This is a genomic window from Bradyrhizobium sp. UFLA01-814, from assembly GCF_046718885.1.
Lineage (GTDB): Bacteria > Pseudomonadota > Alphaproteobacteria > Rhizobiales > Xanthobacteraceae > Bradyrhizobium > Bradyrhizobium elkanii.
This window is the reverse complement of the sequence record NZ_JAQOSR010000030.1, coordinates 1-56,171: the sequence shown is the minus strand read 5'-3', so window position 1 is coordinate 56,171 and position 56,171 is coordinate 1. Positions and strand designations below refer to the sequence as shown.

Annotated in this window: 57 protein-coding genes and 2 pseudogenes; 47 read left to right on the top strand and 12 right to left on the bottom strand. The window is 62.1% G+C overall.

Annotated features, from left to right (window positions below):
- The first annotated feature begins 142 nt into the window (after positions 1-142).
- Positions 143-1,081, top strand: a complete 939-nt coding sequence (locus PMN64_RS12040; RefSeq protein ID WP_411780847.1) for a DUF2493 domain-containing protein — start codon at positions 143-145, stop codon at positions 1,079-1,081.
- A 428-nt stretch (positions 1,082-1,509) separates the two neighbouring features.
- Here the strand turns inward: PMN64_RS12040 and PMN64_RS12035 are convergent, their stop codons facing one another.
- Positions 1,510-3,060: a Fic family protein gene (locus PMN64_RS12035; protein ID WP_411780853.1), complete on the bottom strand. Its 1,551-nt coding sequence runs from the start codon at positions 3,058-3,060 to the stop codon at positions 1,510-1,512.
- 916 nt (positions 3,061-3,976) lie between these two features.
- Here PMN64_RS12035 and PMN64_RS12030 point away from each other — a divergent pair.
- Both PMN64_RS12030 and PMN64_RS12025 read left to right on the top strand, forming a co-directional pair.
- Entirely contained in the window at positions 3,977-4,288 is a 312-nt protein-coding gene (locus PMN64_RS12030) for a DUF736 domain-containing protein (RefSeq protein ID WP_411780846.1), read from the top strand.
- An 80-nt stretch (positions 4,289-4,368) separates the two neighbouring features.
- Positions 4,369-4,546: pseudogene (locus PMN64_RS12025) on the top strand (DUF932 domain-containing protein); the annotation flags it as partial.
- 178 nt (positions 4,547-4,724) lie between these two features.
- Here PMN64_RS12025 and PMN64_RS12020 read toward each other — a convergent pair.
- On the bottom strand, positions 4,725-4,895 hold the full coding sequence (locus tag PMN64_RS12020; protein WP_233475408.1) for a helix-turn-helix domain-containing protein: 171 nt from the start codon (positions 4,893-4,895) through the stop codon (positions 4,725-4,727).
- Positions 4,896-5,123: 228 nt separating this feature from the next.
- On the opposite strand from PMN64_RS12020, the gene PMN64_RS12015 reads away from it, so the two are divergent.
- Together PMN64_RS12015 and PMN64_RS12010 are read left to right on the top strand one after the other, a co-directional pair.
- The gene (locus PMN64_RS12015; RefSeq protein ID WP_411780845.1) at positions 5,124-5,396 is read left to right on the top strand and encodes a DUF2285 domain-containing protein; all 273 of its coding nucleotides are present in this window, start codon (positions 5,124-5,126) and stop codon (positions 5,394-5,396) included.
- Positions 5,397-5,557: 161 nt separating this feature from the next.
- Positions 5,558-5,701 carry a transcriptional regulator domain-containing protein gene (locus tag PMN64_RS12010; RefSeq protein ID WP_411780844.1) on the top strand — a complete coding sequence of 48 codons (144 nt, stop codon included), beginning with the start codon at positions 5,558-5,560 and terminating at the stop codon, positions 5,699-5,701.
- Between the two features lie 294 nt (positions 5,702-5,995).
- Here PMN64_RS12010 and PMN64_RS12005 read toward each other — a convergent pair whose 3' ends face one another.
- Positions 5,996-6,226, bottom strand: a complete 231-nt coding sequence (locus PMN64_RS12005; protein ID WP_411780843.1) for a helix-turn-helix domain-containing protein — start codon at positions 6,224-6,226, stop codon at positions 5,996-5,998.
- A gap of 101 nt (positions 6,227-6,327) precedes the next feature.
- Between PMN64_RS12005 and PMN64_RS12000 the strand changes: the two genes are divergently transcribed.
- The 24 genes and pseudogenes from PMN64_RS12000 (at position 6,328) to PMN64_RS11885 (ending at position 27,534) form a co-directional block, all read left to right on the top strand.
- Complete coding sequence (locus PMN64_RS12000) at positions 6,328-6,600, top strand: DUF2285 domain-containing protein (RefSeq protein ID WP_411780852.1); 273 nt, start codon at positions 6,328-6,330, stop codon at positions 6,598-6,600.
- Between the two features lie 165 nt (positions 6,601-6,765).
- Positions 6,766-6,960: a transcriptional regulator domain-containing protein gene (locus PMN64_RS11995; RefSeq protein ID WP_411780842.1), complete on the top strand. Its 195-nt coding sequence runs from the start codon at positions 6,766-6,768 to the stop codon at positions 6,958-6,960.
- A gap of 115 nt (positions 6,961-7,075) precedes the next feature.
- Entirely contained in the window at positions 7,076-7,540 is a 465-nt protein-coding gene (locus tag PMN64_RS11990; RefSeq protein ID WP_411780841.1) for a DUF2285 domain-containing protein, read from the top strand.
- 133 nt (positions 7,541-7,673) lie between these two features.
- Positions 7,674-7,955 carry a helix-turn-helix transcriptional regulator gene (locus tag PMN64_RS11985; protein ID WP_411780840.1) on the top strand — a complete coding sequence of 94 codons (282 nt, stop codon included), beginning with the start codon at positions 7,674-7,676 and terminating at the stop codon, positions 7,953-7,955.
- A gap of 22 nt (positions 7,956-7,977) precedes the next feature.
- A pseudogene (locus PMN64_RS11980) lies at positions 7,978-8,354 on the top strand (replication initiator protein A); the annotation flags it as partial.
- 24 nt (positions 8,355-8,378) lie between these two features.
- On the top strand, positions 8,379-8,843 hold the full coding sequence (locus PMN64_RS11975) for a DUF2840 domain-containing protein (protein ID WP_225647047.1): 465 nt from the start codon (positions 8,379-8,381) through the stop codon (positions 8,841-8,843).
- Positions 8,840-9,352, top strand: a complete 513-nt coding sequence (locus PMN64_RS11970; protein WP_411780839.1) for a S26 family signal peptidase — start codon at positions 8,840-8,842, stop codon at positions 9,350-9,352. Before PMN64_RS11975 ends, PMN64_RS11970 begins: the two co-directional genes overlap by 4 nt.
- Positions 9,353-9,630: 278 nt before the next feature.
- Positions 9,631-10,248 carry a lytic transglycosylase domain-containing protein gene (locus tag PMN64_RS11965; RefSeq protein WP_411780838.1) on the top strand — a complete coding sequence of 206 codons (618 nt, stop codon included), beginning with the start codon at positions 9,631-9,633 and terminating at the stop codon, positions 10,246-10,248.
- A 145-nt stretch (positions 10,249-10,393) separates the two neighbouring features.
- Positions 10,394-11,524 (top strand): IS110 family transposase, encoded by a 1,131-nt coding sequence (locus tag PMN64_RS11960; RefSeq protein ID WP_411780837.1) that lies wholly within the window; start codon positions 10,394-10,396, stop codon positions 11,522-11,524.
- Positions 11,525-12,087: 563 nt separating this feature from the next.
- The gene (locus PMN64_RS11955; protein ID WP_411780836.1) at positions 12,088-13,851 is read left to right on the top strand and encodes a relaxase/mobilization nuclease domain-containing protein; all 1,764 of its coding nucleotides are present in this window, start codon (positions 12,088-12,090) and stop codon (positions 13,849-13,851) included.
- Between the two features lie 36 nt (positions 13,852-13,887).
- Complete coding sequence (locus tag PMN64_RS11950; protein ID WP_411780835.1) at positions 13,888-15,876, top strand: conjugal transfer protein TraG; 1,989 nt, start codon at positions 13,888-13,890, stop codon at positions 15,874-15,876.
- A gap of 6 nt (positions 15,877-15,882) precedes the next feature.
- Positions 15,883-16,308, top strand: a complete 426-nt coding sequence (locus PMN64_RS11945) for a CopG family transcriptional regulator (protein ID WP_370986088.1) — start codon at positions 15,883-15,885, stop codon at positions 16,306-16,308.
- Positions 16,309-16,443: 135 nt separating this feature from the next.
- Positions 16,444-17,763 carry an MFS transporter gene (locus PMN64_RS11940; protein ID WP_411780834.1) on the top strand — a complete coding sequence of 440 codons (1,320 nt, stop codon included), beginning with the start codon at positions 16,444-16,446 and terminating at the stop codon, positions 17,761-17,763.
- Positions 17,764-17,982: 219 nt separating this feature from the next.
- Positions 17,983-18,897 (top strand): P-type conjugative transfer ATPase TrbB, encoded by a 915-nt coding sequence (gene trbB / locus PMN64_RS11935; protein ID WP_411780851.1) that lies wholly within the window; start codon positions 17,983-17,985, stop codon positions 18,895-18,897.
- A gap of 1 nt (position 18,898) precedes the next feature.
- A complete protein-coding gene (locus PMN64_RS11930) occupies positions 18,899-19,225 on the top strand; it encodes a TrbC/VirB2 family protein (RefSeq protein ID WP_411780833.1) in 327 nt (108 codons plus the stop codon).
- Positions 19,225-19,488, top strand: coding sequence for a VirB3 family type IV secretion system protein (locus PMN64_RS11925; protein ID WP_411780832.1), 264 nt, complete (start codon positions 19,225-19,227; stop codon positions 19,486-19,488). Before PMN64_RS11930 ends, PMN64_RS11925 begins: the two co-directional genes overlap by 1 nt.
- Before the next feature lie 10 nt (positions 19,489-19,498).
- The gene (gene trbE / locus PMN64_RS11920; protein ID WP_411780831.1) at positions 19,499-21,940 is read left to right on the top strand and encodes a conjugal transfer protein TrbE; all 2,442 of its coding nucleotides are present in this window, start codon (positions 19,499-19,501) and stop codon (positions 21,938-21,940) included.
- Complete coding sequence (trbJ, locus tag PMN64_RS11915) at positions 21,937-22,665, top strand: P-type conjugative transfer protein TrbJ (protein WP_028338098.1); 729 nt, start codon at positions 21,937-21,939, stop codon at positions 22,663-22,665. The genes trbE and trbJ overlap by 4 nt, the downstream gene beginning before the upstream one ends.
- Positions 22,665-23,036 (top strand): putative entry exclusion protein TrbK-alt, encoded by a 372-nt coding sequence (gene trbK-alt / locus PMN64_RS11910; protein ID WP_028338097.1) that lies wholly within the window; start codon positions 22,665-22,667, stop codon positions 23,034-23,036. Before trbJ ends, trbK-alt begins: the two co-directional genes overlap by 1 nt.
- Positions 23,033-24,262: a P-type conjugative transfer protein TrbL gene (trbL, locus tag PMN64_RS11905; protein WP_411780830.1), complete on the top strand. Its 1,230-nt coding sequence runs from the start codon at positions 23,033-23,035 to the stop codon at positions 24,260-24,262. Before trbK-alt ends, trbL begins: the two co-directional genes overlap by 4 nt.
- 99 nt (positions 24,263-24,361) lie before the next feature.
- Positions 24,362-25,045 (top strand): conjugal transfer protein TrbF, encoded by a 684-nt coding sequence (gene trbF / locus PMN64_RS11900; RefSeq protein WP_411780829.1) that lies wholly within the window; start codon positions 24,362-24,364, stop codon positions 25,043-25,045.
- Positions 25,042-26,076 (top strand): P-type conjugative transfer protein TrbG, encoded by a 1,035-nt coding sequence (gene trbG, locus PMN64_RS11895; RefSeq protein ID WP_411780828.1) that lies wholly within the window; start codon positions 25,042-25,044, stop codon positions 26,074-26,076. Before trbF ends, trbG begins: the two co-directional genes overlap by 4 nt.
- Positions 26,073-27,284 (top strand): TrbI/VirB10 family protein, encoded by a 1,212-nt coding sequence (locus PMN64_RS11890; protein WP_411780827.1) that lies wholly within the window; start codon positions 26,073-26,075, stop codon positions 27,282-27,284. The genes trbG and PMN64_RS11890 overlap by 4 nt, the downstream gene beginning before the upstream one ends.
- 4 nt (positions 27,285-27,288) lie before the next feature.
- Entirely contained in the window at positions 27,289-27,534 is a 246-nt protein-coding gene (locus PMN64_RS11885) for a DUF2274 domain-containing protein (protein ID WP_080667323.1), read from the top strand.
- Here the strand turns inward: PMN64_RS11885 and PMN64_RS11880 are convergent.
- From PMN64_RS11880 to PMN64_RS11865, 4 genes are all read right to left on the bottom strand, one after another.
- A complete protein-coding gene (locus PMN64_RS11880) occupies positions 27,501-28,460 on the bottom strand; it encodes a LysR family transcriptional regulator (RefSeq protein ID WP_411780826.1) in 960 nt (319 codons plus the stop codon). The genes PMN64_RS11885 and PMN64_RS11880 overlap by 34 nt on opposite strands.
- 62 nt (positions 28,461-28,522) lie before the next feature.
- Positions 28,523-29,155: an acyl-homoserine-lactone synthase gene (locus PMN64_RS11875; RefSeq protein WP_028337748.1), complete on the bottom strand. Its 633-nt coding sequence runs from the start codon at positions 29,153-29,155 to the stop codon at positions 28,523-28,525.
- An 85-nt stretch (positions 29,156-29,240) separates the two neighbouring features.
- On the bottom strand, positions 29,241-29,969 hold the full coding sequence (locus PMN64_RS11870; RefSeq protein WP_080667322.1) for a LuxR family transcriptional regulator: 729 nt from the start codon (positions 29,967-29,969) through the stop codon (positions 29,241-29,243).
- Positions 29,970-30,262: 293 nt separating this feature from the next.
- The gene (locus tag PMN64_RS11865; RefSeq protein ID WP_018272733.1) at positions 30,263-30,862 is read right to left on the bottom strand and encodes a TetR/AcrR family transcriptional regulator; all 600 of its coding nucleotides are present in this window, start codon (positions 30,860-30,862) and stop codon (positions 30,263-30,265) included.
- Positions 30,863-31,192: 330 nt separating this feature from the next.
- Here PMN64_RS11865 and PMN64_RS11860 point away from each other — a divergent pair, with 330 nt between their 5' ends.
- From PMN64_RS11860 to PMN64_RS11825, 8 genes are all read left to right on the top strand, one after another.
- On the top strand, positions 31,193-32,389 hold the full coding sequence (locus PMN64_RS11860; RefSeq protein WP_028337747.1) for an LLM class flavin-dependent oxidoreductase: 1,197 nt from the start codon (positions 31,193-31,195) through the stop codon (positions 32,387-32,389).
- Positions 32,390-32,422: 33 nt separating this feature from the next.
- Positions 32,423-33,211 carry an enoyl-CoA hydratase-related protein gene (locus tag PMN64_RS11855; RefSeq protein WP_028337746.1) on the top strand — a complete coding sequence of 263 codons (789 nt, stop codon included), beginning with the start codon at positions 32,423-32,425 and terminating at the stop codon, positions 33,209-33,211.
- Between the two features lie 167 nt (positions 33,212-33,378).
- Complete coding sequence (locus tag PMN64_RS11850; RefSeq protein ID WP_028337745.1) at positions 33,379-34,248, top strand: enoyl-CoA hydratase/isomerase family protein; 870 nt, start codon at positions 33,379-33,381, stop codon at positions 34,246-34,248.
- A 2-nt stretch (positions 34,249-34,250) separates the two neighbouring features.
- The gene (locus PMN64_RS11845; RefSeq protein ID WP_038378024.1) at positions 34,251-36,146 is read left to right on the top strand and encodes an AMP-binding protein; all 1,896 of its coding nucleotides are present in this window, start codon (positions 34,251-34,253) and stop codon (positions 36,144-36,146) included.
- Positions 36,147-36,160: 14 nt separating this feature from the next.
- A complete protein-coding gene (locus PMN64_RS11840; protein WP_028337743.1) occupies positions 36,161-36,952 on the top strand; it encodes a creatininase family protein in 792 nt (263 codons plus the stop codon).
- A complete protein-coding gene (locus PMN64_RS11835) occupies positions 36,949-37,428 on the top strand; it encodes a flavin reductase family protein (protein WP_411780825.1) in 480 nt (159 codons plus the stop codon). The genes PMN64_RS11840 and PMN64_RS11835 overlap by 4 nt, the downstream gene beginning before the upstream one ends.
- A gap of 96 nt (positions 37,429-37,524) precedes the next feature.
- Positions 37,525-38,757, top strand: a complete 1,233-nt coding sequence (locus tag PMN64_RS11830) for an ABC transporter substrate-binding protein (protein WP_411780824.1) — start codon at positions 37,525-37,527, stop codon at positions 38,755-38,757.
- 695 nt (positions 38,758-39,452) lie between these two features.
- Positions 39,453-40,031, top strand: a complete 579-nt coding sequence (locus PMN64_RS11825; protein ID WP_321177152.1) for an NAD(P)H-dependent oxidoreductase — start codon at positions 39,453-39,455, stop codon at positions 40,029-40,031.
- A 217-nt stretch (positions 40,032-40,248) separates the two neighbouring features.
- Here PMN64_RS11825 and PMN64_RS11820 read toward each other — a convergent pair whose 3' ends face one another.
- Entirely contained in the window at positions 40,249-40,530 is a 282-nt protein-coding gene (locus PMN64_RS11820) for a hypothetical protein (RefSeq protein ID WP_411780823.1), read from the bottom strand.
- 319 nt (positions 40,531-40,849) lie between these two features.
- Positions 40,850-41,323 (bottom strand): helix-turn-helix domain-containing protein, encoded by a 474-nt coding sequence (locus PMN64_RS11815; RefSeq protein ID WP_411780822.1) that lies wholly within the window; start codon positions 41,321-41,323, stop codon positions 40,850-40,852.
- A 406-nt stretch (positions 41,324-41,729) separates the two neighbouring features.
- Here PMN64_RS11815 and PMN64_RS11810 point away from each other — a divergent pair, with 406 nt between their 5' ends.
- Positions 41,730-41,993, top strand: coding sequence for a hypothetical protein (locus PMN64_RS11810; RefSeq protein ID WP_028337738.1), 264 nt, complete (start codon positions 41,730-41,732; stop codon positions 41,991-41,993).
- A 307-nt stretch (positions 41,994-42,300) separates the two neighbouring features.
- Here PMN64_RS11810 and PMN64_RS11805 read toward each other — a convergent pair whose 3' ends face one another.
- The 3 genes from PMN64_RS11805 to PMN64_RS11795 all read right to left on the bottom strand — a co-directional run bounded on the left by PMN64_RS11805 (position 42,301) and on the right by PMN64_RS11795 (position 46,585).
- Positions 42,301-42,729 (bottom strand): heme-binding protein, encoded by a 429-nt coding sequence (locus PMN64_RS11805; protein WP_028337737.1) that lies wholly within the window; start codon positions 42,727-42,729, stop codon positions 42,301-42,303.
- Entirely contained in the window at positions 42,722-45,700 is a 2,979-nt protein-coding gene (locus tag PMN64_RS11800) for an FAD-binding and (Fe-S)-binding domain-containing protein (protein ID WP_411780821.1), read from the bottom strand. Before PMN64_RS11800 ends, PMN64_RS11805 begins: the two co-directional genes overlap by 8 nt.
- A gap of 132 nt (positions 45,701-45,832) precedes the next feature.
- Positions 45,833-46,585, bottom strand: a complete 753-nt coding sequence (locus PMN64_RS11795) for a GntR family transcriptional regulator (RefSeq protein WP_411780820.1) — start codon at positions 46,583-46,585, stop codon at positions 45,833-45,835.
- A 132-nt stretch (positions 46,586-46,717) separates the two neighbouring features.
- Between PMN64_RS11795 and PMN64_RS11790 the strand changes: the two genes are divergently transcribed.
- The 9 genes from PMN64_RS11790 to PMN64_RS11750 form a co-directional block, all read left to right on the top strand.
- Positions 46,718-47,920, top strand: a complete 1,203-nt coding sequence (locus tag PMN64_RS11790) for a pyridoxal-phosphate-dependent aminotransferase family protein (protein WP_411780819.1) — start codon at positions 46,718-46,720, stop codon at positions 47,918-47,920.
- A gap of 61 nt (positions 47,921-47,981) precedes the next feature.
- Positions 47,982-49,265, top strand: a complete 1,284-nt coding sequence (locus PMN64_RS11785) for an MFS transporter (protein ID WP_411780818.1) — start codon at positions 47,982-47,984, stop codon at positions 49,263-49,265.
- Positions 49,266-49,393: 128 nt separating this feature from the next.
- Entirely contained in the window at positions 49,394-50,587 is a 1,194-nt protein-coding gene (locus PMN64_RS11780; protein WP_411780817.1) for a pyridoxal-phosphate-dependent aminotransferase family protein, read from the top strand.
- A gap of 48 nt (positions 50,588-50,635) precedes the next feature.
- The gene (locus tag PMN64_RS11775; protein ID WP_411780816.1) at positions 50,636-51,433 is read left to right on the top strand and encodes an enoyl-CoA hydratase/isomerase family protein; all 798 of its coding nucleotides are present in this window, start codon (positions 50,636-50,638) and stop codon (positions 51,431-51,433) included.
- A 423-nt stretch (positions 51,434-51,856) separates the two neighbouring features.
- The gene (locus tag PMN64_RS11770) at positions 51,857-52,834 is read left to right on the top strand and encodes a Bug family tripartite tricarboxylate transporter substrate binding protein (protein WP_370144256.1); all 978 of its coding nucleotides are present in this window, start codon (positions 51,857-51,859) and stop codon (positions 52,832-52,834) included.
- 258 nt (positions 52,835-53,092) lie between these two features.
- Positions 53,093-53,968: an S-methyl-5'-thioadenosine phosphorylase gene (locus PMN64_RS11765; protein WP_411780815.1), complete on the top strand. Its 876-nt coding sequence runs from the start codon at positions 53,093-53,095 to the stop codon at positions 53,966-53,968.
- Between the two features lie 41 nt (positions 53,969-54,009).
- The gene (mtnA, locus tag PMN64_RS11760; RefSeq protein WP_411780814.1) at positions 54,010-55,110 is read left to right on the top strand and encodes an S-methyl-5-thioribose-1-phosphate isomerase; all 1,101 of its coding nucleotides are present in this window, start codon (positions 54,010-54,012) and stop codon (positions 55,108-55,110) included.
- Positions 55,111-55,186: 76 nt separating this feature from the next.
- Positions 55,187-55,729, top strand: a complete 543-nt coding sequence (locus tag PMN64_RS11755) for a tripartite tricarboxylate transporter TctB family protein (RefSeq protein WP_411780813.1) — start codon at positions 55,187-55,189, stop codon at positions 55,727-55,729.
- A 22-nt stretch (positions 55,730-55,751) separates the two neighbouring features.
- Positions 55,752-56,171 (top strand): tripartite tricarboxylate transporter permease (locus PMN64_RS11750; protein ID WP_411780812.1); only part of this gene is annotated, 420 nt, incomplete at its 3' end.

Genomic DNA, 56,171 nt, shown 5'->3' with positions numbered 1-56,171 from the left:
ATAGCCGGGTTTTGGCCATCCTCCGCTCCGCTTCGGCGCCCTCGGCTTAGGCCTCCGGGGTTCTGGCTCGGTCCGCGTGCCGTCTGGTGATCGCCACGAAGGCCGCGATGGGTGCGGCCGATCCGGCAAAGGACCTCTCACCATGACGACCGACCATGACGACATCGAGTTCGAACCCCGACACAACTCATCACCGACTGACCGCATTCTTAGTGATCTTCAGCTTTACGGGTACCGTCCGTTCCACGGCGAGCCCGACCCAAGGCCGTTGCCCGAAGGTAAAGCGATCGCAGGCGCCGTCGCCGATATCTTCGACGCCTTCGTGGCAACTTTAAGCGACACCCGACTTGAGCCCGATCTGGAAGGCCTGCTCTGGTCGACCGTCAATCTCTTACATCGCGCGGTGGGCCGTATCGAGCACGGGCTCGACGCCAATGAGCAGGCGCAGCAGAGGAGCCAACGCGAGCAGAACGGCTCGGAAGTGCGATCCGTTGAGCTCGAAAGGCTGACCGCCGACGGCATTTCACTGGTCGAACGCCGCAACGCCATGGAGCTGTTCCGCGACCTGGCTACTGAGCAATTTGAGCTTCACACTGGCTCGCCCTGGCGTCCTCGCGCCGGATCACTGGTCAGCCATCGCACGCCCACTGCCGCGATGATCGACAGCCGCGACTTCCTAGCCGCCAAGCATCGCGCAGAAACCCAGGCGATGCTGCCATCGGGACCCAAGATCGCCCTTACCGGCGGACTCGATTTCAACGACGTTTCGCTCGTCTGGGGCCGGCTCGACAAGGTCCACGCGAAGTATCCCGACATGGTGCTGCTTCACGGCGGCTCGCCGAAGGGGGCTGAATTGATCGCTGCAAAATGGGCCAGCAATCGCAGGGTGTCGCAGATCACCTTCAAACCGGACTGGACGAAGCATGCCAAGGCTGCACCATTCAAACGCAACGACGCCATGCTGGCAGTCATGCCGATGGGAATCATGTGCTTTCCGGGGACCGGCATACAGGATAATCTCGCCGACAAGGCGAAGAAACTCGGGATTCCGGTCTGGAAATTCGGCAAGGACGGCGCGTGAGCGCCGTCTTACTCGACTCTTGCCGAAAATCGGTTCGCGCAAGCAACGCGAGAGGTCGATAGCCCGCTCATCGAAGCGAACTTCATGCGAAATGGTTCTTGTCTCGCGTTTGGATCTATGTGTCGAAATGCGCCGTATGGTGGAAGGCATAATCGGTCATCTTTGAGTGCGAGACCACCACCATGCTGGCCCTTGGATTTATCCTTAAGGTTATTGGGCTCAGTGTTTTTCTGGCTGACCTTTGCTCTCGTGACCCTCTCATTCTTCGCTGCAGTTATGATTGGCTCCATGAGATACCCGCCTCGATTCGGTGGACGAGTGTCTTCCTTTGCCAGCGCCAGATCGAGATTCGCTCGGATCGAGATGTCGAGCTGGATAGAGATATTCTTCGCAAGCCGCGCCTCCGATCTAATCTGATGTACCATCGGTTACTCTCCGGTTTGGCCGAACGAATCTGCATATAGTTGTTCTATCTTTGAGACCTCGTCCTCCGTAAGCGCAGCGAATTCATCCTCTCTTGCGCGCTTCGACAGCTTGCCCTGATTTTGTCTGAGGAAGCCGAATAGATTGTTCAGCGTCCGCTCCGGCATGTCGATCATGTTCGCAATGCCGGCGCGGAACATATCGAAGCTGACAAGGAAGTTGGTTTCGTTCGGGAGATCCCGCTCAATCGTCTGACGCACACAGGCGTACAGAAACTCCGCGTGCGGTGTCGCATCGAAGAATCGGTAGAAATCTGCCGTATCGTTGAGAACCCTGACGTTGCCCCTTGGCGTTGCCTCCCACTGGATGCAGGAAAGCAGCCTGCCCGAATAGCTCCCAAGCACGCTCTTGTACTCGGCGATCCGATCGAGGATGGCCGAGGACACAGGAAAATGCACGCCCGCCGGGTTGAACCCCCGACGTGCGAGAACATGATGCATCAGATAGCGATGAATGCGCCCGTTGCCGTCCTCAAATGGGTGGATATAGATGAACCCGAATGCGAGCACGGCCGCCGCGATAACGGCATCGAGGTCATTCTCGGCGCTGTGGTCGAAAGCGATCAATCCGGCCATGAGCGACGCGATGTCTTCATGCCGCGCGCTGATATGGTCCGGAATGGGGCGTTGCGTGTCGCGGTCGTGCTCGCCGACGAAGCCGCCATCCTTGCGGAAGCCGAGCTTGACGAAACGCTCGTCCCCGATCAGGAGGCGCTGCAGGCGATGAAACTCCTGCCCGTTGAGCGGTGCGCGACCAGCTTCGCCAATAGCGCGGCCCCATCGCTGGATTCGATCCTGCGGCGGCCTTTCGCCTTCTATCACGTAGCTGGACTTCGAGTCCTTCAGCAGAAGGAAGGCGGCCGTGCGGGCGAGCAGATCCTTCGGCACTTGGCTCACGACGGCGCGCGCGCGATCTTTCCAGTCCTGCGCGATGAATTCGTTCAGCGCAGATGTCTTGAAGACGAGTGGACAAAATTCCGGCGTGCCGGGAAGGTTGTTGCGGACGCGATGCCGGGCCGAATTCTGCCCCGCACCTGCGAACTGGATGTCGGTGTCGACAGCATCCACATACGAGACCCTGTCTGCGGCAGGCAACCTCAGCTCATGGCCGAGCAGCCATTCGTACAAGAACCAGATGCGGCGCGTGTAGACCCCTGTAGGCTTCTGCCGCACAATTTCGGCGACGTCTTCGTCCTTGACGGCGAGGAAAAGCCGCTTCAGGAGGGCGAGATCCAAGCCTTCGTATTTGAGCGCAAAGGTCAGATGCCCCTCAAGCGAGGCCTCGGGCGCGTGGCGCGGCGTATAGATGTGCCAGTGGTCCTTTTCAACAATGCGGTGCTTGGTGCCGATCGCCGAAAGCGTCCGGGGAACCGGGACGGGCAGATCATAGGCGTCGATCAGGGCGGCGTAGCCGACCGGAACCGCTGTCTCGGGGAGCCGCCGGTCATGAAAAACGCTCACTCGCCCTGAAAATCGTGCATCTGCGCTAAAATTCATGAAAAATACTCCCGATTCCTGAATTTTCTTCGCGAAAAACTCCAAAATCATCGGGGTCTGAGCATTCCATGAAAAATACTCAAAAATTGTTATTTTTGTGAAAATTATTCACTGATTGCCCCGCTTGCCAATCTGGCGATCCAGTCCCTGCTGGAAAAGGCCATTGGCCGACGATGCCGAGCGTGCCGCAGGTGCGCTGCTTCTTCGAAGGCGTCATCTCCAGAGCAGCCACTCCCCTGGGATTTGAAGACGGCCAGATCGAAAGAACATGCGAACGACACATTCCCACGACGGCGCTGTTGCCGCGGCCCTTGCGGCACCGTCACTGCGACTTGGCGACAACCCGGCGAAGCTCCGCATAGGTACGCGGCAGGCCAAGGGAATGCTGTGTCGCGCTGGTCAATCAGCAGCATTGAGGTCGGATGCCTTGTTCGTGTGATGACTGCGAATATCGAGATCGCTTTCTGGCGACCAACTCCGGCTTTGCCTTCGATCCCGTACGCTGCGAATGCGATTGGGTTCGCTCGCGTTTTCCCAGGTGAGCCTTCCTTGTCGCTAATGCGCCACCGTCAGCATATGTCCGATCTCCAGCCTGAGTCCTTGTGCTGTGTCGGTGTCGGCCGCCATGGTTGTCTTCGTCAGTTCGTTCATGGCGCGCGTCCAACGCAACCTCGAATGGGCTGATCAGGCCCGAGGGACGGCCAAGGCCTCGATCGCCTTCCCGCAACGGCTTAAGCCTGCTTTTTTCCCCTGCCGCGAAGTGGGCGGCATTCCTCGCGGGAGACAAAAAAGCAGGCTTGTCGCCGTCCTCCGCTGGCGCTGCGGGCCCAAAAGGGTGCGGGCCGATCGCTCCCCGGGCCAAGGATCGCCATCGAGGCCGCGATGGGCGCGGCCCGAGCAACCAACGGAGACTACCATGGCTACCATCGGCACCTTCACCGCTTCGGACAACGGCTACATCGGCTTCATCAAGACGCTGACGCTGAACATCAAGGCGAGGTTCGCCGCATCCGAGAAGGACAACGACAAGGCGCCTGATTACCGCATCTTCGCCGGTGTGACCGAGTTCGGCGCCGCCTGGAAGAAGATCGCCCGTGACAGCGATCGTGAATACCTCTCGGTCAAGCTCGACGATCCGAGCTTCCCGGCCCCGATCTACGCCTCGCTGGTGAAGGTCGACGGCGACGAGGGCTTCACCCTGATCTGGTCCCGCCGCAACGGCGACTGATAGGGGTCATCGGCCCCGCCTCTTCCGAGGCGGGGCCTTTTCCATTTATGTTGCCGCTTGGCGGGAAGGCAGGAAGAGCATCCAAATCCGAGGCCTCGAAAATCATCGAAACCGTTCTGGGCGAGGAAAATCGCAAGCCGGAAGGCATCCTCGATTTCGTACAGGGCATTACTGCGTTTGCGCACGGTAAGGCTGACCAGGAGACTTCGTCTCGAGCTGGAGGGCAATGCAAGGCGCTTGACGGAGCTCGCCATCTGAAGACATGGCCGCGTAACCGGACGTCGGTTGCGCGGTCTTGATTCCAGGCATGGTGCGCCGCCGGCGATCCGGCAAGCTGGATCGACGGCGGTAGCGCGTGTCTGCGTCCGGCCGGACCTCCAGCCCGGTGAGCGAAAGTCAGGGTTCACGATCCTTCAAGATGGTTTTACTGATTCGATTACTTGCGCTTAGTAGATTTTGATCGTTCGTTTCGCGCGTCTTCGTCGGGGAGGACGAGATCAACATGACTGACGCCCAACGTGCTAGCGAGTTCGAAAAGGGTTACCACAGTTGGATTACGGCGGCCGCGCTCCAGGTCACTGATATATTGCTGGGTGAAGCCGGACATTTCGGCGAATTTCTCCTGTGTGAAGCGTTTCTGCTTCCGCAGTCTTGCGAAATTCCGGCCGACCAACTTGCGCATGTCCATCGGCGCAAGTTGCGTCTTTACATACTATGAGGTTTATCTCCTATAGTATGTATTTCGTATCGTCCGCTGGCAGAATCGGAATGAGACTAAAATGAGACGTATCAACCTCGGTCCTCTAAGGAGGTCTGAACGCTTGTTGGAGTTCTCATGACCAAACCCCAACTGGATCCTGACGTCGCGGATGTCGCGCCAAAAGAGTCGGTGCTAACAGTCTATGACGAGCAGCATGTCATTACGTATATTCGCCTTCTGCAGGCGGAGGGTGATGGCGCGGACTGGAGGGAAGCTGCTCGAATAATCCTGCATAAGGATCCGGAGCGCGATCCGGAGCGCGCGCGGATCGCATACCAGACTCATCTTGGGCGCGCCAAGTGGATGAGCGAGCAGGGGCGTCTCCTACGGGGCACGTGGTCGAATTAGAAGAAGCCCATCGACCAAACATCCATTCGGATATCGTCTTATCCGGCCGACACGTGCTCATCCGGGAGCACCACGTGCTGCCAAACTAGGGACTTTCCTACAACTCGTCCGTTCACGATTATTGCACCGCAGTGTTAGCTGCGTGCATGCGGGTGGAAGCCATGCCTGAGTTCGAATGGCGGTCGCCGGAATTCTACAAAAGCCTACAGGACGCCGAAATCACCGACATCGCCTGGGAATGTCTTCGTCGCAGCATGGACTACCGACGCGACTACGAAGCGATGATCGCCAACGGCCCCGAATGACGAAGTGACGCCCGAATTCAAGAAGAGATGGGGCATCTGCTTTCGCCCATGACCCGTTGAGGTCATTCAGGCAACAGACGGTCTTTTGGGCGCCCAAGGCTCTGCCGACCGTCGTTCCGATCGAAATGACCGCGTCGCCCATTGGCAGTGACGCAGCATCTCGCAGCTGGCCAGGTTCGCCCCGCAGCCGACACGGCTGGCATGCGGGGGTACGCAGCCGGATCGGCGGTGACTACGCGCACTTGCGCCCGACGCTCGCCGAGTCTTTGGCTCGGTTCGCGAGTTGGGCCACGCCTATTTAGCGCGACTTCTCTTTGCCGTCCGTTTTAGGAACTCATCAGGCTCGACATCGAGCTTATCGGCAAGGCGGCCAATGACCTTTATGCTGACGTAGTATACGCCCTTCTCAAGCTGGCTCAGATAGCTCCGGCTTATCTCAGCCTCCAAAGCAAGTTCGTCTTGAGACCATCCCCTCGCATTGCGTAGACGACGCAAGTTAGTGGCGAATGTCTCCCGCAAATCCATGCGGGCAAAGATGCCGCTTGTTCAGTATATTGCACCTCGATATACTTAACAAAGTGCGGCCCTATGAATCGTTAGACAGTAAACTCCGCGACCGTCAGATCATGCAGATCCCTCCGCTCGATCCTAACGTGGCAGACCTGGCTCCCGCCGGGCCAGCGCCGACATCTTACGATGAGGAGCACGTTGTAACGTACATTCGCCTTCTACAAGCCGAGGGTGAGGGCGCAGACTGGCGGGAAGTCGCTCGAATTGTCCTGCATATCGATCCGGAGTGTGAGCCGGACCGGGCGCGCAACGCATACCAGAGTCATCTCGCGCGCGCGAAGTGGATGACCGAACATGGACGTCTGTTGCGTGGCACTGGGTCGAATTAGAAGAAATCCGTTGACCGAGGCATTCTTTGAGAAATCGCCTTCTCCCGCCGAAGCGTGGTCATCTGGGAGCACCACGTGGTGACAAACTAGGGTCTTCCTGCAACCCTCTCGATCATAATTATTGCGCCGCAATCCTTGTTAGCTGTGTGCAATGGGGCGGAAGCAATGCCTGAGTTCGACTGGCGGTCGCCAGAATCCTATAAGAGTCTTCGGGATGCAGAGATCATCGACATCGCTTGGGAATGTCTTCGTCGCAACGCGGATTATAGACGCGAGTACGAAGCGATGATCGCCAACAGCCCGGATGGCGAGGTGACACCCGAGTTTAGGAGGAAATGGGGCATCTGCTTTCGCCCATGACCCGCTGAGGTCGTTTACGGAACAGACGATCTTTTGGGCGCCCGAGGTTCTGCCGACCGTCGTACCGGTCGCAGTGACTGCGGCGCTTCTTAGCACTGGCGCGGCGTCTCAGCCGGTGCTCGATCTCACGGTTGGCCAAATCCGTCGCGCCGCTGACGGTTGGCACGCCGTGCTGCGCATCGGCGGGGTGGAGCACCGGGTTTGGTCGAATGAACCACCGGCCATCGGCGCTCATTATACTGCCGAGCTGCCGTTTGACGGTGATTTCGAGAAACGCGCGTATGCTGCGCGGCGGCTATGGCGCGCGACGAACGGGCGCACGGCGGGTCCCGCATTTCGTGATCTTTCAAAACAAAGGCGCGAACGCCTTAGCGAAGCTATGCGCGCGCTCGATGCACAAACTACCGGCAGCACATATCGCGCCATCGCAGAGACGCTGTTTGGCAAGAAGCGCATTCCAGACCGCGCTTGGAAAACGCACGATCTGCGCAATCGGACCGTCCGTCTGGTGCAAACCGGCCTCGCGCTGGTGCGCGGCGGTTATCGCCAAATTCTGCGACGCGGGCGCACAGGCAAATAGCACAACCCGCCTGGGGTATCGAAAATCGCCCCCTCAATCTTCGGCATCCCCCTCCGACATCGCGCTTCTCCATGATGACCGCACACACGCCGGCGCCGAAATCGGCTCCGTGCTGTCACCCTGGAGTTCTCAAATGCCCGATCCAATGGCCGGCCTGCCGCCGCGCTTCCTGCGTACACCGGAGGCCGCACGTTACCTTGGCCTCTCCGGTCGCACGCTGGAAAAGCACCGCACTTTCGGTACCGGGCCAATGTATCGGAAGATTGGCGGACGCGTCGTCTATGCGTTGGACGACCTGAAAGCCTGGGCCGACCTCGGTGCCAAAACGTCGACGTCTGATCCGGGCAAAGGGACTGTACTGCCGGCCAAGAAGCACCCGACGCTGCGCCCGTATGCGGGCCAGGAACGTCGCTGATGTCAGCGCGAGGACAGTGACAATGCGGCGCACATATCGCTCCGAGCGCGACCTTGAGCTCTTTCGGGCGCAGCCCGGCGATCTCGCGTCACGCGACGCGCAGGATCTGATGGCTTATCCGTTGTTCTCGCTCGCTAAAAGAAAGCGCATCGTGCCGATCGATTTCCGCCCGGGCGCATCGAGGCCGTGCCGGAACACGACATGGCGACCATCAGGGATGCGGACGTCCTGATCTGGGCAACTTCCCAGATCGTCGAAGGACGCGACGTAGGCTTGAAGACCTCACACCTGATGGCTGCAACGCCTTACGAGAGCCTGACGTTTGTCGGCCGCGGAACCGGTGCGCGAGACTATGACCGGCTGAAGGCTGGTCTCGACAGATTTTCGATCAGAAACCCGGTTTGTGAATCACGGAGCGCGGGCATGAACGATCTCACCCAAGTCGAAGTCTTTTGGCTCGAAAAGCGTATCGAAAATCGGATTCGGTTCGGTCGCGCCGTCGAAGACAGGATGATCGACCGACACCGCCGCGTGCTGTCATTTGCTCCGGGTAGCATCTTCGCCCTCGTTCGCTGGACATCCAACGACTTCGGAACAGTCATTTCGCGCATCGACATCCTGCGCGCGGTCGCTCCAGGCGAGCGCTGCTCGACGGTCCCCTATGTCAAGCCAGGCGGCGAGAGTTTGCTGCGGTTGTCGGGCTGGCCCAAGGTCGAGCGCGTGCTGCAACTGATCGACGTTGTCGAGGGACTTGGGATCGATCCGGCGGATGCCGCCCCCGACCATTGGCATCACGTTCATAACCGCCTCTCTGTCAACGAGACGCCACGCGCGTACACGAAAGGGCGCCATCGGGCCTGGCTGCATCGGCAGAGGTTTGTGCGATGACGCCCAGCTCAAAGGCGCTGATCGCGATGGTTTGCGGTGTCGCCACACTTGTTGCTCCGGTCGCTCTGGGGCCAAATCCGCTCTACATCTGGAATGCATCGACCAGCGTGCCGGTTGGCCTCTATCGTTTGCAACCAACGGACCAGTTCTTTATCACGGAACTGGTCGCGGTTCGGCCGCCCGAGCTGCTTGCGACCTTTCTCGATCTGAATGGGTATCTGCCCGCAGGCGTCCCGATTCTCAAGCGGGTGCTGGCGCTTCCAGGGCAGACGGTCTGCAGAAGCGGGCTCGCAATTTCTGTCGACGAGATTGCGGTGGGCGAGGCGAGGGATCGCGACGGACGCGGGCGACCGCTGCCGAAGTGGGAAGGATGCGCCGTGGTCGGCGACGGTGAGCTCTTTCTCATGAATTGGCAGTCAAGCGACTCTCTGGATGGCCGATACTTCGGATTTTTGCCTGCGTCAGCGGTCATTGGCCGTGCGCTCCCCGTATGGACGTGGGAGGAGTGACCGTGCCTCGCTGGTGCTTCCGTTCTGCCACTGCTCGGTTCGATCAGTTGCCGGGCCATTCCTCCGTCCCGACCAAGGATCGCGCGGTTATTGCGCGCAGCGGCGGTCCAGGGCGGCCCAACGGCCGGCGCGAAGCACCTTTACCCTGGACGGGCGCGAGCACGACGGCGTGCTTCCGTCTGTCGGGAGCGTGTTTTCGGCCTGTCGGAACGCTGCTTTTCGCCCTGACGGTTTGGAGCTGTGCCGCTCTCGCCGCGGAGCAATCGCCGCTCCCGCCAGTGAACGATCATGGCGACAACGCATTTGCTCCCTTCATTGCACAGGCTTCGCAAAGATTCGTCGTGCCTGCGCGCTGGATCAGGTCAGTCATCTGGCTGGAGAGCGCTGGCGACGTGCGCGCCACTTCGAAGAAGGGAGCAATGGGGCTGATGCAAATCATGCCGCAGACTTGGGCGGTGCTTCGCCAGCGGTACGACCTCGGCAACGATCCCTACGATGCACGCGACAATATCCTGGCCGGCACGGCGTATCTGGCTGAACTACGGGACCGCTACGGCGCGCCCGGTGCGTTCGCAGCCTACAACGCCGGACCAGCACGTTACGAAAAGCACCTCGCCGGTGTTTCCTTGCCAGCCGAGACGCAAGCCTATGTCACAAATCTCGCGAGCTTGCTGGGAATTAGGTACGCTTCTGGCCAGTCCGGTGGCCAGTTCTCCTGGACCGCTGCACCGTTCTTCGTCGCGCGATCGGAACGCAACAGCATTCCAGATCGGCGGCAGGCTGGATTCGTCACGAGCAGCGCTCTCGCTTCGTCGGACGCTCGCGTCCAGTCGTCGATGATTCCCAGGGGGACCGGCCTGTTCATCGCGAAATCGGAAGCTGGAGACATGCGATGAGCATCTACGTGAACTGGCGAGCACTGGTGTGCGCTAGAGGGGAGATGGCGGAAACCCGGGAGCCGTGGGAAAGAACGACGGGACGACTGTCGCCCGTAATCGGTCTGCGCCGGGAGTTGCGGCCGCAGCGCAAGTGGTCTTCACGATGAATGAAGCGCACACTGCGCCGCTTCAGCAATGCGGGAGGCGCGCAACGGAATTCTTCTGTGGCCTGGATGTCGGCATGGACGAGACGGCAATCTGCGTGGTGGACGCCAACGGCAAGGTGACGCTGGAGGTGACGGTGGTGACCGATCCCGACGCGATCAAGACGGCGCTGAAGCCGTATCTTGACCGGTTGCGGCGGCTCCGCCACGAGGCGGGCTCGCTGTCGCCCTGGCTGCATCCGGAACTGGTGAAGCTTGGTCTGCTGGCGGTCTGTCTGGAGACCCTCCACGTGCGCGCCGCGCTGAAGGCGCAACGCAACAAGACCGACCGGGCGGACGCGCTCGGCATGGCCCAAATCATGCGCACCGGCTGGTTCAGAAGAGGGCATATCAAGAGCGCGGCCTGCTACCGGCTGCGGCTGCTGTTGACGCACCGGCGCAATCTGAAGCGCAAGTTACTGGATCTGGAGAACGCGATCCGGCACTCGCTGAAGGTGTTTGGCATCCGGCTGAACCGGGTCGGGCGGGGCGGCTTTGCGCAGGCAGTGCGCGAGGCGGTGGTGCAGGATGCGCTGATCAGCGAGCTGATCGACGCCATGCTGAACGCGCGCGCTGCGCTGTGGAAGGAGTATTGCCGGCTGCACGATCTGGTGGTCAAGCTGGTGGCGGGCCATGAATTGTGCCGGCGCTTCATGCAGATTCCCGGGCCGGTAGCCGCCCTGAGCTTCATGACCGCAGTCGACGATCCTTCGCGCTTCAAACGGTCGCGCGATGTGGCGGCGTATTTTGGCCTGACCTCGCGGCGCTGGCAGTCCGGCTCGTCGATCGACGTGCAGGGGCGGATCAGCAAGGCGGGCGATGCCGACGTGCGGCGCGCGCTTTATGAGGCGGCAAGTGCGTTGCTGACCCGCTTCAAGCGCAAGGACAAGGTCAAGACATGGGGGCTTGCGATCGCCAAACGCACGAGCCACCGCAAGGCGACCGTTGCGGTGGCGCGCAAACTTGCGGTGATCATGCATGCGATGTGGGTCGACGGCACATTTTATTGTGGCGATCCGACCGCATCGAAGGCGGACGTGAGCGCACGTGCCGCCGCCAAGGACCGCAAGCTGCTCGGAGCCCATGCATGACCAAACGCGAGCCGATTGCCGATCAATGACCCGATCAGCGTAGTATTTTGAACACGGAGCTCCGCGACAGCGGAAGAGACCTGGTGCAGATCAACGACGACGGAACGCACGCTATCTTGCTTGTGGCCACGCACGTGACGTGCAAGCCGGACCACGCCGGATTGCTTGTGATGTGGGTCCGTCCTGCCGATGGAAAATTGCGCCACGACGACATCCGCGCTGCCTTGCTGCAGCGACCTTGCGCCGTCGCTGAGCGCGGAAACCTGCACGGCGCACCGGGACTCATGGCTGGTGTGGCGCGTCGTGTTCAGGCGTGGCGCAGAGCGCCTTGTCGCAAAAGCGAAAGGAAGCGAGAATGGGTGAGAGCAAGCCAACGAGACGACCGACGACCGATTAAACCGGCGAGATAAAAGGGGCTCGCCGGTCGAACCGCAAGCCATTGGCATGGCTTGGGTTCTACCGTGCCGGTCGGTCGGGGCGCGTGCCGCGCCTCGCATTTTGACGAATGCAATCAAAGGCGTTTTCGGCACCGTGTGCGCTTTTGATCGTTTGGAGGCTCTGGCGTGAGCGCGGGCGACAGTGATCTGCGTATTCGGCCTGGACGCATCCGTAGTACCCGCGCGCCGAAGCCCAAGAGCTTCATCAACCAGGTGCTGCGCGCGGCGAAGAAAGCCGGACACACCACGGGTCAGACCGGCACCGGCAGGCGTTCGGCGGCCTATGGGCGCTCGACGTTTGGCCGTGGCCGGCTGTCCTTTAGTCGCGCCAGATTGTTCAGCTCGACGCGGCGCGTTGTGGTGAAGGCGCGCATGGTTCGTCATAAAGGCCGAGCCTTCCGTTCAGCACCACTGACCGCGCACCTCTCATACTTAAAGCGCGACGGCGTGACCCGGAGTGGTGAGCGGGCCGAGATGTTCGATGCCGGCAGCGACAGTGCTGACGGCACGGCCTTCGCAGAACGCTGCCAGGATGACCGCCATCATTTCAGGTTCATCGTCTCTCCCGAGGACGCCGGCGAGATGACCGACCTGAAGGCCTTCACCCGGGATCTCGCCAAGCAGATGGAGACCGATCTCGGCACGCGGCTCGATTGGGTCGCTGTCGATCATTGGAATACCGACAACCCTCACGTCCACCTTCTCGTCCGGGGAGTAGATGAGGAAGGGGCGGATCTCGTGATCTCCCGTGACTACATCAGCCAAGGCCTGCGCTCACGCGCTGAGGAACTTGTCGTCATCGAACTGGGTCCAAAACCAGAGCGCGAAATCCGCAATTCGCTGGAGATGGAAGTTACCGCGGAACGATGGACGCGGCTCGATCGGGAGATTCGGCGGGCGACCGATGAGACCGGCACTATCGATCTTCGCCCAGAGAATCCCGGCAAGTCCGATCCCGAGATCCGGCGCCTGATGGTCGGTCGCCTTCAACACCTGGAGAAGATGGGCCTTGCCGCATCCGCCGCACCAGGAGAATGGTTGGTCGGGCTCGAGGCCGAGCGTCGCTTGCGTGACCTCGGCATGCGCGGCGACATCATCAAGACCATGCACCGCGCCTTCACCGACCGTGGAGAGGCGCGTGGCGTTGCCGACTACGTCATCGAAGGCGGGCCGCCAGCGTCCGAGATCATCGGACGATTGGTCGATCGGGGATTGCATGATGAACTGACGGGCGAGGCCTACGCCGTAATCGACGGAACAGACGGACGCGCGCACCACGTGCATTTCCGCGGGATCGAGGCCTTCGAACATGCGCCTCCGGTCGGCGGAATCGTCGAAGTCCGACGCTTCGGTCAAGCCGACGATCCGCGGCCGACCATGGTGCTGGCGACCCGCTCCGATCTCGATCTTGCCGCGCAGGTCACCGCGAAGGGAGCGACCTGGCTCGACCATAGGCTGGTCGAACGCGACCCCATGCCGCTCGCAATGGGCGGGTTCGGTCGCGAGACCCGCGCAGCCATGGAAGCCCGGACCGAGCGTCTGATCCAGGAGGGCCTGGCGCGGCGGCAGGGCCAGCGCATCATCCTACAGCGCGACCTCTTGAACACGTTGCGCCGACGTGAATTGGACGAGGTGGCAGCAAAGGTCTCGGCCGGCACCGGCCTGTCTCACGTGAACGCCGCGTCCGGGGAGCATGTGGCGGGCACGTATCGCCAGCGGCTGACGCTCACGTCGGGACGCTTCGCCATGATCGACAATGGGCTCGGCTTCCAGCTCGTGCCCTGGTCGCGCGAACTCGAACAGAGGCTCGGCCAGCACGTTGCCGGCGTCGTGAAGGACGGCGGCGGCATCGAATGGGGCTTTGGCCGGAAGCGCGACCTCGGCCTCTAGCGATCTCACCAATCCAGTTACGGAAGGGCGTTCGGGATGTCAGGAACCAAAATCCTTTGGGGGCAGGTGATCGTTGTCGGCCTGATCGTTTTGCTGGCCATCTGGGGCGCAACCGAGTGGACGGCCTGGCGGCTCGCCTGGCAATCGGAGCTTGGGCGGCCCTGGTTCGAACTGTCAGGCTTCAAGATCTATTACCCGCCAGTCTTCTTCTGGTGGTGGTTCGTCTACGACGCCTATGCGCCTCACGTCTTTGTCGAGGGGGCCTTTATCGCGGCGTCGGGGACCTTCGTTTCGATCGCGGTGGCAATCGGGATGTCGGTCTGGCGGGCGCGTGAAGCCAAGAATATCGAGACCTATGGTTCGGCGCGCTGGGCTGATGCGGAAGAGGTTCGAGCGGCCGGACTTCTCGGTCCGGATGGTGTGGTGCTCGGCAAACTCGATAGTCACTACCTCCGCCATGACGGACCGGAGCACGTATTGTGTTTTGCACCCACCCGGTCCGGCAAGGGTGTCGGCCTCGTCGTTCCTTCGTTGCTGGCTTGGCCTGGCTCGGCCATCGTCCACGACATCAAAGGTGAGAACTGGCAACTGACCGCCGGCTTTCGCTCGCGGCATGGCCGTGTCCTGTTGTTCGATCCCACCAACCCGAAGTCCTCCGCTTACAATCCACTCCTCGAAGTCCGGCGCGGGGAATGGGAGGTTCGCGACGTCCAGAACGTGGCCGACGTCCTGGTCGACCCCGAAGGCTCCCTCGACAAGCGGAACCATTGGGAGAAGACCAGTCATTCGCTCCTGGTCGGCGCCATCCTCCACGTCCTCTATGCCGAGGCAGACAAGACTCTGGCCGGCGTCGCTGCTTTCCTTTCCGACCCGAAGCGGCCGATCGAGGCAACGTTGAAGGCGATGATGACCACCGCGCATCTTGGCGGGCAGGGCGCCCATCCCGTGGTCGCCTCGACCGCGCGCGAACTTCTCAACAAGTCGGAGAATGAACGTTCCGGCGTCCTGTCCACTGCGATGTCGTTCCTCGGACTCTACCGCGATCCCGTCGTGGCTCAGGTGACCTGCCGCTGCGACTGGCGGATCGCTGATCTGATCGCAGATAGCTACCCGACGACGCTCTACCTCGTCGTGCCGCCCTCCGATATCTCGCGGACCAAGCCATTGATCCGCCTGGTGCTGAACCAGATCGGTCGACGGCTGACCGAAGACTTGCACGCCCGAGACCGTCGGCATCGAGTCCTGATGATGCTCGACGAGTTCCCGGCACTCGGGCGGCTTGATTTTTTCGAGTCCGCGCTCGCCTTCATGGCGGGCTATGGCATCAAAAGTTTCTTGATCGCGCAGTCGCTCAATCAGATCGAGAAGGCCTACGGGCCCAACAACGCCATCCTCGACAACTGTCACGTCCGCGCCAGCTTCGCGACCAACGACGAGCGGACCGCCAAGCGGGTTTCCGACGCGTTGGGCACGGCGACCGAGATGCGGGCGATGAAGAACTACGCCGGTCACAGGTTGAACCCGTGGCTGGGGCACCTGATGGTCTCACGGCAAGAGACGGCGAGGCCACTGCTGACCCCCGGCGAGGTCATGCAGCTTCCGCCGATGGACGAGATTGTCATGGTGGCGGGTACGCCGCCGATCCGGGCGAAGAAGGTCCGCTACTACGAGGATCGGCGGTTCACCGAGCGGGTTCTGCCGCCGCCCGATCCGGCGAGCGCCAGCCGATCACAGCGAACGGACGGATGGTCAGCGCTCGGACCGCTGAAGTCGACGGCAGGTCCAACTGACAAAGCTGCGGAGGCCGAGGAGGACACGGCGAACAGCGGACTCCGTCGTGAGCCCGAACTCCCCGATCACGTCGCGATCGCCAAGGAGACGACCGAACCGACACCGGCAGAAGAATTTGCTGCCGTTCTAGATGATGACGAGGATGCGGTCCGTCAGTCCCGGCTCATACGCCAACAGATGCGCGGTGTTGCCCGTCAAGTCGCCTTAGACCCGAATGACGGTATGGAGCTCTGAGGCGATATGCGCGACCGGATGAACGTCTACTTCCCGCCAGAACTGCTGAAACAGATCTCGGAACTCGCCGATCGCAAGAAGCTTTCTCGGTCTGCCATCGTGGAAGCGGCCGTCGCTTCCTTTCTGTCGCCGGACGGGGCGGACAGGCGGGAGGCAGCGTTTACGCGGCGCCTCGATCGGCTGTCGCGTCAGATGCAGAGGCTGGAGCGCGACGTCGGTTTGACAGCCGAGACCTTGGCCCTCTTCATCCGATTTTGGCTGACGATCACGCCACCGTTGCCCAACGATGCGCAGGCGGCGGCGCAGGCAAAGGGCAGGGAGCGCTTTGAGGGATTTGTCGAGGCGCTCGGGCGCCGCTTGCAAAAGGGGCAGAGCTTTCTACGCGAAATTCCGGAAGATATCCGCCGTCAGGAACCGGCCGACGAAACCTGACTGAGGGCTACAGGTATTCCATCGCGCCGTTCCTTCTTTTTCCTGCGCGAACCTGCGACCGCAGCAATTTAGCCGAACTGACAAAAAGCTGGTCGCGCTATCGGCTCGAAGGAGCTGAGAGCAGTAAGGGCTAGCATGCAGACCTCAATAACATGGCGTCGAATCGCGCGCGTATTTCTTCCCTTTGCCGCTGGATACTACCTTTCGTATCTGTTCCGCACGATCAACGCCTTGATCGCCGGTCATCTCAGTTCGGATGCCGGGCTTGGGACTGCCGACCTCGGCTTGCTTACGTCAGTCTACTTCCTCGTTTTCGCAGCGGCTCAAATCCCCGTGGGCATATTGTTGGATCGCTTTGGTCCGCGTCGTGTCCAGAGTTCACTGCTTTTGGTTGCCGCGACCGGCGCCGGACTATTCGCAGTCTCGACCAGTTTCCTGTCACTTTTGATCGCGCGTGCAATGATCGGACTCGGCATGGCGGCGGCGCTGACGGCTGGACTGAAGTCCATCATCCTTTGGTTTCCCAGGGACCGAGTAGCTTTGCTAAGCGGCTACATGATCATGCTGGGGTCGCTGGGAGCGGTGACCGCCACCACTCCCGCCGAACACCTGCTCACCTGGATGGACTGGAGGCAACTCTTCGAGATCCTAGCGGTCGCTACAACTGCGACGGCCATTCTTATCTACGTTGTGGTACCCGAACGCGGCATTGTCCCGTCAACAGCGGGCGGCACTCTTAGCGCCGTTTTCGGCGATCGGCGCTTTTGGCGTATTGCCCCATTGTCGGCGACTTGCGTTGGATCGGCCTGGTCTCTGCAGGGATTGTGGGCATCGCCGTGGCTGACCGACGTAGAGGGGTTTGATCGCGCAAGTCTCGTCAGACAGCTTTTCATCATGTCGATCGTCCTTAGCGGCGGCGCCTGGTTGTTCGGTATGGTGGTCCATTACATCAGACGAAGAGGAATCGGAGCAGAGATCATATTAGGGACGGTTACGGTGCTGTTTATCGCAGCCCAACTTGCCTTGATCCTACGAGCGCCCCTGCCGTCCACCTTGTCGTGGTCCGTTGTCGCAATTGTCGGAACGGCAACTGTGATCAGTTTCGCGGTGATAGCGGATTACTTTCCGCCGGAACTCGCCGGTCGCGCCAATGGCGCCTTGAACGTTCTGCACTTCGGTTGGGCATTTCTGGCCCAGTACGCGATGGGCCTGGTCTTGGAGCAGTGGCCCTCGGAGGACGGCCATAGGTCCGTTGTGGCCTATCAAGTCGCGTTCGGCGTCAACGTGGGAATCCAGATCGCAGCGCTGGCGTGGTTCACGCTCCCTTGGCTTCGATCCATCGCTTCGTGGATGAGTTCAACTGCTTTCTTCATGCCGGCCAACGTTTCCGAAGCCGTCGATACTGTCTTTTATGAGGTGTCGGCCGTGTTCACAGATGAGGGTGCCGAGTGGTGAGCAATAGCGAACTGGCACGATCAACAGGCCTCAAATTCCTGTTCTAAGTCTTTCTTTTTCTACGCCAGCCCACGATCAGCGAAAACACTCGTTGCTCTAGATCGTTTGGTGCCTTTTCTAATCATCCCATCTGAGGGCGCCTTTGGACGTCCTCATTCGGTGGGGACGACGGTGGCAATCCATTCCTTTCAATCGGAAGCGAATTCGCGCGGTGCGCGAATGTTGCGTAGCGCACTTGGCGCGGCGATTGCGGGCTACCTCGAAGATGAAACAATCATCGAGGTCATGCTCAATCCCGACGGGCGGCTATGGATCGACCGGTTGTCCAGTGGCCTGATTGACACCGGCGAAACTCTATCGGCAGCGGATGGCGAGCGCATTGTTCGCCTGGTAGCGCATCACGTGGGCGCCGAGGTGCATGCCGGCGCGCCACGGGTTTCGGCCGAATTGCCCGGGACCGGCGAGCGCTTCGAAGGTCTCCTGCCTCCGGTCGTCGCTGCGCCTGCCTTTGCCATCCGCAAGCCGGCGGTCGCCGTGTTTACGCTCGACGACTACGTCGCCAAGGGCATCATGAATTTAGAGCAGGCCAAGATCCTTAGGGGTGCGGTGGCCGCTCGTAAGAACATCCTCGTCGCCGGTGGAACATCGACCGGAAAGACAACGTTGACGAATGCGCTGCTGGCGGAGGTGGCGAAGACCACCGATCGGGTCGTGCTGATCGAAGATACACGCGAACTTCAGTGCAAGGCGCCCAATCTTGTAGCCTTGCGGACCAAAGATGGCGTTGCGACGCTTTCGGATCTTGTCCGCTCCTCGCTGCGACTGCGACCGGATCGCATCCCGATTGGAGAGGTTCGCGGTGCCGAAGCGCTCGACTTGCTTAAGGCTTGGGGGACCGGTCACCCCGGCGGTATCGGGACCATCCATGCGGGCAGCGGGCTCGGCGCGCTGCGGCGGCTCGAGCAACTGATCCAGGAAGCTGTCATCACGGTTCCGCGTGCCCTGATAGCCGAGACCATCAACCTCATTGCTGTGCTTGCGGGACGCGGCGCTGACCGCCGCCTCGCTGAGCTCGCCCTCGTCATGGGGCTCGGGGCCGCTGGCGACTACAGCCTTTCATCAGCAGGAGACTGACATGCGTTTGGAATTTCGCGTTCTTCGGCAGACCGCATCGCTGGCCGCGTCCGGCGTGGTGCTTTTGGCGACGGCGCCGGCCTGGGCGGCCGGCTCGAACATGCCGTGGGAGCAGCCCCTCAATCAGATCCTGCAATCTGTGGAGGGGCCAGTCGCCAAGATCATTGCCGTCATCATTATCGTCGTGACTGGGCTCACGCTCGCGTTTGGGGATTCGTCGGGTGGCTTCCGCAGGCTGATCCAGATCGTGTTCGGTCTGTCGATCGCGTTCGCGGCCTCGAGCTTCTTCCTTTCGTTCTTCTCCTTCGGCGGCGGCGTGGTGATCTGATGGATGAACCCGTCGTAGGTTTTGTCGTGCCCGTTCACCGCGCGCTCACTGAGCCGCTCCTGATGGGCGGCGCGCCGCGGTCGGTCGCGATCGTCAACGGCACGCTTGCCGCGGCCCTTGGACTTGGATTGCGGCTTTGGATCGCGGGTCTTGTCCTCTGGTTCATCGGCCACATGGCCGCCGTCTGGGCCGCCAAGCGCGATCCCGCCTTCGTCGATGTGGTGCGCCGACATCTGCGCATTCCCGGCCATCTCAACGCCTGAGCACTCAGTCATGATGAATCTCGCCGAATACCGCCATTCGAACGCGCGTCTCGCCGACTTCTTGCCATGGGCAGCCCTGGTCGACGAGGGGGTTATCCTGAATAAGGACGGTTCGTTTCAACGGACGGCCAAATTCCGGGGGCCCGACCTCGACAGCGCAGTGCCGGCCGAGCTTGTTGCCGTCGCGGGTCGCCTGAACAACGCCTTGCGCCGGTTGGGATCAGGCTGGGCCGTATTCGTTGAGGCGCAGCGTCATTTTGCGGGCGCTTACCCGCCGAACACCTTTCCTGACGTCGCGTCAGCGCTGGTCGATGCCGAACGCAAAGCTCAATTTGAGGAGGCCGGCGCCCACTATGAGTCCAGCTTTTTCCTGACCTTCCTCTATTTGCCTCCAGAGGAGGGGGCGGCCAAGGCCGAGCGGCTGCTTTATGAGGGTCGCGATCGTACGGCTGGTGCAGATGCTCGCGAGGTACTTCGCGGGTTCATCGATCAAACCAATCGCGTCCTTCAGCTCGTTGAAGGGTTCATGCCCGAATGCGCCTGGCTCGATGATCAGGACACGCTGACCTACCTGCACTCGACGATTTCGACCAAGCGTCATCGCGTTCGGGTGCCCGAAATTCCCATGTACATCGATGCGCTATTGGCCGACCAGCCGCTCACGGGCGGGCTCGAGCCGATGCTGGGCTCAGCCAATGTCCGGGTTCTGACGATTGTCGGCTTTCCCGGCGCGACAACGCCGGGAATTCTGGACGACCTGAATCGCCTGCCATTCTCGTATCGCTGGTCGACCCGGGCGATCATGCTCGACAAGACCGATGCCACCAAGCTGCTGACCAAGATTCGCCGGCAATGGTTCGCCAAGAGAAAATCCATCGGCGCCATTCTCAAGGAGGTCATGACCAACGAGGCATCGACGCTGCTCGATACTGACGCCCAGAACAAGGCGATCGACGCCGATGCCGCCCTACAGGAACTCGGTTCGGATCAGATCGGACAAGCCTTTGTTACGGCGACCGTCACCGTGTGGGACGGCGATCCGGGTGCAGCCGATGAAAAGCTGCGGCTGGTCGAGAAGGTCATTCAGGGTCGCGATTTCACCTGCATGAGCGAGACGGTGAACGCTGTCGAAGCCTGGCTCGGCAGTTTGCCCGGGCATGTCTACGCCAACGTGCGGCAGCCACCGGTGTCGACGCTCAACCTCGCCCACATGATCCCGATGTCGGCCGTGTGGGCCGGCGAGGCGAGGGATCTGCACTTCAGGGGTCCGCCGCTCCTGTTTGGGAAGACCGAGGGATCGACACCGTTCCGGTTCTCGCTCCATGTCGGGGACGTCGGTCATACCCTGGTGGTGGGGCCGACGGGCGCCGGAAAATCGGTGCTGCTGGCCTTGATGGCACTCCAGTTCCGCCGTTACCCGAGCTCTCAGGTCTTTGCGTTCGATTTTGGTGGCTCGATCCGGGCGGCCGCGCTCGCCATGGGTGGCGACTGGCACGATCTCGGCGGTGCGTTGTCTGACGGAGGCGACCAACCCGTCGCCCTGCAACCCCTGGCCTGGATCGACGATCCCTCCGAGCGAGGATGGGCGACGGAATGGATCTGCGCGATCCTGGCGCGGGAAAAAATCGAGATCACTCCGGAGGTCAAGGATCATCTTTGGTCGGCTCTAACGTCTCTCGCCTCGGCGCCGATGCAGGAACGCACCCTGACGGGCCTGTCGGTCCTGCTGCAATCCAATTCCCTGAAACGTGCCCTGCAACCCTATTGCCTGGGCGGTCCCTCCGGGCGCCTGCTTGATGCCGAATTCGAACGCCTTGGCGAGGCCTCGGTCCAGGCGTTTGAGACCGAAGGGCTGATCGGAACGAGCGCGGCCCCGGCCGTGTTGGCCTATCTGTTCCATCGCATTGGGGATCGTCTCGACGGCCGGCCGACGCTCCTGATTGTCGATGAAGGTTGGCTTGCCCTCGACGACGAAGATTTTGCTGGCCAGCTCCGGGAATGGCTGAAGACGCTGCGGAAGAAGAACGCCTCCGTCATCTTCGCCACCCAGTCGCTTTCGGACATCGATGGCTCCGCGATCGCACCGGCGATCATCGAAAGCTGCCCAACACGCCTGTTGTTGCCGAACGAACGGGCGATCGAGCCGCAGATCACTGCGATTTACCGCCGCTTCGGCCTCAATGATCGCCAGATCGAGCTGCTGAGCCGGGCAACGCCGAAGCGGGACTACTACTGCCAATCCCGTCGCGGCAACCGGATGTTCGAACTTGGTCTTGGTGAGGTTGCGCTCGCATTTACTGCAGCCTCTTCCAAGATCGACCAGGCTGCCATCGCGCAGCTCCTCAGCGAATTTGGACCTGACGGCTTCGTGCCGGCCTGGCTCCAGCACCGTGGCGTCGCCTGGGCCGCCGACCTGATCCCCAATCTCGTCAATCTGGAGAAATCGCTATGAGGCGTATTGGCCTATTCGTGGCCGCTGGCACCATCACGCTGGTGCTTGGCGTCGCGGCGCCCGCACGGGCGGTGATCGTGTTCGATCCCAACAACTACGTTCAGAACGTCCTGACAGCCGCACGGGAGCTGCAGCAGATCAACAATCAGATCACCTCGTTGCAGAACGAGGCGCAGATGCTGATCAATCAGGCAAAGAACCTGGCAAACCTGCCGTATTCGTCACTGCAGCAACTGCAATCATCGATCCAACGGACCCAGCAATTGCTGGCTCAAGCCCAGCGCATCGCATACGACGTCCAGCAGATCGATCGCGCGTTCTCGACCACCTATGCGCCGGTCACCGGCAGCCAGTCCAACCAGGTTTTGATCACCAACGCTCAATCGCGGTGGCAAAATTCTGTCGCTGCGTTGCAGGATTCACTCCGCGTCCAGGCCGGCGTCGTCGGCAACCTCGACACCAACCGCATCCAAACGTCAGCGCTCGTAACATCAAGTCAAGGTGCCAGCGGCGCCCTGCAGGCAACCCAGGCCGGCAATCAGATCCTCGCGCTTCAAGCGCAACAACTCGCCGATCTCACGGCTGCCGTGGCGGCGCAGGGCAGGGCACAGACCCTCGATGCGGCGCAGCGCGCCTCGGCCCAGGACCAGGGGCGAGAACAGCTCAGGCGGTTCCTGACCCCGGGACAGGGCTATCAGTCCCAAGACGTGCGGATGTTCCACTGATGACCGACGCAAGGGCGTTCAAGGCGTTGTCGCTGCTTACGACAATCGGCGTATTCGCCGTTGCTGCCTGCACGATTCAGCTCCGCGGTGGAGATGATTCTCCGCAGTCGCCGAAGGCGGAGCAGATGACAGATGCAACTAGCTCTGACCTCGCTCGCTGCCGCAGCGTCACTGCGGTGGAAGCGGCAGGTTATCTGCATTGCAAGGAAGTTTGGGCCGAAAACCGCCGTCGCTTCTTTGGCAAGAAAGACGGTGTTGCAACTCCCGCCCACGATGCTTCCGCCGGCGGCGTGACGCCCCGTCCAAAGGATCAAAGCCGGATCCCGCAGGGTTTTCCGAACCCGGCGACACCCGAGGCGAGCAAGCCATGACGGGCACGGGGGTCATTGACCAGTTCCTGGAAACGTTCACGCGTTATATCGATAACGGCTTTGGTTTGCTGGGTGGCGAGGTAGGATATCTCGCAACGACCCTTGCGGCGATCGACATCACGCTCGCCACGTTGTTCTGGAGTTGGGGGTCGGACGAGGACATCATCGCGCGCCTCGTCAAGAAGACGCTTTTCGTGGGCGTCTTTGCCTACCTCATCGGTAACTGGAACAGTCTGGCGCGCATCGTCTTCGAGAGCTTTGCCGGGCTTGGGTTGAAAGCATCCGGCGCAAGCCTCTCCGCGTCGGATTTCCTGCGACCGGGAAAGATCGCCCAAGTCGGGCTCGACGCCGGTCGACCGCTGCTCGACTCAATCTCGAACCTGATGGGCTACATCAGCTTCTTCGAGAATTTCGTTCAGATCGTCGTTCTCCTGTTCGCGTGGGTCGTGGTGCTGCTCGCCTTCTTCATTCTGGCGATCCAGCTCTTCGTCACCCTGATCGAGTTCAAGCTCACGACGCTGGCCGGCTTCGTCCTCATTCCCTTCGGCTTGTTTGGCAAGACCGCCTTCGCGGCAGAGCGGGTCCTGGGCAACGTCATATCCTCCGGGATCAAGGTCTTGGTCCTGGCCGTCATTGTCGGCATCGGATCGACCCTATTCTCGCAGTTCATCACTGGCTTTGGCGGCGCACAGCCGACCATTGAGGACGCGATGACCTTGGTGCTCGCGGCGCTCTCCTTGCTCGGGCTGGGTATCTTCGGTCCAGGAATCGCAAATGGCCTGGTGTCCGGCGGGCCGCAGCTCGGCGCCGGCGCCGCGATTGGAACGGGCCTTGCCGCTGGCGGCATTGTTGCGGCTGGTGCAGGCCTCGCCGCTGGCAGTGCTGGTGTCGCTGGCGGAGCGATGGCAAGCGTCGCTCGTGGTGGCGGTGCCGTCTTGAGCGGCGCATCCGCCGCCTATCGAAGAGGCGGCCTTGCCGGCGTCGCGGAGGCTGGTGGTTCGGCTGCCATGAGCCCGTTGCGCCGCGCCGGGGCTGCCCTCAGCGGTGGGGGGCAAGGGGGCGAGCAGGCCGCGAGCACTTCGACCGAAGGGCAGCCCGATTGGGCGCGGCGCATGAAGCGTGCCGAGACCATTCGGCACGGTGCGTCGGCGGCCGGACAGGCGGTTCGCTCAGGCGATCACGGCGGCAGCGGCTCTTCTGTCGATTTGTCTGAAGGAGAGCGCTGACACGCAGCCAATGCCTTCGCCACACGCCGTGGGGCAGCGCTCGAAACACCGACACCACACGACTTGAAACCGATCACTTGATCCTGGGGGCAACTATCGATGTTCAAACGACCTTCCGTTCACTACGGGCGCATGCCCGAGCCCGTTACGCCTTATCAAAAGGCTGCGCAGGTTTGGGACGAACGCATTGGATCAGCGCGCGTGCAAGCCAGGAACTGGCGCCTGATGGCGTTCGGATGCCTCATGCTGTCCGCCGGCCTTGCCGCGGGCCTTGTCTGGCATTCGAGCCAAGGCTCGATCACGCCCTGGGTGGTGGAGGTCGATCATCTCGGCCAAGCCCAGAGGGTCGCGCCAGCCAACTTCGACTATCAACCCACAGACGCGCAGATCGCCTACCATCTGGCGCGCTTCATCGAGGATGTCAGAGGGCTACCCGCCGACGGCATCGTTCTGCGCCAGAGCTGGCTCCGCGCCTATGATTTTACGACCGATCGCGGCGCGGCCGCACTCAACGACTATGCGCGCAACAATGACCCCTTCGCAAAGCTGGGCAAGGCGCAGATCTCCGTCGACGTATCGAGCGTCATTCGCGCGTCTTCAGAAAGCTTTCGAGTCGCGTGGACCCAGCGCGCCTACGACAACGGTTCGTTGAGCTCGACCGAGCGATGGACTGCAATTCTTACGATCGTGATCGAGACGCCGCGCGATGCCGAACGCCTACGCAGGAATCCCCTTGGCGTTTACGTCCGCGCCATCAACTGGTCAAAGGAGTTGAGTCAGTGACCAAGACGATGTCTGACGTTCATTCGAAGCGCCCTATCCTGCACTGCGGGCTCAATTCGACTTGGTTCGAGTTCGTGACCTCGAAGCGAGCATTTCTATCCGCTCTTCTGCTTTGTTCGTCGGCGCTTGGTGGGTGCGCGACCTACATTCCGCCGGAGATCAGCTATGACGCGGAAGTCCCTCCGGTGCCGGCGCCTCCAGCGCATCTCGACGACGGAGCGCGACCGCTTCACGTTCCGCCGCTCTGGAAGCCGGCTCTCGGCGGCAAGTCGGGAGCGAAGGAAGAGCCGGAACCCGTGAGCCGGGTGGAGACCGCGAATGGCGCGGCCCGCGTCGAACCGCGCAAGCGGGGGTATTTCAACGCGGCGCAAGTCTACGCCTACAGTCCCGGGGCGCTCTATCAGATTTACGCCGCACCCGGGCAGATCACGGATATCGCGCTCGAGGAGGGAGAACAGTTGACGGGATCAGGGCCGATCGCTGCCGGCGATACCGTACGCTGGGTCGTGGGCGATACCGAGAGCGGGAGCGGCGACACACGACGCGTCCATATCCTGGTCAAGCCGACCCGAGCTTCGATAGAGACCAACCTGGTGGTCAATACTGACCGGCGCACCTATCTGATCGAGCTCCGCTCCCGCGAACGGCCATACATGCCGTCTATTGCCTGGTACTATCCAGAAACTGCACGGGAACGATCGCGTTCGGTCGCTCTGAAGCCCGTTCTTCCGGACCCGGCGCAGCGCATCTCCCGCTATGTCATCGAAGGGGACAGTCCACCCTGGCGGCCGCTCGCTGCATATGACGATGGCCGCAAGGTCTACGTCGAATTCCCGCAAGGCATCGTGCAGGGCGAGATGCCACCGCTCTTCGTCATCGGTCCAGACGGCAAGACCGAACTCGTCAACTACCGCGCTTACGGCAACATATTGATCGTCGATCGGCTGTTTGCTGCTGCAGAACTCCGACTGGGCGGTGAGCACCAGCAGAGGGTCCGTATTGTCAGGACCGATGGGAGGCCGTCGTCATGAACACTCGGAATGTAAACGATCACGAGCAAGCAGGTCCGCCGGAGACACAAGGGGAGCAGTCCGAGAGCTTCCGCTTGAGAGCAGAGCATCCGCGCGTGACGCGGTTGTCGCGGAAGATCTTGGCCGGCGGGAGCGCGGTTGCCCTGCTTGTCATCGGCGGAGCGGTGCTGTGGTCGCTACAGAGCAATCGCTCCCGCAATCAAGCGACCGACGAGCTTTACAGTACCGATCATCACAATGTTGCCGACGGCATTACGACGCTGCCGAAGGATTATGCTGGCGTTCCGCGCCAGCCTATCCCGCAACTCGGTCCGCCGCTCCCTGGAGACCTCGGTCGACCGATCCTTGCCGCTCAAGGCCAGTCGCCGACGATCGGCGGTGATCCGGAACAGCAGCGCCGAGATCAAGAAGCCGAGGCAGCCCGCATCAGCCATTTGTTCGCTGCGACCAATGGACGAGAAGTGCGTCCGGATTCCGCTTCGGCGGTTGGAGGCGACCGCGTCGTGCCGGTGAGCGCAACGAGCACCGGCGAAGATGGATCTGCGCAGAACGGCCAGGACCGCAAGCTTGCCTTCGTGAACGCCTCGGTGGACCGTCGCACCGTCAGCCCTGACCGTGTCGCCAGGCCGGCTTCACCATATATCGTGCAGGCTGGGACAGTGATTCCGGGAGCCCTGATAACCGGAATTCGATCAGACCTTCCAGGCCAAGTAACCGCGCAGGTCACCGAGAATGTTTTTGATACGCCGACTGGCCGTTTTCTGCTTGTGCCTCAGGGAGCGCGTCTAATCGGCATGTATGATAGTCAGGTCACGTTCGGCCAGTCCCGCGTTCTGTTGGTCTGGACCCGGCTGATCATGCCGAATGGACGTTCAATCGTTCTCGAGCGACCACCCGGCGCTGACTCCGCAGGATATGCAGGCCTCGAAGACCAGGTCGACAATCACTGGGGCGAACTCTTCAAGGCAGCGGCACTATCGACGTTTCTGGCGGTCGGTACCGAGCTAGGGGCCGGCTCGGACACCAATAGCAACGACAGCGCCATCATCCAGGCACTGCGGCACGGCGCCTCCGATTCGCTGAATCAAACCGGACAACAGGTGGTTCGGCGCAGTCTCAACATCCAACCCACTCTAACCGTGCGATCTGGCTTTCCAGTTCGCGTTCTCGTCAATCGTGACCTCATACTTGTGCCGTACGGAGGGTAACGGCATGCCCAAGCTTAAAATAGCAGCACTGCTCGACGACAAGCCGGTCAAAGTCGCCACTGAACTACCGGCATCAGTACATCGGGATCTCGTTGCCTATGCAGAGGCCTTGGCAAGCGAAAGCGGGCAGCGCATCGATCCGGCGAAACTGATCGCACCGATGCTGGCGCGCTTTATGGCTACGGACCGCGGATTTGCAAAGGCGAGACGAGCCGGTCACCTCTCGAGAGCCGAGGGAAGCGAGGCATAGCGCTCTGCCAACAGATTGAGGAAACGGTTTAGAGCCGGATTTTCATTGTCATCGCGCCAATGCGCAAAGAAGTCCACCCGGCTAGGTCCCGTCCCGTCGTGCAATTCCCGGTACACAAGCCCAGCGAAATTTGCGCCGATATCCGATTCCATCACCAGACTAACCCCCATGCCCATACTCGTCAGATTTTTGATAATGCCGCGGCTTACGTCGTGGCGCTCTACTGCGGGCCGGTCGTCAGGTGAGGCGAGCTTCGAAATCAGGAGATCCTCGAGCTCTCGTCCAGGATCAATCTTGCTTAGAAGTATCTTTTCGTTACGCAAATCTGCCCAATAGATGGTCTCGCACGCCGCTAGGCAGTGATCCTGAGGCAACGAGATCAAGATACGCTCGCTCCACAGCAGTAGTGATTTGACGTCCGTTGAAGCCAGAAGTCCAGGGCTAACGACGACGTCGACGGTCCCGTTACGCAGCGCGGTCATCAGATGAAAGCGAGAACGTTCCATCGTTGCCAATTCGATCTGCGGGAGCCGCTTCTTAAATTCACCTATCGTCGCTCGCAAATTGCCGGTAGACACGGACGTGTAGAAGCCAATAGCAAGATGGCCGGTATCGCCGCGACCACCAGACCTACCGGTTTCAACGAGTATGTCGACCTGTTCCAGGATCAGCCGCGCAATTCGCAAAACCGCTTGGCCAGCGATAGTGGGCTTGATTCCTCCGCTGGAGCGCTCGAATAGTGAAGTCCCAACCAGATATTCAAGCTGACCGATGGATCGGCTCAGGACAGTGTGCTTGATCGAAAGGACATCAGCGGCTCGTCGAAAGCTCCCGTGGTCGCTGGCAACCACAGCGTATCGAAGCTGTTGCAGGTCAATCGCGCTCGCTGTGTTCCGCCGATCGTGTCGGATCCCGGTTTCTGTCATTTTCGAAGCTCGGTAACAAACCACAAGACAGGAAGTCCCCAATCCAGGCGAGGACTTCTATCTTAGGCGGCAGCGAAGATTACTGGCGTCCAGAGAGTCGGTGTCGAAAGACCTCCGGCCTTACGGAGATTCCGGAGAACTTCGCTCGAAATCGCGAGGTAACCCGCCAAGGCCACGGTGTTGCCGATTGTGGCCGGATTGCCAATGCGTCGCAGCGGCCAACCGACCCGTCGAAGGATTCGCTCCATTCGGATATCTGTGACAGTAACGATATCAGTGAGTTGTCGTGAGAGCCCGAACTCGACCATTCCGGCAAACAGCTCGTATGCGGCGCGAGTTATGCCGTGATTTCCTTTGGGGGCGTCGGCTGCAATGTCGATAGCGAACCTGCTGCTTTCCCATATTAGCGAAGTTGACGGCGCGGGTTGACCTTCGAGAAGCGCGGGAAAGGTGTCGCGAAGCATGGTCGGGCCAAGCGTGGGGAGCAGGCGTACGGAACCTTGCACTTGGCCGTTTTCATCCACCTGGATTAGATAGTCAGGATGCAGCGCGTCGAATTCGTCGATCTCCATGTCGCCGCTGGTCTCAACTTCCCATGCCATGCGCAGTTTGAAGATACGATGCCGCAACCGATGCATCTCAACGAGGGTGTCGGAAAGCTCTCCGTACGAAGGTGGTGTGATCAACTGGATCATAATCCCTCCAGAAGTGATGAATAGCCTTCTTTGAAGCGCGATTATCGCCTCAAATCATCACCTGTAGTTGTAGGGGGAGGGCACCCTAATTTTGCTTTTTTCTATTTGCAGCCGCCAAGTGCGTCACCGCCTGCGTGATTGTGCGAACGCCGAGCTTTTCCTTCGCATTCTCTAAGTAATACGCAACTGTGTTGCGCGAGATACCGAGAATGCAGCCGATCTCCCAAGAGCTCTTTCCTCGAGCCGCCCACTCCAAACATTCTACTTCGCGGCGCGACAGTCGAATTCCGTCGAGACCGCGTTCGCTTCCGAGCTTGCGACGAACGTGAGCATGAAAATACATCGCCATGAGTTGAAGGACATGCGTGTACGAATCAATGCATTTATCGAACTGCGGCCGGCTCTCGTCAGTAGCGAAAGTCAATGCGGAGATTGGCCCATGCCCATCGTGAATGGGGACCGTGAAGCCAAACCGAATTCCGAATTGCGCGGCTTCGTCGAATAGTCGCAGTTGCTCTTTTGAATTTGTTCGTGATCGAAAATCGATTCCCCATCGAAAGGGCTCCGGGCTCTGAAGGGCTTCTCTAATGACCGGATCAATGACTTGATACTTCTTGTCTAGATAATGGGTCGTCCATCGCGTTGGATATGTTGAGATGAGTCGGGGCTTCCTGTTTTCTTCGCTCTGGAGAGAGAGATAAGCGAAACACGATAGGTCCAAAGCTGATGCTGTTTTCGCCAGCGCGTTGGAGAAGCCTTCGGCATCTTCGGCGCCTACTATTGCATCAATGAATTCTTGGAAGACACTATGCATATGCTTTCCCTTAGACCGGTATGCGCAGAAGCCTTGTAGGCGGCTCACCGTAGCGTCGTCGCGGTGTTACGCTTGAGCACGCCTGGCCCGCCGGACCTAAAGAAAAGCCTGCTAACGCCAAGCAGCACACGCCTCCGTAGCTAGCGACGAAGGAAATTAGGCAAAACCTGGCCCGCGCGGGACGCGCCAATCACAGTGCGATCTCCCATGTGAAGCCATGGCTAGTGCGTGGGTTTCTGCGGCCGCGAGGACCGCCTGATCGATAGGGTTTGCGCCGGCAGAACAGGTGTAGATCAGAGGTCGCCGCGGCCGAGCAGCGCGTGCAGCGCGGCCTGCCGCATAGTGGAGAAGATCGACTCCTCGTCGAGGCCCTTCCTAAGCGTCGCAGCCGTGTTGAGCATGGAGAACACGGCCTGGGTCAGCAGTCGTGCCTCGGGTTCGGACAGGTCGGGCCGCAGCGGGATTATCACGGAAATCCACTCTTCGGCGTACAACGCCATCTCGCGCCGGATCCGTCTGTGGTCGTGTTCGGGAAGAGCGTGCTCGTTCTTGGTGAAGATCAGCGTGCTTGGTGGTCCTTTAAGGATCAGCCGGATGTGCGACTCGACCATCGCTATCATGGCGGCCTTTGGGTCCTTCGTCGTCTCCGCGATCCGTTTCGCAACCTCGTGCACGATCTGCGTCGGTTCCTCCAGAACCGCGATCAGGACTGCCTGCTTGTTCTGGAAGTGACGATACAATCCAGGACCAGTGATGCCGGCGCGCGCAGCGATCATTTCAACTGTGACCGCGTCATATGAGTGCTGCAGGAAGAGCTCAGCAGCGACCGCGATCAACTGCTCGCGCCGCCCGCTGCTGTATGCCCGCTTGATCGGTAATGGCTGAATATTCATTGAGGCGCACCGTACCACGTGGCGGGCGCGAAGCACCGCGTCATCCTGCGCGCCAGCATCGTCTGTCCCGAGCTCAATGAACGGATCATGTGAACATCTCATTTTATCCTCATGTAAATCTATATTCACTTTCTAGGCCGCCGCCAGATCACTAAGGCGAGGGGCTGAATATTTTCCATTGCGCGCTTATCGGCCATTATATCGGTAACAGAGCAAATATCGCAAAGAACGGTTCTAGATGGTCGGCGCCGAAAGGTTGTTGACAGGACGCGATTGCCGGCCATAAAGTTATCTCAGATTAACATTGTGGTCCCGAAGGAGGCACAACGCATGCGGTTCATCTTCTTCAGTGAGGGGGAGACCCAGCCGGGACACACCCACGCGCACCGCTATCGCGAGCTCATCGACGAAGTAATTCTGGCGGAGAGAGTCGGATTCGACGCGTTCGGGTGCTCCGAACAGCATTTCGCGATCGGCACGGCCTCGACCTCCGCTCCCGAGGTGATCTACCCGTACATGATGGCGCTAACCAGTCGGATCCAGTTCATCCACCTGATCACGCCGCTTCCCAAGAAGATCAATCACGCGCTGCGCGTCGCGGAGCGACTGGCGACCGAGGATATCCTGTCGAACGGCCGCGTCGGGCTTGCCGTTGGCCGCGGCAACACCACCCTCGCGCTGCGCGCCTTCGAGGTCGACCCCGAGGAGACCAAGGCGCAGCAGATGGAGGGCATTGAGGTTATTCGCCGGGCCCTATCGAACGACATCTTCTCTTTTGTCGGCGAGCACTACAAGATTCCGCCGCGCAGCCTGACGCCCAAGCACGTGACGCTGCCCTATCCGCCGATCATGATGGCGACCTCGAGCCCGCAATCGGTCACCGCCGCGGCGCGCATGGGCATCGGCGCCATGATGGGTGGCGGGTATAGCGGATTCGCGTCGGTGCAGAGGTCGGCCGAGCTCTATGACAAGGAGCTTGCGAGCGCCGAGCACGCATACCCCGTGCAGGCGCAGAAGGTGGCAGTGATATCCGGCGGAATGCATTGCGCGGATACAAACGAGGAGGCCGAGCAGTGGGCGACAACGCTAGCCCATAGCGTCGCCTTGTCCATCGACGCCTATGAGCGGCTGTCGAAGCTGTCCGCCGACTACGGATCGCTCGGCAAGATCAAGGATATCGACTTCAAGAACGAGCGCTATTTGTTCGACGAGTCGGGGAGCTTCATCGTCGGTGACGTCGAGACCTGCGCCAAGCAGGTCCAGCGGTACGTCGACATGGGCATCGACGCGCTCGCGCTGCGCATCGACGGCATGCCGCACAAGGAGCTGATGAAGTCGATCGAGCTGTTCGGCAAGTACGTCATCCCGAGATTCAAAAACCCTCGGTCCGTCGTGCGCAAGTCCGATGCGATCCTTGCAGACATCCGCGCCGCCCGCCCCGCTCACTATGCCGAGCGTGAGGCTTTCGAGAACGCCAGGGCGGCCGCCGGGACAGTCGATGGCGCCGTCCGCAATCCTGCGGCTTAGGCCTGCCGCCTATCTGAAAAACTGGAGACTGAAATGAAAGACAAAAAATATGAAGGCTTGCTCGTAGAGATGCGTCCGAGCGGTGTGGCCGTAATAACCATGAACCGGCCTGAAATCCTCAATGCCATCAATTGGCCCATGCATACCGCGCTGGAGGAGGTGTTCGTAGACGTTGATAACGACCCCGCGGTGAAGGCCATTGTGCTCACCGGCGCTGGTCGCGGGTTCTGTTCAGGGGGCGATCAGAACGCGCTTGATACCGGCGGGCATCCGATATCGCCCACGCGCTCGGGCCGGCATCTCATCAGGAACATCCTCGAAGTCGAGTCCCCCGTGATCGCTGCCGTGAACGGCGTGGCGGTCGGGTTGGGCGCCACGCTCGCCCTGTTTTGCGACGTCATCTTCGCCCAGCCGAGCGCCCGTTTCGCCGATACGCATGTTACGGCCGGCGTTGTCGCCGGAGATGGGGGCGCTGTCATCTGGCCGCTTCTTCTGGGTCCGGCGCGGGCCAAGCATTTCTTGATGACAGGTGACTTCATTTCGGCGGAAGACGCGGCGGCTGCAGGGATGATCAACAAGGTCGTGCCGGAAGGTACTGTTCTCAATCATGCGATCGGATACGCCGAACTGCTCGCGAGCGGTCCCCGAAACGCGATCGTCTGGACAAAATACAGCGTCAACAAGCTGCTCAAGGAGCAGGTGCATCTCAATCTCGACACCGCGATGGCCCTCGAGGCGCTGACCTTCAAGAGTCCCGATCGCAAAGAAGCCGTCGCGGCGTTTCGGGAGAAACGCAAGCGCTTCGCGGAAGGCAAAAGCTGACGTGAGCCGGCTGCGATGCAGCGGTGCCCGGCTCCGGTGCATCACGATACCCCGCTAAATCGAAGTTTGGCAGGCGTTCAGCGAGAAGCGGTCGCCGCGCCTTCCCTCGACTCACGGCGAGGGTGGCTCCGCCACCGGCCGAGGCAATCAGACACGAGAGAAATCCGATGACGGCTCTATCCGCACGGCACGAAAACGATCTGGCTGCCGGGCTATGGACGGCGGACTACGACGGCGTCGTGGTCGCGACGCTCGACAGGCCTCCGGCGAACGCCCTGAGCCGCACGCTGTTGCTCGCTATGACGGCGCTGTTCCGGGATCGTGGCCAGAGCGACCCGGCGCCGATAGTGATCACCGGTGCCGGGACGCGGTTCTTCTGCGCCGGCGGTGACATCAAGGAAGCTGACGGAGCCACCGCGGACCCGGTCGAAGACCGAATGCAGGGTTTCCATAACCTTCTTGTCTCGATGGAGCGATACCCGGCGCCGGTGATCGCCGCCATTAATGGCGACTGTGTCGGCGGCGGCGTGGAGTACGCGCTCTTCGCGGATGTGGTACTCGCGACGCCTCACGCCCGGTTCGGATTCCCCGAGATCAGACACGGCCTTCTGCCCGCGGATAAGGGAATCCAGCGCCTCATCCGGTTGATCGGGATGCGGCGCGCACGTGACCTGCTGCTGAACGGTGAGCTCGTTGACGCCGAGCAGGCGGCACGGTGGGGCCTCGTCGACGCGATTGTCGAGCCTGCGCGACTGGTGGCGGAGGCGCTTGACCGGGCCCGAGAGGCCGGCCGCCGAGCACCTGTTCTCTATGCGGCGCTTAAGCAGGCCGTAAACGACTACGACGACGTCGTTGATCAACGTCAGGCCGAGCTGACGCTGGCCAAGGCCACCTCGTGGTTCAACGACCCCGTGGCCCGAGGCCTCCGCGAAGGATGGAGACAGGCGCGGGCGTCGTCGCAGCCTTCAGACGAAGGGGCGCCAGCCCCAAACCTCACCACATCCAGGCCGCTAGGTCTGCACGGTTCGGAGCGATGACCATGGCCACCAATTCCGTCCACACTGCCGGCGCACGGCAGGTGCCAGTCCTGAGCGGCGTCACCGACATCGGCGTCGCCAACTTCCAGGCCGTCGAGCGAACTTTCGCCCAGATGGTGCAGGACCGAGCTGAGGTTGAACCCGATGAGGTCGCATTTTGCCAGTGGGACGGCACACGCGCGATCCCGACCACGTGGGCGCAGTACGCCTGGGCCGTACGCGAGGTTGCGCTCGGACTGGCTGCCCTCGGCGTCGCGCCCGGGGACAGAGTCGCCATCATGGCGCCGGGCCGGGGCGAGTGGGTGATTGCGGCGCTTGGCATCCTCTCGGCCGGAGCGATCCCGGTCGGCGTCTACCCCATGAGTTCCGCTGCTGAAGTGAGGCAACTGGTCGGGCACAGCGAAGCCGTCGCCATCGTTGTCGCTGATGACAACGAGGTCGCGAAGGTCGCCGCGGTGGCGCCAGAGCTTTCCACGCTGCGAGCCGTGATCAGCTTCGATGGCTCCCAGTCGGAGCTGCCCGAAACAATCGTCAGCAGGACGTGGGCCGAACTGCGCGAGACCGGTCGAGCCCATGACGCGGCCAACCCGACGCTGTTCGACGAACGCCTCCTCGGCGGGGACATCGATCAGCCGGCAGCCTTATTCTACACCTCCGGCTCCACCGGAGCACCCAAAGGGGTCATCCACACCCACCGCACCCTGCAGTACTCCGTCCTCGGCTCGGCCGTGCTCAACCCGGAGTTAGTTGCCACGCGCCGGGACTCGCTCAGCTTCCTGGGCCTGTCCCATGTTTCTCCGGCCATGTCCGGCGTCTACGTGCCGATCATGACCCGCGCGGTGGTGACCTTCTGCCGCCTCGACCAACTCTCGGATGTCCTCCGCGGCGTACGTCCTACGGGAATCGTCTGGCCGCCGCGGCTGCACGAGAAGCTGCTCAGCGTGGCGCTGGCCGCGATCAAAGGAGCGCCGGCATCTTTCCAGAAGTCCTATGAGGACGCGATGGTCGTGGCGCGCGAGGTTGCGGCCGCGCGTCGCCGCGGCGAAGACGTGCCTGCCGAGCTGCAAGCACGCCACGACCAAGCCCAGGAAAAGGTGTTTCTGCCGCTACGCGCAAAGTTGGGTGTGGACCGGGTCAACGTCGCTTGGACTGCGTCGGGAGCGATGACGCCTGAAGTGCATGCCTTGTGGCAGCTCTGGGGCGTGGACTTGCGCGAGATGTATGGCACGACCGAGACGTGCGGCTGGGTCCTCGCGCAGTGGGACCGCGCCTTCCCACCCCCTGGGACCGTAGGCAAGGCCATGCCCAACCCGCGATTTGGGATCAAGGTCAGTAGCGAGGGCGAATTGCTGGTGAAGGGGCCCCTGCTGTTCCGCGGCTACTGGAACAACCCGGAGGCGACCGCGGACGTGATGGACGGGGAGTGGTACCGCACCGGCGACCTCGTCGAGATCGACGCCTCCGGCGAGGTCAAGCTTATCGGACGGGCCAAGGACATCATCGTCACCAGTGGCGGCAAGACCATCAATCCGCAGCCTACCGAAGTGCGCCTCAAGGCCAGCTCTCTTATCGAGGAAGCCGTGGTCGTCGGCGACGGCCGGAAATACCTCACCGTCCTCATCTGGCCGACTGAGAATGGCAGCAAGCTCGACCGGGGCGCGCTGCACGAGGGCTTGCGAAAGCAGATTGAGGATCTCAACGCCGAGCTTGCGCGTCCCCTTCAGCTCAAGGACTTCCGTATCGCGCCACGTGCGCTCTCGCCTGGAGCGGGAGAGCTTACTGCCAAGGGCACGATCCGTCGGGCTGCGGTGCTCACCTCGTTCAGTGCACTTGTGGACGAGATGTACGACTCAGCGGAGCACAACGAGTTCGCTGACCAGGCGCGGCTCCAGGGTTAAAGGAGCGAGACGTGATGCGTTCCGAGCAACCGCGTGAGCTGCGGATCGAATACCTGACCAGCGCCGAGATCGCCGAGGCGGTCGCGGCCGGTGCCCGCACAGCGATCCTTCCGCTGGGCGCGATAGAGCAGCATGGACCCCATCTTCCGCTATCAATGGACAGCGATCACGCCGATGCGCTGGCGCTCCGCATCGCCCGCAAGCTTGGTGCTGCACTGGTCCTGCCAACCGTCAGGGTTGGATACTCGCCCCACCATCTCGGCTTCTGCGGCTCGCTTTCGGTGCGTCCCTCGACGCTGGAGGCGATCTGCCTGGACTACTGCAGCAGCCTGGCTGCGCACGGGTTCGCCCGCGTCGTCCTCTTCTCCGGGCACATCGGCAATTACCCGATCATGCGCGACTTCGAACCGCGGCTGGCCGCGGCGCTCGCTCCGGCGCTTCAGGTCATCGTCTATCGAGACGGTGCCGCGATCCTCGACGCGTGGCGGACGTCCGCGCAGTCGGCCGCTGGCCTGGGTAGTCATGTTGGTGGTCATGCAGACGTGGCGGAGACCTCCGTGATGCTCGTCCTGCACCCCGAGAGGGTTCGGACCGACCGGGCGGCTGCGGGGTACTTGGGCACGGTCGACGAGGAATTCCTGCGTCGGGCGTTCGTCGAGGGCATCGATGCGGTCTCGCCCAATGGTGTCCTCGGCGACCCTGCCGGGAGTTCGAAGGCGATCGGCGACGCCGCCTTGGACGCCGTGACCGACCTCGTCGTCGCGTATGCCACTGCACAGGGAGCGCGAGCCGCATGTCATCCATGAGCGAGCAGATGGACAACAGGATGCTGCGCGACGCCTTCGGCGCGTTCCCGACGGGCGTGGTGGCCGTGGCGGCGCAGGTCGACGAGCGGCTGGTGGGTCTCGCGGCCTCCTCGTTCACCTCGATCTCTCTCGAACCCCCGCTGGTGTCGTTCGCCGTCGCGAAAGGCTCGGCCACGTGGCCCGAGCTGCGCCGGGCCGAGCACCTCGGAGTCACCGTGCTCGCCGAGGACCACGGCGCATTGTGCCGCCAACTCGCGGGGCCGGCGCAGGAGCGATTCAGCGGCGTCGCCTTCGAGATCACCGACAGCGGTGCGGTGATGCTCGCCGAGGGGATTGCCCAGTATGACTGCACTGTCCGCGAAGAGTTGGAAGCGGGCGATCACGTCATCGTGCTGCTCCGACTCCATGCCGTCGTCGTCCATAGCCGCAGGCAGCCCCTCATCTTCCACCGTAGCGAGTTCGGAAGGCTCGCGTAGCGTACCGAGCCAGGGCAGTCAGCGCTTTCTGACGATCATCTCGTCTTTTGAATGCACTGGAGGAGACATCACATGAAGAAGCGCAAGGGGAAATAAATGGGAACGAGGAATAGGCTTTTGCGTCTGGCTACCGGAACGGTGCTGACCGTTGCGCTTTCGGTTTCATCGGCCAATGCCCAGAAAAAATACGACCCTGGCGCCAGCGATAGGGAGATCAAGGTCGGCCAGACCGTGCCGTTCTCGGGACCGGCATCGGCTTACTCGTCGATAGGCAAGACAGAGGCTGCCTATTTCAAGATGATCAACGATCAGGGCGGCATCAACGGCCGCAAGATCAGCTTGATCCAGTATGACGACGCCTATTCGCCGCCGAAGGCGGTGGAGCAGGTGCGCAAGCTCATCGAGAGCGACGAGGTGCTGTTGACGTTCCAGATCGTCGGTACGCCTTCAAACGCAGCAGTGCAGAAATATCTCAATTCCAAGAAAGTGCCGCAGCTGTTCGCGGCCGCAAGCGCCTTGAGGTTCTCCGATCCGAAGAACTATCCATGGACTATGGGCTATGATCCAAACAACTTTGTCGAGGGGCGCATCTACGGCCAGTATATCCTGAATGAGCATCCGAACGCGAAGATCGGCGTGCTCTATCAGAATGACGATTTCGGCAGAGACTATCTGAGTGGCATCAAGGCGGGGCTCGGAGACATGGCCGCCAAGATGGTGGTCGCGGAAGCTGCCTACGAAGTGACCGATCCGATCGTCGATTCGCAAGTCCTCAGGATCAGGGATGCCGGCGCCGACCTGTTCTTCATCGCCGCAACCCCGAAGCAGGCGGCGCAGGCGATCAAGAAGACCGCCGAGATCGGGTGGCATCCGGTGCAGATCGTCGATATGAAGGCTAGCTCGGTCGGCAGCGTCCTGAAACCGGCTGGGCTTGAAAACGCCAAGGATCTCATCAGCACCAACTACGGCAAGGAGCCGCTCGATCCTCAATGGAAGGACGATCCGGGCGTCAAGCGCTATCTCACCTTCATGGAGAAGTATTATCCGGACGGGGATAAGAGCTCGAACTTCAACACCTATGGTTACGGCGCGGCCCAGCTTCTGGTCTACGTACTACGGCAGTGCGGCGACGACCTGACGCGCGACAACGTCATGAAGCAGGCGGCCTCGCTCAAGGATGTCGTAGGCGACCTCGCGCTGCCTGGGATCAAGATCAACACCTCGCCGACCGACTACCGCCTCCACAAACGGTTGCAGATGATGCGCTTCAACGGCGAGCGCTGGGATCTGTTCGGCCCGATCCTTGAGGATGCCGGTCCGGCGGGTTAGTTGCTGAACTCTTATCCGATCGACGGCCTGTCGGCCGCAGACGTTGTCTTCCGCTCCTCCCCTGGCCCGGCCGACTATCGCCGGGCCCTTTTTCTTAAGCGGATGTGCGCATACGATAGCTTATCGTACCGTCAAGCCTCTCTTGTCTCTCACCGAAGGATGACCTTGTTCAGTATCTCCGCAAGCATTCAAAACTCTTGCTGGCTTAGCGGGGAATATGTCTCACTGGAAATCTCTCCGACGGTCTCGATCGCGGCATCGGCTATTCGCCGACCTTTCTCGGTCAGGTCGATTTCCCGTCGTCGCTGATCCAGTGGCTCTTGGTAACTCGTGATCAGGCCGCGGGCCGTTAGACGTGGGATGACACCGTTAATCGTGGCGGAATCATAGTAGATCAAGCGTCAAGGTGATACGAGCAAGGTCCGACCTCGCGCAACTTCGCAAGGGTCGGGAAACTGCGGAACTGTCAGCCCGGTTTGCGTCGGGCCCAGCGGACTCACGTCGTGGCGGATTCGGCTATGCCATGAAGCACCGTTCCAGAAGCCAAGTCGATCGGCCGACCGACCTTAGCTCGCGCCCGGTATCCGGGAATCGGTCCAGCCGGCTGTTGCAAACTGGGATGCTGACGATGCTCGTAAAGGCGTAGCGCGCATTCGGCCCGATAAACCGAGCTTAGAAACAAAAGGAGATGTATCTTGCAATCACCCGTTCTCGTCATCGTTGGAAGCGTAAGGCCTCGACGCATTGCGCCGCAGGTTGCGGCTTGGATCGCCGCGCTCGGGCGGGACGCGACGTCCTTATCATTCGAAGTCGTCGACCTGTCGGACTGGCCGCTGCCGATGGATGACGAATCCGCAATGCCGAACACGGGTCAGTATGAGCACGAGCGTACACGTGCATGGAGCAACAAGGTCGCCGCCGCGCCAGCGTTTGTGTTCGTGACGCCCCAATATAATGGCGGCTATCCAGCGCCGCTCAAGAATGCGATCGACCACCTCTATAAGGAGTGGGCCGGAAAGCCGGCGATGATCGTCTGCTACGGTGGCCACGGCGGTGGCAAATGCGCCGAACAACTCGTGCAGGTCTGCCAATACGTCAAAATGAAGCCGGTCGCCATTCGGCCGGCGCTCATGCTGCCCCACGAACTCATCGTAGCCAATGCGGGCCAGATCGATCCGGCCGCCACATTCGCCAGCCAACTCGCCGAGGTCGAACAAGCGTTCACGCAATTGAAAGACGCCTTGGCGGACGATCAGGGCGCTACTGAGGCATAGGGCGCACACGTGAAGATCGCGCGGTCCATGAACTAGACGCACACAGCAGCCGCTGGGGCCAAGCGATGGATGTTGATCGTCGCCTCTGCGAAGTATGCACCCAAATGGCCGGTGACTGACAACTCCGCAGATCATCTTGGATAGGATTAGACGCAGCGCCCCTACTGGCTTTAAAAGGCGTATCAAATGGCTTCGACCCAGAGCAAAGCCAACTCGATTATCCATAATAGATGAATTCTCGAGAGAAGAGTTGCTCGCAAATGCCCTTCGGTTCCCCAACAGAAGCGTCATTGCACCGCGCGCTTTCCGACGCTCTGCGATCCTTCTTCAATGATCGGCATGATAAGCTCCTCTGCACCGCCAACCGGTAGGGCGAGCCAAGCGTAGCGCTAATGGGCAGGCCGCGTTTATTCGGCGATGGAGCGGTCGATTTCGAGATCAGCGATCCCGTGTCCACCAGCTTCGACAACATCCACGAAAACGCTGCGATCGTCTTCATGGCCTATTTCCTAGGGCCAAGGGCGCGCGATTATTATGAGCCCGGATCTACGCCTCGGTCCGCAAGATCCAGACTAGCGGCGTTAAGCACGACGCGATCCGCAATCTTGAAAAGCTGGGCGCAAAAAGGGCTGCGGAGTTGCAGGCGACCGTCAAATGCGTCGTTCCCGCCCGATCGTCGACCGCGGCCAGCGATGGAATGATGCGCCTTCCGAAACAGTATAAATCGTCTCTCGACTTGCGGCACGGCAAGACAATGGCTTGGACGCTTCCGCCCGCTGGAAAATGGTTTGGCAAGCGACGACGGGCGTGCGGAGGCGTCACCGCTGCCGGTCTGGGGCGCGGGGAAAATAGCGCGCCGGCGTTGTCCCGAATGTGCGCCGGAACAGCGCGATGAATGCACTCACCGTTTCATAGCCGAGATCGAGGGCGATGGTGGTCACCGGAATTTCGTCGGCGAGCATTTCCAGCGCTCGCATCAGACGTACGCGCTGCCGCCACTCGGTGAAGCTGAACCCGGTTTCGATTGGAAATCGTCGCGTCAGCGTCCGCACTGGGCTTCCGGCGAGGATGGCCCAGTCGTCTAGGCGTCGCTTATCGGCAGGATCGTCCGCAAGCGCGCGGGCAACCCGAAGCAGTCGCGGATCGGTTGGCATGGGCAAACCGAATTGCTCGCGCGGAAGCGAGCCGATTTCGTCACGGATTACCTCGGTGAGATGAGTTCTGGCCAAGCCTTGGTCGCTATCTGACCAGGTTGCCGCGCGCGCCACGCATTCGCGCAGCAAGCTCGACATTTGCATCGTTCTGGGTGCCGCCGGTAAGTCCACGCAGCAGTCCTCAGTGACATAGACGCTCCACCCGACGAAAGGTCCATGAGAGCACAGCGCATGAGAATGATGCGGCGGTATCCATACGCAATGAATCGCCGGTACAACCCAATGGCCCGAGTCCATGCCGACGGTCACGAGCCCATGCGTTGCCCCGAGAAGTTGTCCGCGCGCATGTTGATGCACGGGAGTAACCCGCGGTTCGCCACCGTTTGCCAAGACGGCGACCAGCGGAGGGCCCGCGTCCGTATCGGCGCGACTAGGTTCGATCAGTGGCTTTGACATGGCCTCAACTGCGTATTGTATGGCCTAGATCGCGCAGCAACGCCAGCGTCACATGCTATTCTCGGGTTGTGATCGAAGGAGAAATACGATGCGTGCAAAAGAAGTGATGCCGGACGACGTCGACCAGGCTGTGATCAATGGAGTTAACGTTCGCAAAGGTTCTGTGGGTGCGTTTCTCGCCAACGCCCGGATGCTGGCTGCGCCCGAAACTAGCGTTGAGGATAGGCAAACGGCAGAGCGCGATGTGATCGAGGCGCTTCCGGCTTTGCAGTCCTTGGGGCTGTTCGATGTTCTCGATATACGCGACGCACACCTTCGCGCCTTTGTCGAAGCGCACTCCGGGCCGCGCTAAGGGCTAGAAGCGAGCTGTTTGGGCGCGCGGTGCTCGAGCTCATGGAAGCTCGGCCTCCCGAACCGCAGCCGGAAAGAGAGGCATTGCGTGCGAACGGCGGCCGTTGATGGGCTACCAAGGGCCCACGTCGCGACTTAGGCTGCCCTCCGATAGAAAAACAGGGCTTCGGAAATAGCGGGTTTCGGGCTGTAGCGGTCCAGCGACTTGAACCCCCGACGGGGTGCCAATGTCTCCAATCAGCGTGACTTTCAACCTAAGTGCATCACCGTTCAAAAACCAATCTCGGAAGCGCGCGAGCAGGGCTGTTCTAGCCTGCGTTGGCCTTCAGGCCGGCGGCTTCGATGCCCGCCACGGCGCAGATCTCGTCATTGTCCGAGGTGTCGCCGCTGACGCCGACGGCGCCGAGCAGGGTAGCACCATCCAGGATCAGCACGCCGCCGGGCACCGGCACCATCCGCCCCTGCGCGAGCGTGTTCACGGCGTCGACGAAATAGGCCTGCTCCTGCGCGCGCTGAAACAGCGCCCGCGATCCCATCCCGAGCGCCAGCGCGCCATAGGCCTTGCCATGGGCGATTTCGGCCCGCATCAGGCTGGTGCCGTCCTGTGCCGCCGTCACCTTCACGGCGCCACGGGCGTCGAGGACGGTGACGACCAGCGGCTTGAACTTCTTCTCGACCCCCTTGGTCAGCGCGGCATCCAGAATCTTGCGGGCAGTTTCGAGAGTGAGCTCAGCCATGGGCCTCTTCCTTTGTCGGTAACAATCTGTCGAAATTCGATTTCGCACGTTTCAGGCTCATCGCCAATACGCTGGCGACATGCAGCGGCGTCCGCCCGCTGCCGTCCTTGATCTGGTGCCGGCATGAAGTCCCGTCGGCCACGATCAGCGTGTCCTGATCGGCGCCTCTGACAGCCGGCAGCAGCGACAGCTCAGCCATCTCGATCGAGGCCTGATAGGTGTCGGCACCATAGCCGAACGCGCCGGCCATGCCGCAGCAACTCGACTCGATGGTCTTGACGTCGAGACCCGGCACCAGCCGGAGCACCTTCTCCACCGGCTTGAACGCGCCGAAGGATTTCTGGTGGCAATGGCCGTGCACGACGGCCTTGCCGGCGACCGCGCCGAGCGGCAGGGCCAGCCGCCCGGCCTCGGCCTCGCGCACCAGGAATTCCTCGAACAGCAGCGCGTGCGCGCTGACGGTCTTGGCGGCCTCATCCGAACGCAGCGACAGCAGCTCGTCGCGCAAGGTCAGCAGGCAGCTGGGCTCGAGACCGATGATCGGCACGCCGCGGGCCGCGAACGGGACGTAGGTCGCAACCAACCGGTCGAGCTCGGCGCGGGCCTGCTGGACCAGTCCGGCCGACAGGAACGTTCGCCCGCAGCACGGCGGCCGCCCGCCGTCCGATGGCCTCGGCAGATGCACGCGATAGCCGCCGGCGACCAGCACCTCGATCGCCGCGTCGAGATTCTCGCGCTCGTAGCCGCGGTTGAACGTATCGGCGAACAGCACCACTTCGCGGCCATCCACCGGGCCCAGCGCCGCGGCGTCGGGCCGGAAAGTGTCGCGGCGAAATTCCGGCAACGCGCGCCTGGCGCTGATCCCGGCGAGTTTCTCCAGCAGCGCGCGCAGCAGCGGGCTGCGGTTGCGCCAGTTCGCGATCGTCGCGAAGCGCGAGGCGAGATCGACATAGCGCGGCAGATAGCCGACCAGCCGGTCGCGCAGCGACAGGCCGTGCGTCGCGGCGCGCGCCGCCAGCACCTCGATCTTCATCTTGGCCATGTCGACGCCGGTCGGGCATTCATGGCGGCACGCCTTGCAGGAGACGCAGAGCTTCAGCGTCTCCATCATCTCGTCGGAGGCGAGCGCGTCCGCACCCAACTGGCCGGAGATCGCGAGCCGCAGCGTATTGGCGCGGCCGCGGGTGACGTCCTTCTCGTTGCGCGTGGCACGATAGGACGGGCACATCACGCCGCCTTCGAGCTTCCGGCAGGCGCCGTTGTTGTTGCACATCTCGACGGCACCCTGGAAGCCGCCGCCGGCGCCGGGATAGGCCGACCAGTCCAGCACCGTCTTCAATTCGCCGACGCGATAATCCGGCGCGAAGCGGAACAGCGAACGATCGTCCATCTTGGGCGGATCGACGATCTTGCCCGGGTTGAGCGTGTTGGTCGGATCGAAGCGCTGCTTGACCTCGCGGAAGTCGGCCACGATGCGCTGCCCGAACATCGCTTCGTGGAATTCCGAGCGCACCAGGCCGTCGCCGTGCTCGCCGGAATGCGAGCCCTTGTATTCGCGCACCATCGCGAAGGCTTCCTCGGCAATGGCGCGCATGGCCTTGACGTCATTCTCGAGCTTGAGATTGAGCACCGGGCGTACATGCAGGCAGCCCTCGGAGGCATGCGCATACATCGTGCCGCGGGTGCCGTGCCTGGCGAACACGGCATTGAGCCGCTCGGTGTAGTCGGCGAGATGCGGCAGCGGCACCGCGCAATCCTCGACGAACGAGACCGGCTTGCCCTCCTGCTTCATCGACATCATGACGTTGAGGCCGGCCGCGCGGAAATCGGCGATGCCGGTCTGCAGCGCAGGCTCGACGATCTCGACCACGCCGCCCCATTTGCGCTGCGGCTTGTCCCAGCCGAAGCCGAGGTCGGCCATCAGCTCGCCGAGTTGCTTGAGGCGGGCGAGGTTGTCGGCCTGGTCCTCTTCGGCGAACTCGACCACCAGGATGGCGTCCGGATCGCCGCGCACCGCAGCCGAGATGATCGGCTGGAACATCGCGATCTCGCGGCCGAGCGCGATCATGGTGCGGTCGACGAGCTCCACGGCAATGGGCCGCAACTTGACCAGATGCTGGGCCGCGTCCATCGCCTCGTAGAAGCTGCCGAAATGGCAGACGCCGAGCGCCTTGTTGCGGATCACAGGCCACAGTTTGAGCTCGACCTGGGTCGTGAAGGCGAGGGTGCCCTCCGAGCCGACCAGAAGATGCGCCAGGTTGTTCGGCGCATTGCGCGGCACCAGCGCGTCGAGATTATAGCCGCCGACGCGGCGCTGCACCTTGGGGAATTTGTCCGCGATCTCGAGCGCCTCGCGCTCGCCGAGATCGAGCATGTCGCGAAACAGATTCAGTCCGCTGTCGGACGAATTGACCCGCGTCAGGTCGCGCGGCACCTCGCCGAAATGCAGCAGCGTGCCGTCGGCGAGCGCAGCATCCATCGACAGCGTGTTGTCGCGCATCGTGCCGTAGCGCAGCGAGCGGCCGCCGCAGGAATTGTTGCCGGCCATGCCGCCGATCGTGGCGCGCGATGCGGTCGAGACGTCGACCGGAAACCACAGCCCGTGCTTCCTGAGCTGGCGGTTGAGATCGTCGAGCACGATGCCGGGCTCGACCACGCAGGTCCGATGCTCGACGTCGAGCGAGAGGACCCGATTCAGGTGCTTGGACAGGTCGACCACGATGCCGTCATTGACGGTCTGGCCGCATTGCGAGGTGCCGCCGCCGCGCGGGGTAACGATCCGCCCGGCGTCGCGGACGATCGCGAGCGTCCGCAGCGCCTCGTCGACGGTTCGCGGCACCACCACGCCGGCCGGCATGATCTGGTAGAACGAGGCGTCGGTCGCGTAGCGGCCGCGGTTGAAGGCGTCGAAAAACACGTCGCCGGCCAGTTCGGACCGCAGGCGCTGTTCGAGCGAGGAGGCGTTCTTCATCCCAGATCCGATGTGATCCATGACGCCACCGCAGTTGCTCATGGATTATGCATTCTCTCGACGTGAGAATTACATTATGAATTCATAATGGGCAAGGATAGCTGCTCTCCAGCTATCCCTTAGCCGGCCCCTTTAGTCGTTCTGGGGCGTCGTCTCCAGGCCGCTGTCCGGCCCCTCCGCGAGGTGATCGATGGCGGCGGCCCGCTTGTTGCGCAGGTGCTGGAACAGGATGTCGCTGAGTTCGCTTGCCGCGCGCCGGCGCAGCGCATCAAGGATCGTCTCGTGCTCGCGCATCGCCTCGGCCCAACGCTGCCGCTTGCGGGCGAAATTGGCGGAATAGCGGACGCGGCGGATCCGGCCGGCGTAGTTGGCATAGGTGGCTTTCAGCGTCTCGTTGCGCGCGGCCGCAACGATGCTCTCGTGGATTTGCTGGTTGGTCTGGAAATAGCCGTGCATGTCGCGGTGCAGATAATGGCCGTACATCTCGTAGTGCAGCCGCTCGATCGCGACGATTTCTTCGTCGGTGATGATCTCGCATGCCAGTCGTCCGGCGAGGCTCTCGAGCCCGGCCATGACGTCGAACAATTCCTCGAGGTCGCGCGGGCTGAGCCGGCGCACCCGCGCGCCGCGGTTGGGCAAGAGCTCGATCAGGCCCTCGGCGGCCAGCACCTTGAGCGCTTCGCGCAGCGGCGTCCTGGAAATCCCCAGCATCTCGCAGAGCTGCCGCTCGGGAACGCGGGCGCCCTCGGGAATGTTGCCTTCCACCACATAGTCGCGGAGTCGCAGCAGGATTTCGCCGTGAAGCGAGGCCTCCTGGCGGTCGCTGCCATTGCCGGCGGCGGGCGGGGTGATTGGAACCCCGGCTTCGGGAATCGCGGATTTCATATTCTGAACAATAATTTGCCGGCGCGGTCGCGTCGATGCTCTCGATCGAATACCAAAATTGGATTGAAAAGACAAAAAATGAATGCAAAATAGCTCGCAGAGGAGCCGAAATCCGGCGATTGGGAGGTTCTCATGCATCAAGGGCGCCATTTTCTGCAGATTCCAGGGCCGAGCCCGGTCCCGGATCGCATTCTTCGCGCGATGGATATGCCGGTCATCGACCACCGCAGCGCCGAATTCGCCGCGCTCGGCCGTGCCGTGCTCGAGGGCAGCCAGAAGGTGTTTCAGACCAGGGGTCCGGTGGTGATCTTCCCGTCGTCCGGGACCGGCGCCTGGGAGGCCGCGATCGTCAACACGCTGTCGCCGGGCGACAAGGTCCTGATGGTCGAGACCGGCCACTTCGCCACCCTGTGGCGGCAGATGGCCGGCCGGTTCGGCATCGAGGTGGATTTCATGCCCGGCGACTGGCGGCGTGGCGCCGACCCCGCCCAGATCGAAGCAAGGCTCGCCGCGGACACGGCGCACAGCATCAAGGCGGTGATGGTCGTCCACAACGAGACCTCGACCGGCGCGACCAGCCGGATCGCGGACATCCGCGCCGCCATCGACCGCACCGCGCATCCGGCGCTCCTGATGGTCGACACCATTTCCTCGCTCGGCTCGGTCGATTACCGGCACGACGAGTGGAAGGTCGACGTCAGCGTCAGCTGCTCGCAGAAGGGCTTCATGCTGCCGCCTGGCCTCGGCTTCAATGCTATCTCGGAGAAGGCGCGCGCCGCGTCGCGCACCAATAAGATGCCGCGCTCCTATTTCGACTGGGAGGAAATGCTGAAGCCGAACGCCAAGGGCTTCTTCCCCTATACGCCGGCGACGAACCTGCTCTACGGGCTGCGCGAGGCGATCGCGATGCTGCTGCAGGAGGGGCTCGACAACGTGTTCGCCCGCCATCAGCGGCTGGCCGCCGCCACGCGCGCCGCCGTCAATCAGTGGGGGCTCGAGGTGCTGTGCCAGGAGCCCTCGGAATTCTCGCCGGTGCTGACCGCGGTGATGATGCCGCCCGGCCATGATGCCGATCAGTTCCGCAAGGTCGTGCTCGACAATTTCAACATGTCGCTCGGTGCCGGCCTGTCGAAGGTCGCGGGCAAGGTGTTCCGCATCGGTCATCTCGGCGAGTGCAACGAGCTGACGCTGCTTGGCGCGCTGACCGGCGTCGAGATGGGATTGTCGGTCGCCGGCGTCCCGCATCGCCCGGGCGGCGTCGAGGCCGCGATGCGGCTTCTCGAGCAGCGCGACCAGCGCAACGCGTCGTCGCATCTGAAGGTGGTCAGCACCTAGCAGCCACGGCATCCGCGGCGCAACGAACTCAGAACAATCGCGGATCGGGGGAAGGGATGATATGAGGCTTCGGTTCAAGGCCACCCATGTCGTGTTGGCCATGCTCTGCGTGATGTACTTCATCACCTATGTGGACCGGGTGAACATCGGCACCGCGGCCGGCGAGATCCAGAAGGAGCTCGGCCTGTCCAACACCGAGCTCGGCCTGGTGTTCTCGGCCTTTGCCTATCCGTACCTGCTGTTTCAGGTGATCGGCGGCTGGGTCGGCGATCGCTTCGGGCCGCGCCAGACCTTGTTCTGGTGCGGCATGATCTGGGCCGCGGCGACCATCATGACCGGCTTTGTCCATGGCCTTGCCGCGCTGTTTGTCGCGCGTTTGGCGCTGGGGTTCGGCGAAGGCGCGACGTTTCCGACCGCGACCCGCGCGATGCAGTACTGGACGCCGGCGAACCGCCGCGGCTTCGCGCAAGGCCTGACGCATTCATTCGCACGGCTCGGCAATGCGATCACTCCGCCGGTGGTCGCGCTCCTGATCCTCTGGCTGACTTGGCGCGGCGCGTTCGTCGTGCTCGGCGTTGTCAGCCTGATCTGGGGCATCGCGTGGGTCTGGTACTTCCGCAACGAGCCGCGGGACCATGGCTCGATCACCGCGGCCGAGCTTGCGACTTTGCCGCCGCGTCCGCAGGGCGAGCGGCCGAAGGTGCCGTGGGGACCGCTGCTGCAGCGGATGTGGCCGGTGACGCTGACCTATTTCTGCTACGGCTGGTGCCTGTGGCTCTATCTCAACTGGCTGCCGCTGTTCTTCAAGAACAACTACAGCCTCGATCTGAAGAACTCGGCGCTGTTCGCATCCGGCGTGTTCTTTGCCGGCGTCGTCGGCGACAGCATCGGCGGCGTCATCTCCGACCGCATTCTCGAGCGCACCGGCAATGTACGGCTGGCGCGGCTCAGCGTGACGGTCGTGGGCTTCGCCGGTGCGCTGCTGTCCCTGATGCCGATCCTGTTCGTTCACGACATCACGGTGGTGGCGCTCTGCCTGTCGGCCGGATTCTTCTGTGCCGAACTCGTGATCGGGCCGATGTGGTCGATCCCGATGGACATCGCGGCGAAATATTCCGGCACCGCCGCGGGGATCATGAACACCGGCTCGGCTTTCGCGGCTATCGCCTCGCCGCTGGTCGCCGGCTTCGTCATCGACGCCACCGGAAACTGGTATCTGCCGTTCCTGATGTCGATGGGCCTGCTGCTGGTCGGGGGCTTCTCGGCGTTCCTGATGCATCCCGAGCGGCCGTTCGAGGAGACGAACGAATCGGTGGTGCCGGGCAAGGTGGTGGCCGCCGAATGAGGCGCTGCCGGCCCGGCGGAGCGCCGTCAGATATGCATGACGGACCCCCGCCGGGCCTAGGACAAACCCGGCGAATAGTGATATGCGAGCGGCTCACCACGACCAAGACGAGACCGGGAAAGACGCTCATGACCGTGCATACTGGAAGGCATTTTCTGCAGATTCCGGGACCGACCAACGTGCCGGACCGGGTGCTGCGGGCCATGGATATGCCGACCATGGACCATCGCGGTCCCGAGTTCGCCGAGATCGGTTTTGCCGTGCTTTCTGCGATGCAGCGTGTGTTCCGGACCAAGCAGCCCGTGATCATCTACCCGTCGTCGGGGACCGGCGCCTGGGAGGCTGCGATCGTCAACACGCTGCAGCCCGGCGACAAGGTCCTGATGTGCGAGACCGGGCAGTTCGCCGTGCTGTGGCATGGTATTGCCGACAAGTTCAAGCTCGACGTCGACTTCATATCGGGCGACTGGCGCCACGGCGCCGACCTCGAGCAGATCGAGGCCAGGCTGTCCGCCGACAAGGCGCACAAGATCAAGGCGGTCTGCGTGGTCCATAACGAGACCTCGACCGCCTGCGTCACCTATCCGCGCGACGTCCGCAAGATCCTCGACACGCTGAAGCATCCGGCGCTCTTGATGGTCGACACCATATCCGGCCTCGGCTCGCTGGAATATGAGCATGACGCCTGGGGCGTCGACGTCTCGATCGCCGGCTCCCAGAAGGGACTGATGCTGCCGCCCGGCCTCGGCTTCAACGCCGTGTCGGAGAAGGCGCTCGCCGTGGCCAAGGCCAATCCGGGCATGCGCTCCTACTGGGATTGGCAGGAAGTCATCAACATCAACAAGGCCGGCACCTGGCCCTATACGCCCGCCACCAACCTGCTGTTCGGCCTGCGCGAGGCGGTGAAGATGCTTGAGGAAGAGGGCTTGGAGAACGTCTTCGCCCGCCACAAGCGCCACAGCGAAGCGACCCGCGCGGCGATCAAGGTCTGGGGCCTCGAGACACAGTGCCAGGAGCAGGGTGCACACTCGCCGGCGCTGACCGCGGTGCGGGTGCCCGATGGCCACGACGCCGACCACTTCCGTAAGGTCGTGCTGGAGAATTTCGACATGTCGCTCGGCACCGGCCTCAACAAGGTCAAGGGCAAGGTGTTCCGGATCGGGCATATCGGGCACTTCAACGACCTGATGCTGATGGGCACGCTGTCCGGCGTCGAGATGGGCCTTGATCTGGCCAAGGTGCCGCATCGCAGCGGCGGCGTGCTGGCGGCGATGGAGGTCCTGAAGGGCCGCGACGCCGCGCAGTCGAAGGCTGTCGCTTAAGAAGGCTGTCGCCTGAAATCGAATCGCAAACAACAGAAAGAGCGAGACATGAACGCGCCCGTCACTTCGACCGAAGACCTGATCTACTCCGTCGAGGACGGGATCGCGCGCATCATGTTCAACCGGCCGCAGGCGCGCAATGCGCTGACCTTTGCGATGTACGAGCAGATGGCGGCGATCTGCGAGAACATCAATCAGGATCACTCCATCAAGGCGCTGATCATGACCGGCGCCGGCGACAAGGCGTTCGCCTCGGGCACCGACATCTCGCAGTTCCGGGCGTTCAAGACTGCCCAGGATGCGCTCGACTATGAGGCGCGGATCGATCGCGTGCTGGGAACGCTCGAGCAGTGCCGCGTGCCCGTGATCGCGGCGATCGCCGGCGCGTGCACCGGCGGCGGCGCCGGCATCGCCGCCTGCTGCGATATCCGGATCGGCACCGAGGCGACGCGGATCGGCTTCCCGATCGCGCGCACGCTCGGCAACTGCCTCTCGATGTCCAACATCTCGCGGCTGGTGTCGCTGATCGGTCCGGCGCGGACCAAGGATCTGATCTTCAAGGCGCGCCTCGTCGAGGCGCCGGAAGCGCTGGCGCTCGGGCTGTTGAACGAAGTCGTCCCCGATGTGGAAACGTTGCAGCGCCGCGCCACCGAGACGGCGAAGCTCGTCGCCGGCCACGCGCCGATCACGCTCGAAGTGACCAAGGAAGCGGTCCGCCGCATCCGCCGCACGCTGTCGCGCGAGGAGGGCGAGGACCTGATCCTGCGCGCCTATATGAGCGAGGATTTCCGCGAGGGCATGGACGCCTTCCTCAACAAGCGCGCGCCCAACTTCAAGGGCAAGTAGCGGCGGCTGGGCGACAGAGGACTGCGGGCTCGCTGAACCGAGGGACAAATCGGGTCGCGAGAATGCGAAGGTATGATTCACAGATCGTGTAGCAATCCCGACGTCGTCCCGGCGAAAGGCGGGACCCATAACCACCGATGTTAATCGTTAAGCGCTATTGCAACGACGAGCCCCACTCACAACATCCGCCGCGGAGTATGGGTCCCGGCCTTCGCCGGGACGACGATTGAAGAAATCGCGAGCTCAACTCCCACGGTGCGCATCCGGTGGCTCGCAAACGACGCCCACCTCATTCCAAAGTCATAGGCCATGCGGCAGTTCGCGGCTTGAACTCACCTTCATTCTCGGCACAATGACCGCACCCGCCACCTCGCAGGTTTTGCCAAGCCGAACAAATAGATAGGGAAGAAACACGTGGGACAGATTGTAAAAACCACGGCTGCAATCGCGGCCCTCTTGCTGAGCACGCCGGCCTTTGCCGGCTGGGAGCCAAGCAAGCCGGTCGAAATCGTGGTTGCGGCCGGTGCCGGCGGCGCCTCAGACCAGATGGCGCGCATGATGCAGGCGGCGATCCAGAAGAACAATCTGATGAAGCAGCCGATGGTGGTATCGCTGAAGGGCGGCGCGTCGGGTGCGGAAGCGCTGATGTACATGAAGTCCAGCGAGGGTGATCCCAACAAGGTACTGATCGCCTATTCGCTGATCTACATGCTGCCGCTGTCGGCCAAGATCCCGTTCAACTGGCGCGACCTCACCCCGGTGTCGGTGATCGCGCTCGATCAGTTCGTGCTGTGGGACAACGCCTCCGGTCCGAAGACCGTGAAGGAGTTCATCGCTGCCGCGAAAGCGGCGAGCGCGCCGTTCAAGATGGGCGGCACGGGCTCCAAGCGCGAGGATCACGTGCTGACCGTCTTCATGGAGCAGAAGACCGGCGCAAAGTTCTCCTACCTGCCGTACAAGTCCGGCGGCGAGGCCGCGACCCAGCTGGTCGGCGGCCACACCGAGTCCAACGTCAACAATCCCAGCGAGAACCTCGAAGTCTGGCGCGCCGGACAGGTTCGCGCGCTCTGCGTGTTCGACAAGGAGCGCATCTCCTACAAGACCAAGGTCACCGACACGCAATCCTGGAACGACATCCCGACCTGCAAGGAGGAGGGACTCGACGTGCAGTATCTGATGCTGCGTGCGATGTTCCTGCCGGGCAAGGTCACGCAGGAGCAGCAGGCGTTCTATGTCGACCTGTTCCAGAAGGTGACGCAGACGGCTGAATACAAGGACTACATGGAGAAGCAGGCGCTGAAGCCGATCTTCCTCACCGGCAAGGACATGGTCGAGTTCCTTGAGGATGACGACAAGCAGAATGCCTCGCTGATGAATGCGGCAGGGTTCGTCGCGAAGTAGCGGATCCGCCGTCATTCCGGGGCGATGCGAAGCAACGAACCTCAGATGCGCAATTGCGCATCGGGGAATCTCGAGATTCCGGGTTCACCCTTCGGGTCCCCGGAATGACTGGGCCGGCTGCTTTCCTCTTAACTTGGAATTGCCTTGCAAGCGGCAGCGGCGCAGTGATTACTGCGCCGCTGTATGGCCGAACGTCCGGCGAGCCCGATCGGGCTGGGTCACCCCTCCGGCGCCGTTGCGGGACCGTGAGGAGCGATCATGACCAAAGCCGTGTTGGGGATCATCGGCGGATCCGGCATCTACGATCTGCCGGGCCTGGAAAATGTCCGCGAGGAGGCGATCACAAGCCCCTGGGGCGAGCCGTCGGCGCCGCTCCGACGCGGCGAGATGGCGGGGCTGCCGATCGTGTTCCTGCCGCGCCACGGCCATGGACACGCCCTGTCGCCGTCCGACATCAACTATCGCGCCAATGTCGATGTGCTGAAGCGGGCGGGGGTCACCGACCTCGTCGCGCTGTCCGCATGCGGCTCGTTCAAGGAAGAGCTGCCGCCGGGCACGTTTGTATTGGTCGACCAGTTCGTCGATCGCACCCACAAGCGCGAGAGCTCGTTCTTCGGCAGGGGCTGCGTCGCGCATGTCTCGATGGCGCATCCGGTGTCGCCGTTGCTGGCGAGGCATCTCGCCGCCGCTGCCGAGGCCGAAGACATCGCGTTCGCCCGCGGCGGCACCTACCTCTGCATGGAGGGGCCGCAGTTCTCCTCGCTCGCCGAAAGCCTGACCTACAAGGCGCAGGGCTATTCGGTGATCGGCATGACCAACATGCCGGAAGCCAAGCTCGCCCGCGAGGCCGAGATCTGCTACGCCAGCGTGGCGATGGTCACCGATTTCGATTGCTGGCATCCGGCGCATGATGCCGTGACGGTGCAGGATATCATCCGTGTGCTGAATTCGAACGCCGAGAAGGCAAAGGCGCTGGTCGCGCGGCTGGCGCGGGATTTCCCGCGCGAGCACGAGCCGTGCCCGGTCGGTTCGGATCGTGCGCTGGACACCGCGCTGATCACGGCGCCCGCGGCCCGCGATCCCGCGCTGCTTGCCAAGCTCGATGCCGTCGCCGGACGGGTGCTGCGGTCGTGAGGAAGTCCTCCAGCGAGCGCGCGACGCGAAGGACGTAGGACATGAAGGTCGATGGACGACATTTTCGCAGCATCTGGCTCGAGCCCGACGGCTGGTCGGTCGGCGCGATCGATCAGCGCCGGCTGCCGCATGAATTCATCGTCGCCAAACTCACCACCGCGGACGAGGCCGGCGAGGCGATCCGCTCGATGCTGGTCCGCGGCGCGCCGCTGATCGGCGCCACCGCAGCCTATGGCATGGCGCTTGCGATGCGCGCCGATGCATCCGACGCGGCGCTCGAGCGCGCCGTCAGGATGTTGCTGGCGACCCGGCCGACCGCGATCAATTTGAAATGGGCCGTTGACGAGATGCGGCGCGCGCTGGCGCCACTTGCGGCTTCGGCCCGCGCCGAGGCGGCCTATGCCCGCGCGCGCGAGATCGCCGATGCGGATGTCGAGATCAACCGCGAGATCGGCCGTCACGGGCTCGGCCTGATCGAGACGATCGCCGCGACCAAGAAGCCGGGCGAGGTAGTGAACGTCCTGACGCATTGCAACGCCGGCTGGCTTGCAACCGTGGATTGGGGAACGGCGACATCGCCGATCTACCAGGCGCACGATCGCGGCATTTCGGTCCATGTCTGGGTCGACGAAACCCGGCCGCGCAATCAGGGCGCTTCGCTCACCGCCTGGGAACTCGGGCACCACGGTGTGCCGCACACCGTGATCCCCGACAACACCGGCGGCCATCTGATGCAGCATCGAATGGTCGATCTCGCGATCGTCGGGACCGATCGCGTCGCCGCCAATGGCGATGTCTGCAACAAGATCGGCACCTATCTGAAAGCGCTCGCGGCCCACGACAACAGCGTGCCGTTCTATGTTGCGCTGCCGTCACCGACCATCGACTTTAGTATCGATGACGGTGTCAGGCAGATTCCGATCGAGCAGCGCGCGGCCGCCGAGGTGACGCATCTCACCGGGCGGACGGCGGATGGACGGATCGAGACCGTGCGCGTGGTTCCGGACGGCTCGTCGGTTGCCAATTTCGGCTTCGACGTCACGCCGGCGCGGCTGGTGACCGGATTGATCACCGAGCGCGGCGTTCTCAAGCCGGAGCGTGCTGCACTTGCGAGCGCCTTTCCCGAACGTTCCACCGTTTAGCTGAAGGCTGCATTGACGGTGGTTGCATCAGCACGCTATCCCAATCGTTGCCCTCGCAACCCAGACCGTCTCATCCATGTCCAATACCGAACTTGAGATCGTTGTCGACGATCCGACCGCACCTGAAGATAACTCGCCGGCGGTCGTCAGCACCGGCGTCGTTGATGTCGTCGTGTCGCTGCTTCTGCTTGCGCTCGCCGTGGTGCTCGGCTGGGACAATTGGCGCACCGGCGCGTCGTGGGACTCGACCGGGCCGCAACCGGGCTATTTTCCGTTCTACCTTTCGGTCATCCTCGGCGGTGCCAGCCTCTATGGTCTCGGCGCTGCCTTCCTCTCGCGCCGGGAAGCCGCCGAGACCTTTGTCACCCGGTCCCAGCTTCGCCGGGTGATGGCGGTGTTCGTGCCGACATTGCTGTTCTGCCTCGCCACCCAATATCTCGGCCTTTATATCGCGAGCTTTCTCCTGATCGCAGGCTTCATGCGCCTCGTCGGCAAGATCGCGCTGTGGAAGTCGCTGCTCACCGCCTTCGTCTTCACCGCCGTGATGTTCGTGACCTTCGACATCGTCTTCGACGTCATCATGCCGAAGGGACCGCTCGAAGCGGCTCTCGGCCGCTAGCGAACCGACAGGATTTCGAAACATGGAAGCTTTCGGTCTCCTGCTGCACGGCTTTGCCGTCCTTCTAACGTGGAAGACGCTGCTCTTGATGATGGTCGGGCTGGTGCTCGGCATCTTTGTCGGCGTGCTGCCCGGGCTTGGCGGCCCCAACGGGGTCGCGATCCTGCTGCCGCTGACCTTCACGATGGATCCGACCTCCGCCATCGTGATGCTGTCGTGCATCTACTGGGGCGCGTTGTTCGGCGGCGCCATCACCTCGATCCTGTTCAATATTCCGGGCGAAGCCTGGTCGGTCGCGACCACCTTTGACGGCTATCCGATGGCGCAGCAGGGCAGGGCGGCCGAAGCGCTCACCGCGGCGTTCACCTCCTCCTTCGTCGGTTCGCTGGTCGCGGTGCTGCTGATCACCTTCCTGGCGCCGATGATCTCGTCGTTTGCGCTG

Coding starts and splice junctions, on each gene's coding strand:
- PMN64_RS12040 (WP_411780847.1), top strand. CDS start 143: ATGACGACCGACCATGACGACATCGAGTTCGAACCCCGACACAACTCA.
- PMN64_RS12035 (WP_411780853.1), bottom strand. CDS start 3,060: ATGAATTTTAGCGCAGATGCACGATTTTCAGGGCGAGTGAGCGTTTTT.
- PMN64_RS12030 (WP_411780846.1), top strand. CDS start 3,977: ATGGCTACCATCGGCACCTTCACCGCTTCGGACAACGGCTACATCGGC.
- PMN64_RS12020 (WP_233475408.1), bottom strand. CDS start 4,895: ATGTCCGGCTTCACCCAGCAATATATCAGTGACCTGGAGCGCGGCCGC.
- PMN64_RS12015 (WP_411780845.1), top strand. CDS start 5,124: ATGACCAAACCCCAACTGGATCCTGACGTCGCGGATGTCGCGCCAAAA.
- PMN64_RS12010 (WP_411780844.1), top strand. CDS start 5,558: ATGCCTGAGTTCGAATGGCGGTCGCCGGAATTCTACAAAAGCCTACAG.
- PMN64_RS12005 (WP_411780843.1), bottom strand. CDS start 6,226: ATGGATTTGCGGGAGACATTCGCCACTAACTTGCGTCGTCTACGCAAT.
- PMN64_RS12000 (WP_411780852.1), top strand. CDS start 6,328: ATGCAGATCCCTCCGCTCGATCCTAACGTGGCAGACCTGGCTCCCGCC.
- PMN64_RS11995 (WP_411780842.1), top strand. CDS start 6,766: ATGCCTGAGTTCGACTGGCGGTCGCCAGAATCCTATAAGAGTCTTCGG.
- PMN64_RS11985 (WP_411780840.1), top strand. CDS start 7,674: ATGCCCGATCCAATGGCCGGCCTGCCGCCGCGCTTCCTGCGTACACCG.
- PMN64_RS11975 (WP_225647047.1), top strand. CDS start 8,379: ATGAACGATCTCACCCAAGTCGAAGTCTTTTGGCTCGAAAAGCGTATC.
- PMN64_RS11970 (WP_411780839.1), top strand. CDS start 8,840: ATGACGCCCAGCTCAAAGGCGCTGATCGCGATGGTTTGCGGTGTCGCC.
- PMN64_RS11960 (WP_411780837.1), top strand. CDS start 10,394: ATGAATGAAGCGCACACTGCGCCGCTTCAGCAATGCGGGAGGCGCGCA.
- PMN64_RS11950 (WP_411780835.1), top strand. CDS start 13,888: ATGTCAGGAACCAAAATCCTTTGGGGGCAGGTGATCGTTGTCGGCCTG.
- PMN64_RS11945 (WP_370986088.1), top strand. CDS start 15,883: ATGCGCGACCGGATGAACGTCTACTTCCCGCCAGAACTGCTGAAACAG.
- PMN64_RS11940 (WP_411780834.1), top strand. CDS start 16,444: ATGCAGACCTCAATAACATGGCGTCGAATCGCGCGCGTATTTCTTCCC.
- trbB (WP_411780851.1), top strand. CDS start 17,983: ATGTTGCGTAGCGCACTTGGCGCGGCGATTGCGGGCTACCTCGAAGAT.
- PMN64_RS11930 (WP_411780833.1), top strand. CDS start 18,899: ATGCGTTTGGAATTTCGCGTTCTTCGGCAGACCGCATCGCTGGCCGCG.
- PMN64_RS11925 (WP_411780832.1), top strand. CDS start 19,225: ATGGATGAACCCGTCGTAGGTTTTGTCGTGCCCGTTCACCGCGCGCTC.
- trbE (WP_411780831.1), top strand. CDS start 19,499: ATGATGAATCTCGCCGAATACCGCCATTCGAACGCGCGTCTCGCCGAC.
- trbJ (WP_028338098.1), top strand. CDS start 21,937: ATGAGGCGTATTGGCCTATTCGTGGCCGCTGGCACCATCACGCTGGTG.
- trbK-alt (WP_028338097.1), top strand. CDS start 22,665: ATGACCGACGCAAGGGCGTTCAAGGCGTTGTCGCTGCTTACGACAATC.
- trbL (WP_411780830.1), top strand. CDS start 23,033: ATGACGGGCACGGGGGTCATTGACCAGTTCCTGGAAACGTTCACGCGT.
- trbF (WP_411780829.1), top strand. CDS start 24,362: ATGTTCAAACGACCTTCCGTTCACTACGGGCGCATGCCCGAGCCCGTT.
- PMN64_RS11890 (WP_411780827.1), top strand. CDS start 26,073: ATGAACACTCGGAATGTAAACGATCACGAGCAAGCAGGTCCGCCGGAG.
- PMN64_RS11885 (WP_080667323.1), top strand. CDS start 27,289: ATGCCCAAGCTTAAAATAGCAGCACTGCTCGACGACAAGCCGGTCAAA.
- PMN64_RS11880 (WP_411780826.1), bottom strand. CDS start 28,460: ATGACAGAAACCGGGATCCGACACGATCGGCGGAACACAGCGAGCGCG.
- PMN64_RS11875 (WP_028337748.1), bottom strand. CDS start 29,155: ATGATCCAGTTGATCACACCACCTTCGTACGGAGAGCTTTCCGACACC.
- PMN64_RS11870 (WP_080667322.1), bottom strand. CDS start 29,969: ATGCATAGTGTCTTCCAAGAATTCATTGATGCAATAGTAGGCGCCGAA.
- PMN64_RS11865 (WP_018272733.1), bottom strand. CDS start 30,862: ATGAATATTCAGCCATTACCGATCAAGCGGGCATACAGCAGCGGGCGG.
- PMN64_RS11860 (WP_028337747.1), top strand. CDS start 31,193: ATGCGGTTCATCTTCTTCAGTGAGGGGGAGACCCAGCCGGGACACACC.
- PMN64_RS11855 (WP_028337746.1), top strand. CDS start 32,423: ATGAAAGACAAAAAATATGAAGGCTTGCTCGTAGAGATGCGTCCGAGC.
- PMN64_RS11850 (WP_028337745.1), top strand. CDS start 33,379: ATGACGGCTCTATCCGCACGGCACGAAAACGATCTGGCTGCCGGGCTA.
- PMN64_RS11845 (WP_038378024.1), top strand. CDS start 34,251: ATGGCCACCAATTCCGTCCACACTGCCGGCGCACGGCAGGTGCCAGTC.
- PMN64_RS11840 (WP_028337743.1), top strand. CDS start 36,161: ATGCGTTCCGAGCAACCGCGTGAGCTGCGGATCGAATACCTGACCAGC.
- PMN64_RS11835 (WP_411780825.1), top strand. CDS start 36,949: ATGAGCGAGCAGATGGACAACAGGATGCTGCGCGACGCCTTCGGCGCG.
- PMN64_RS11830 (WP_411780824.1), top strand. CDS start 37,525: ATGGGAACGAGGAATAGGCTTTTGCGTCTGGCTACCGGAACGGTGCTG.
- PMN64_RS11820 (WP_411780823.1), bottom strand. CDS start 40,530: ATGAAGACGATCGCAGCGTTTTCGTGGATGTTGTCGAAGCTGGTGGAC.
- PMN64_RS11815 (WP_411780822.1), bottom strand. CDS start 41,323: ATGTCGAGCTTGCTGCGCGAATGCGTGGCGCGCGCGGCAACCTGGTCA.
- PMN64_RS11810 (WP_028337738.1), top strand. CDS start 41,730: ATGCGTGCAAAAGAAGTGATGCCGGACGACGTCGACCAGGCTGTGATC.
- PMN64_RS11805 (WP_028337737.1), bottom strand. CDS start 42,729: ATGGCTGAGCTCACTCTCGAAACTGCCCGCAAGATTCTGGATGCCGCG.
- PMN64_RS11800 (WP_411780821.1), bottom strand. CDS start 45,700: ATGAAGAACGCCTCCTCGCTCGAACAGCGCCTGCGGTCCGAACTGGCC.
- PMN64_RS11795 (WP_411780820.1), bottom strand. CDS start 46,585: ATGAAATCCGCGATTCCCGAAGCCGGGGTTCCAATCACCCCGCCCGCC.
- PMN64_RS11790 (WP_411780819.1), top strand. CDS start 46,718: ATGCATCAAGGGCGCCATTTTCTGCAGATTCCAGGGCCGAGCCCGGTC.
- PMN64_RS11785 (WP_411780818.1), top strand. CDS start 47,982: ATGAGGCTTCGGTTCAAGGCCACCCATGTCGTGTTGGCCATGCTCTGC.
- PMN64_RS11780 (WP_411780817.1), top strand. CDS start 49,394: ATGACCGTGCATACTGGAAGGCATTTTCTGCAGATTCCGGGACCGACC.
- PMN64_RS11775 (WP_411780816.1), top strand. CDS start 50,636: ATGAACGCGCCCGTCACTTCGACCGAAGACCTGATCTACTCCGTCGAG.
- PMN64_RS11765 (WP_411780815.1), top strand. CDS start 53,093: ATGACCAAAGCCGTGTTGGGGATCATCGGCGGATCCGGCATCTACGAT.
- mtnA (WP_411780814.1), top strand. CDS start 54,010: ATGAAGGTCGATGGACGACATTTTCGCAGCATCTGGCTCGAGCCCGAC.
- PMN64_RS11755 (WP_411780813.1), top strand. CDS start 55,187: ATGTCCAATACCGAACTTGAGATCGTTGTCGACGATCCGACCGCACCT.